The sequence below is a fragment of the Massilia jejuensis genome, from assembly GCF_042656795.1.
Lineage (GTDB): Bacteria > Pseudomonadota > Gammaproteobacteria > Burkholderiales > Burkholderiaceae_D > Telluria > Telluria jejuensis.
In genome coordinates, this window is sequence record NZ_JBHSMS010000067.1 from 25,609 (window position 1) to 66,561 (window position 40,953).

The window sequence follows — 40,953 nt, forward strand, 5'->3', positions numbered from 1 at the left end:
CCTGGCGCCCGGCGCCGGCAGCATCAGCGGGTCGCGCAGCCTGACGATTTCCTGGATGCCGTCGGCGCGGTCGATCTTCAAACTCACGAGGCCGGCCGGCCCCTCGTCGATGAAGATCTCGGCCGGCTGGCGGATCAGGTGATCCAGCCCTTCGAGCAGGACTTCGACCAGGTCGTTCTTGTGGTCGTACACGATGCCCAGGAACGGCAGCCACTGCGCTTCGAGCTGTGCGCCGATCGCCAGCGATGCCACTTCAATTTCAGCCTGCTTGCCGACCAGGGTCTTCGAGACATGATCGAAGTAGGGTCCCCATGCTGCTTTCTCGAGTTTCGATATGGTCATGATGGTCCTCCGCGCACGTTGTCCGGAAACGGCGGCAGGCGCCCGACGGCGCTTGCCGCTGGAAAAGGGCAGGCGCCCGCAGGCAGGCGTGGGCGCTGCCGGCGGGCGCGCGGCCGCGTTCGCCGGCGATGGCGACGCGTCCGATTGCATGTTCCACCGTCGCGCGCGGGCGCGGCGCGCGTTTGCGCGCCGGCATGCATGCGCCGCCGCGACGCGCGGTCAGCCGGCGATCGGCTTGACGCGGGCAGCAGCGGTGCGCGCCCGCTCGCGCGCCGTTCCGATGTCGCCCGCCGTCGCCAGCGCCACGCCCATGCGCCGGCGCGCAAACGATTCGGGCTTGCCGAACAGGCGAATATCGGTGTCCGGCACCTGCAGCGCCTCGGCCACGCCCTCGAAGGCGATGCCCCTGGCGTCCATTCCGCCATAGATCACCGCCGAGGCGCCGGGCGCGCGCAGCGCCGTGTTCACGGGCAAGCCGAGCACGGCCTTGGCGTGCAGCTCGAATTCGCTCTGCACCTGGGTCGCCATCGTCACCATGCCGGTGTCGTGCGGGCGCGGGCTCACTTCCGAGAACCAGACCATGTCGCCCTTGACGAACAGTTCGACGCCGAACACGCCGAAGCCGCCGAGGTTGCCCGTGACCCGTTCCGCGATGACGCGCGCACGCTCCAGGGCCAGCGGCGCCATCGGGTGCGGCTGCCAGGATTCGACGTAATCGCCCTGCACCTGCAGGTGGCCGACCGGCTCGCAAAAATCCGTCCGCGGCGTGCCGTCGAGCCCGCGCGAGCGCACCGTCAGCAGCGTGATCTCGTAGTCGAAATCGATGAAGCCTTCGGCGATCACGCGCCCGGCATCGACCCGTCCGCCGGCCGCCGCATGGTCCCAGGCGGCCTTCACGTCCGCCGCGCTGTCGAGCTTCGACTGGCCCTTGCCCGATGACGACATCACCGGTTTCACCACGCAGGGGAAGCCGACGAAGGCACAGGCCTCTTCGAGTTCGGCCAGGCTGCCGGCGAAGCGGTAGGGCGATGTGGCCAGCCCCAGTTCTTCCGCGGCCAGGCGGCGGATGCCTTCGCGGTTCATCGTCAGCTGCGTGGCGCGCGCGGTCGGAATGCAGGTGATGGTGCCGGCCGCTTCGAGTTCGGCCAGGGTATCGGTGGCGATCGCCTCGATTTCAGGAATCACGAGGTCGGGCTTTTCGCGCTCGATCAGGGCGGCCAGGGCGGCGCCATCGGTCATGTCGATCACGTGGGCGCGGTGCGCGACCTGGTGGCCGGGCGCGTCCGGGTAGCGGTCGACGGCGATCACCTCGACGCCGAGGCGCTGCAGGGAAATGATGACTTCCTTGCCGAGTTCGCCAGAGCCGAGCAGCATCACGCGCGTGGCCGAAGGAGAGAGAGGAGTGCCGAAAATGCGGGGAGCTGTCATGGTCATAATCAGGAATGTGCGCCGTGCGGCAGGGTGGTGCGAACTATAGCAAAGCCGGGCGGATCGGGTGCAAGATTGAATATTTCGCCTGGGACTCGCCAAACCGCGATCGGCCCGCTATAATGTTGCCTCAATTCCCTGATAGCTCAGTTGGTAGAGCGACGGACTGTTAATCCGCAGGTCCCTGGTTCGAGTCCAGGTCGGGGAGCCAGAACAGAGGAAAAGGCCGCGTCGGTGACGCGGCCTTTTTGCGTTTTCCGGTCGCGGCGCAGGCGGGCCGTGCCCATGCGGCGCCTGCAAACGCCGCCAAAGACTGCTACGATCAGCGTTTCCCATCACAGGTGCTCACATGACCCGTAGTTTCAAGATTGCCGCGATCGCCGGCGACGGCATCGGCAAGGAAGTCCTGCCGGAAGGCTTGAAAGTCCTCGCTGCCGCCGCCAGGCGCTTCGATATCGATATCGAGTTCGTCCACTTCGAGTGGGCCAGCTGCGATTATTACCTGAAGACCGGCGACATGATGCCGCCCGACTGGAAAGCCCAGCTCTCGGGCATGGACGCGATCTATTTCGGCGCGGTCGGCTGGCCCGCCACGGTGCCCGACCACATTTCGCTCTGGGGTTCGCTGCTGAAATTCCGGCGCGAGTTCGACCAGTACATCAACCTGCGTCCGGTGCGCCTGTTCGAAGGCGTGCCCTGCCCGCTGGCCAACCGCAAGCCGGGCGACATCGATTTCTACGTGGTGCGTGAAAACACCGAGGGCGAATACACGAACCTGGGCGGCATCATGTTCGCCGGCACCGAGCGCGAAGTGGTGATCCAGGAATCGGTCTTCAGCCGCCATGGCGCCGACCGCGTGCTGAAGTACGCCTTCGAACTGGCGCGCGCACGCGCGCGCAAGCACCTGACGGTGGCGACCAAGTCGAACGGGATCGCGATCAGCATGCCCTGGTGGGACGGGCGCGCCGACGCCGTTGGCGCCGACTATCCCGAGATCACGGTCGACAAGCAGCACATCGACATCCTGACGGCACGCTTCGTGTTGCAGCCGCAGCGCTTCGACGTGGTGGTCGCTTCGAATCTGTTCGGCGACATCCTGTCGGACCTGGGACCGGCCTGCACCGGCACGATCGGGCTGGCGCCGTCGGGCAACCTGAATCCGGACCGCACCTTCCCATCGCTGTTCGAGCCGGTGCACGGGTCGGCGCCGGATATCGCGGGCAAGGGGATCGCCAATCCGATCGCGATGATCTGGTCGGGGGCGATGATGCTCGGCTTCCTGGGCGACGCGCCGGATGCGCCGCGCGGATGCCGCGAGGCGCACGATGCGATCGTCGCGGCGATCGAGGAAGTGTTGCGCAGCGGGCCGCGCACGGGCGATTTGGGCGGCAAGGCGACAACCGTCGAGGTTGGCGATGCGATCGCCGGCCTGATCGGCTGACCCGGGGGCGGCAGGGCGGACTCGCGCGCCCACCCTACGGGAGCGCGGCCGCTTCCCCCTTCACGCCGGCCCCCTCACGGGCCAGCGGCGCGAGCCGGTCGAACCACGGCGCCGCCTCTTCCAGCTGGTGCGCCAGCTGCAGCAGCCTGTCCTCGCTGCCGAACCTCCCCACGAACTGCACCCCCAGCGGCAAGCCCGCCGCCGTCCAATGCAGGGGCACCGACATGGCCGGCGTGCCGGTCAGGTTGGCCAGCTGCGTAAACGGCACATAGCGCAGGCTGTCGCGCGCGATCCGGTCGACGGTGCTGTCCAGTAGACCCAGGCGCGCCAGGATGCCGAGCACGCCGCTACGCTGCAGCAGGTCGAGCACGAACTGCTCGCCGCGCGGCGGGTCGCCCTGGCCATGGCGGATGGGGGGATGGGCCAGCGTCGGCGTGAGCTGCATGTCGTAGCGCGCGTGGAAGCGCGCCAGCGCGCGCGAGAAATCGTTCCATTTGTACAGCTGCGTGGTGAGCTGCCCGGCCGGCACGCCGGCGCCGAGCGTCAGCAGCAGGCGGGTCATCAGTTCGACCTCGCCCGCGCGTGCGCCGAGCGCCCTGGCGCGCGCCACCATGGCCGGCACCTGGCCGAAATACACGTGCAGGAAACTCGCGGCCAGGGCCGCGCCGTCGATCTCGGGCGCGGCTTCCTCGACGTCGTGGCCGAGTGCGTGCAGCAGCGCGACCGTCCCGCGCACGGCCGCCACCGCTTCCGGATGCACGTCGGTGCCGATCGGCGAGGCGGTGGAAAAGCCGATGCGCAGCCTGCCCGGATCGCGCCGCGCCAGCTCGCGGTAAGGGGCGCAGGGCGTGGCGATATCGAACGGGTCGCCCGGCTCATGTCCGGCCAGGATATCGAGGGCCAGCGCCGAATCGCGCACGCTGCGCGACAGGACGCCTTCGGTCGAGGCGCCGAACCAGATCTCGCCCATCGCCGGTCCCGACGAGACCCGTCCGCGCGAGGGCCGCAGCCCGAACAGGCCGCAGCAGGCGGCGGGAATCCGGATCGAACCGCCGCCGTCGTTGCCGGCCGCCATGGGCACGATGCCGGCCGCGACCGCCGCCGCCGCGCCGCCGCTCGAGCCGCCCGGCGTATGGCCGAGATTCCAGGGATTGCTGGCCCGTCCGTGGAGAGCCGAATCGGTGACCGCCTTCAGCGCGAACTCGGGCAGGTTGCTCTTGCCGAAGATGACGAGGCCGGCCTCCAGGTAGCGCCGCACGACGGCGGCATGTTCGCGCGGCACGTAAGCGTGCATCGCACGGCTGCCGAAGCTGGTCGGCACGCCCGCATAGTCTTGCACGATATCCTTGATCAGGAAGGGGACGCCGGCCAGCGGACCGCCAAGCGGACCGGCAAGCTGCTCCCGCGCCTGCGCCTCGAGCAGGCGGCAGACGGCATTGACGCGACCGTGGACGGCGGCATTGCGGGCCAGCGCCAGGCCGAGCAGTTCCTCGGGCGTGGTGTCGCCGCACGCCACCCGGGCGGCGAGGGCGGTGGCGTCATGTTGCAGATATTCCGGATAATCCATGGGCATCCCTCGGACAGCCTCGCCCAGCATGAAATAAGGTTACCGCGGAGTTACCGCGGAGTTACCGCGGAGTTACCGCGGAGTTACTGCGGAGTTACCGCGGGGTTACGCAATATTGTCAATTTTAAAACGAATTTCTCATTTCCTGTGCTTCTTGCCGTTGGAGGTACGGGTGCGCGTATAAAAATCCGGCGGCTTCTTCGCTACCCAGTCGATGAAGGCGCGGATCTCGGCGTGCCCGCGCAGCGCTTCCCAGGTGTGGTAGGTGCGCAAAAGTTCGCGCTCGGTGAAGGTCGAATGGATCTTGCGGTGGCAAATCCTATGGATGGGGAACTGTTCCTTGCCTTTGAAGGTCTTCGGCACCAGGTGGTGGCGGTCGACGTTGACGGTACCCAGTTCGCGGTCGCACAAGGGGCATGTTGAGTCGGGCACGTATTTACCGTCCAGCAAACAGAGTCATGGGATGTACAGGTGGTGGCGAAACCCCTGGGGTCAAGCACAATAGTGAATTTGACGAACGTGATCGTCACATTGATGTAGAATCAACTCTTCACATAAAGCAACTCGACCCTGGGCGTTGTCGGCAATCGGGTCTCTAGAGCAATGATCGAAGACGATACCAGTAAATGTTCGATCCTTCTGATCGATGACGAACCCTTCGCACAGCAAATCATCCAGCATGGCTTGAAAGGATGCGTCAAGCATGTGCTGCGCTACGAGCCGAGCCCGATGCGCGCTGTCGACCTGGTGCGCGAGCTCGATGTCACCGTGGTGCTGGTCGACCTGCGCATGCCCGACCTCGACGGTTTCGGGTTCACGCGCCGACTGCGCGCCAATCCCGCCACCGAACACGTTCCCGTCATCATGCTGTCGTCTGAAGACGATCCGGAAATCAAGGCGCAAGCCTTTGCCGCCGGGGTCAACGACTACATGGTGAAATGGCCCGATCCGCGCGAGCTCGTCGCGCGGGTGCAGTACCACAATGCCGCCTGCATTGCCCGGCGCGAGCGCGACGCCGCCTTTGCTTCGCTGCGCGTGAGCCAGCAGCAACTGGCCGCCAGCGAGTCGGCGCTGCACCAGGCGCAGAAGATGGAAGCCATCGGCCAGCTGACCGGCGGCGTGGCCCATGATTTCAACAACGTGCTGCAAATTATTGGCGGCAACCTGCAATTGCTGAAACTGGTCGGCGGCCTGAACGAGGCGGCGCGCTCCCGCGTCGAGATGGCGCTGGCCGGCGTCGAGCGCGGCGCCAAGCTGTCCTCGCACCTGCTCGCCTTTGCCCGGCGCCAGCCGCTGCAGGCGGTCGTGCTCAATCCCGGCCACCTGCTGCGCGACATGGACGACATGATGCGCCGCGTGCTGGGACCGAATGCGCGCGTGATCACCGACATCGATCCGTCGCTGTGGAGCACGGTGGCCGACCCGAACCAGCTCAACAATGTCCTGCTGAACCTGGCCATCAACGCGCGCGACGCCATGAGCGGCGACGGCACGCTCGTGATCCGCGCCGCGAATGCCGGGGGCAGGTCGCCGCCTGGGGACGCGACGCTGCCGGCCGGCGTCGAGCCGGGCGAATACGTGGTCATCGAGGTGTCCGATACCGGCAAGGGCATGCCGCCGGAGGTGCTGCAGCGCGCCTTCGAACCCTTCTTCACGACCAAGCCGGTCGGGCAGGGTACGGGACTGGGCCTGTCGATGGCCTATGGCTTCGTGAAGCAGTCGGGCGGCGAAATCGTTCTCTCGAGCGAAGTGGGATGCGGCACCAGCGTGCATATCTTCCTGCCGCGCAGCGAGGTCGAAGCGGCGCAGCCGGAGCCGCAGGTCGACGTGCCGCTCTACGGCGGCCTGGAAACGATCCTGGTGGTGGAAGACGAGGAAGACGTGCGCAGCTCGACCTGCGCCATCCTGTCCGCGCTCGGCTACCAGGTGCTCGAAGCGAGCGACGCGGCCGGGGCGATCGCCGTCGTCGAAAGCGGGCGCCACATCGACCTGGTGTTTACCGACGTGATCATGCCGGGGCCGGTGAGCAGCCTGCAACTGGGCGAAGCGGTGCGCACGCACCTGCCGCACGCGCAGATCTTGTACACATCAGGCTATGCGGAAGGGGTTCTGGCGCACGAAGGCAAGGTCAGTGCTTCGGTGCACCTGCTGCAGAAGCCCTACCATCCGGACGCGCTGAGCGCGCGCATCCGTCATTTGCTGCGCCCGGGAAGGAATGGCGGCGCCGCCGCCGATACCCGGCGCGCGGCGACGTCGGACGCAGGCGCCCAGTGAAACGCGGCGGCCTTCAGGCCGGCGGGACGTAGCGGAACGACCCCGGCGGCGGTTCGTTGAGCACTGCCCAGAAAATCCCCAGGTCGGCGATCGCGCGCACGAATTCCTTGAAATCGACCGGCTTGACGACGTAGGCATTCACGCCCAGCTCGTAGCTGCGGATCAGATCCTGCTCTTCCTTCGACGAGGTCAGCATCACGACCGGCATGCTCTTGAGCTTGTCCGTCTTGCGGATCACCGCCAGCACTTCCAGGCCGTCGACCTTCGGCAATTTCAGGTCCAGCAGGGCGACGGCCGGATTGCCTTCGACACGTTCGGCAAATTCGCCACGGCGCAGGAGGTAGTCGAGCGCTTCGGCGCCGTCGCGCACGACGACGACTTCGTTGGCGAGCTGGCTGCGGGCCAGCGCGACGAGGGTGAGTTCAAGGTCGTTCGGATTGTCTTCGACCAGCAAAATGGGTTTTAGCATGGGTAATTAATGTCGCGATTGCGATGTGGGTGCCAGCGTGCGCGGGATGCTGAAAGAGAAGGTGGCGCCTTGGCTCTGGACCGATTCGGCCCAGACCCGTCCGCCATGGCGCTCGACGATGCGGCGCACGTTGGCCAGGCCGATGCCCGTGCCCTGGAAATCTTCCATCCGGTGCAGGCGCTGGAAGACGCCGAACAGCTTGTGCACATATTCCATATTGAAGCCGGCGCCGTTGTCGGCGATGTGGAACACCGTTTCCTGGTCAACCCGTTCCGACCAGATGCGGATGAGGGCGGGATCGCGCTGCCTGGTGAACTTGACCGCGTTCGAGAGCAGGTTCTGGACCGCCAGGTGCAGGAAGGTCGGGTCGGCCGTGATGCGCGGCAGCGGAGCGATGTCCCATTCGATGGTCCGCCCGGCCGTCTCGAGCGAGAGCTTGTCGATGCACGAAGCGAACAGGTGCGCCATGTCGATCTCGACCGGGCGCAGCGCGGCGCGGCCCATCTGCGAGAAGCTCAGCAGGTCGTCGACCAGCTTGCCCGCCAGGCGCGCCGATTCCTTGATATTGCTGAGGAAGCGCTGGCGCATGCCGGCGTCCTCGCTACCGATGGCCTCGAGCAGCAGGTCGGAAAAGCCGACGATATGGCGCAGCGGCGCGCGCAGGTCGTGCGAGACGGAATAGGAGAACGCTTCGAGTTCCTTGTTCGCGCGGCCGAGTTCCTCGGCCAGGCCGGCCATTTCTTCGGCCCGCTCTAGCGCGATGCCGAGCAAGGCGCTGCGGAACTCCCCGGTCAGTTCGATCTCGGCGACGTGCCAGGGCAGGCTCACGCCGTGGATTTCCTCGCGCCAGGTGGCAAAGCTGGTGCGCGGCGTGAGCTGGGCCGGCAGCGCGGCATCGGGCGCGCCGCGTTCCTTCTCGTGCGGGTTGCCGGCCCACTCGATTGTATGCACCACTTCCGGACGGAACCAGAGCAGATAATCCTTGTGCAGGCCCGAGATCGACATGGCCAAGACGCCGCTGGCATTGCGCCTGAGCGCGGCGCCGCCCGGATACGCGGCCGAGAGCTGGTCGGTGGACCAGATCTCGCGGCCGTGGCCCTGCAGGTCGATCCAGGCCACCAGGTCCTGGATCGCGGCGACATCGGGCGTGTCGCCGAACGTGAGCACGCGCCCGTCGGCCACCACCGCCACCCCGCCCGCGCGCGCAAAGCGCAGCAGTTCGGGAAGGACGGCGCTCATGTTCTCGATGACGTCGGCGCCCTTGGTAAGGTTGCCGAGCATCGCCACCATCATGCGCCGCACCTCCAGGCGGAATTGCAGCTCGCTGGCGTCCTCGCGCGACTCGATGCACAGCGCCAGCACCTGGCCGAGCTGTTCGCACGCGGTGCGCTTCTCGAAGGGCAGCGGGCAGGGCGCTTCGTTATGGCAGGAGATCAGGCCCCAGAGCTTGCCCTTGACCATCAGCGACACCGACATCGAGGCCAGCGTGCCCATGTTGCGCATGTATTGCAGGTGCACCGGCGAGACGCTGCGCAGGGCGGCGAAGGACAGGTCGTTGCGCTCGCCGGTGACGGGATTGACCGGCGGCACCAGCGGCGACGGGGCGTAGTTGGCGTCCTGGATCAGGCGGATGCGCGACAGCGCGTACAGCTCGCGCGCCTGGGCCGGGATGTCCGAGGCCGGGAAGCGCTGGCCCATGTACGAGTGGTAGGCGTCTTCCTTCGATTCGGCCATCACGTGGCCGTGGCCGTCGCGGTCGAACTGGTAGACCATCACGCGGCCGAACCCGGTCACCATGCGTATCTGGTGCGCCGCCAGCCGGGACAGGGACTCGACCGATTCGTTCTCGTTGACCTTCAACAGGAAGTCGCCCAGCAGCGGATAGAGATTGCGGAAGTCCAGCGCCTTGGTACGCTCGATGGCTTCGAATTCGAGGATGATCAAGCCGTCCCAGGCGTGGCCGAGGACGTCGAAGTGGCGCTCGTTCCTGACCGTGATGGTGCCCAGGTAGAAAGGCCGCTGGCCCAGCTTGCCATCGGCCAGCGCGCTTGCCAGCCGTCCGGCGCCGTCCGGACCGATCACGTCGGCCAGCGGGCGGCCGATGGCGGCCGCGGCGTCCAGGCCGATCCAGTGCGCCAGGTTGGCGCTGGCCTGCAGGATCTCCCCTGCTGCCGACAGCGTCAGCAGGAAGCCATGCGGCTGGATGCTGCCAGGGGTGCGGATCGGTTCTCGGTCACAGCCGGACAAGTCGAGCGGTGAGGATGGGGGTGACGTCATGGGGCACGGGCGCATGCACGGCTGGGTTGCAAAAACGGTATTCTAGCCTGAAAGACATGGTCCGGCACGGGGGCGCACGGATCTTTTCACGGCGAGCCGCCACTATACGAAAGATCGCGCCTTTGCGGCGCCCGGGAAACGAATGTATGCAAAGTAAGTGAATGCGCCGCTCGATCCCTTCAGCATGGCCGATCATGCCGCTTTCGGTTTATGATGGATTTTTCCGCCACCGCCGAGCCACGCCGCCCATGAACCAGCAACTGGCCGCCGAGAAGAAACTGACCGACGAGAAGCGTTTCCAGTACCTGATCTCCGGCATCAGCGACTACGCGATCTACATGCTCGACTGCGACGGCCTGGTCAGCAGCTGGAATGCCGGCGCCCAGCGCTTCAAGGGCTATATAGCCCCGGAAATCCTGGGCCAGCATTTTTCGCGCTTTTATACGCCCGAGGACCGTGCCGACAAGCTGCCGGCGCGCGCCCTGGCCACGGCCCTGGCCGAGGGCAAGTACGAAGCCGAGGGATGGCGCCTGCGCCAGGACGGCACGCGCTTCTGGGCCAGCGTCGTGATCGACCCGATCTACGACGAACAGCGCACGCTGCTCGGCTATGCCAAGATCACGCGCGACATCACCGAGAAACGCCAGGCCGAGCAGGCGCTGCGCGCCAGCGAGGAACGCTTTCGCCTGCTGGTGGAGGGTGTGACCGACTACGCCATCTACATGCTCTCGCCGCTGGGCGAGGTCACCAACTGGAACGTCGGCGCCGAGCGCATCAACGGCTACCGGCAGGACGAGATCGTGGGCCAGCATTTCTCGCGCTTCTACACCGACGAAGACCGGGCCGACAGGCGGCCGCAACGCGCACTCGAGAACGCCGCGCGCCTGGGCCGCCACGAGGCCGAGGGTTGGCGCGTGTGCAAGGACGGCAGCCGCTTCTGGGCGCATGTCGTGATCGACGGCATCCGCGACGACATGGGCGAGCTGATCGGCTTTGCCAAGATCACGCGCGACCTGACCGAAAAAAAGAAGGCCGACGCCGCGCTGGCCGAAGCGAACGCGGCCCTGTTCCAGTCCCAGAAGATGGAATCGATCGGCCAGCTCACGGGCGGCATCGCGCACGACTTCAACAACCTGCTGTCGGTGCTGGCCAGCGGCCTCGAAGTGCTGACCCTGGGACGCGGCGGCGGCGCCGATGCCCGGACCTTCGAGAGCATGCGGCGGGCGGTCGAGCGCGGCGCCACGCTGACCCAGCAACTGCTGGCCTTTGCCCGACAGCAACCGCTGCAGCCGGAAACGCGCAACGTGAACCACCTGATCGGCGGTTTCGAATCGGTGCTGCGGCGCGCGGTCAACCCCGCCATCGATTTCCAGGTCCGGCTCGACCCGCAGGTGCGCAGCACCGTCATCGACAGCGCGCGCTTCGAGTCGGCCATCCTGAACCTGGTCGTCAACGCGCGCGACGCCATGCCCGAGGGCGGGCGCCTGCAGATCGAGACCGCCAACGTCGACCTGGACGGACATGCGGTGCGCGGCCTGGCGCCGGGACCCTACGTGCGGGTCGGCGTGACCGACACCGGCACCGGCATGACGCCCGACACGGCGGCGCGCGCGTTCGAACCGTTCTACACGACCAAGGAAGTGGGCAAGGGAACGGGCCTGGGCCTGTCCCAGGTCTACGGCTTCATCAAGCAGTCGGGCGGCGAGGTCGTGATCGACACCGCGCCCGGCGCAGGCACGGCCATTTCCATTCTGCTGCCGGCCGCGCCGGGCCAGGAAGGCGCGCTCCAGGACCAGGAAGGCAGTGAGCTGGTCCTGATCGTCGAGGACGAACCGGACCTGATGGACGCGGCCGCGGCGCTGTACATCGGCATGGGCTACGAAGTCGTCACCGCCTCGAGCGGCCGCGAAGCCCAGGCCCTGCTCGACAGCCGCGAGGTCGGCATCCTGTTCACCGACCTCATCATGCCGCACGGGATGAACGGCATCGAACTGGCGGCCTATACGCGCCAGCGTTATCCGGACGTCAAGATCATCCTGGCGTCGGGCTATCCGCTGCCGGCCCTGGTACGCGAGGACGCCAGGTTGCGGGAGTTCGCCCTGGTCAACAAGCCCTATCGCCTGTCGGACCTGGCGCGCGCCCTGCGCACGGTGGGCTGAGCAACCGCCATGGGCCTGCATATCGTCACGCCGCTGCTTGCTTCGACCGCGTTTCCCGCCCGGCCGGGCGCGCGCGTCTGGCTCAAGATGGAAGCGCTGCAGCCGAGCGGCTCGTTCAAGCTGCGCGGCATCGGCCATGCGTGCGAAGTCCACGCGGCCCGCGGCGCGCGGCGCATCGTCGCCTCGTCCGGCGGCAATGCCGGGCTGGCGGCCGCCTACGCGGGCAGGCGGCTGGGCCTGCCGACCCTGGTCGTGGTGCCGGAAACGACCAGCGCGCGGGCGCGTTCCCTGCTGGCGCGCGAAGGCGCCGAGGTGCGCGTCCACGGCCTGTCATTCCAGGAAGCGAACGCGCATGCGCACGGCGTGCTCGGCGCGCAGGATGCCTTCGTCCACCCGTTCGACGATCCGCTGCTGTGGGAAGGCCACGCCGGCATGATCGACGAAGTCGCGCAGGCGGGCGTGCGGCCGGACGCGGTGGTGCTGGCCGTCGGCGGCGGCGGCCTGCTCAGCGGCGTGGTGGCCGGCCTGCGGCGCCAGGGCTGGAACGCGGTGCCCGTGTTCGCCGTCGAAACCGTGGGCGCCGATTCCTATGCGCAGTCGCTGGCGGCCGGCGAACGGATCGAGCTGCCCGCCATTGCCAGCATCGCCACCTCGCTCGGCGCGAGGAAAGTGTCGGAGCACGCATTCGGGCTGGCGCGCACGCATCCGGTCACCCCGTTCGTCGTCGGCGACGGCGAGGCGGTCGCCGCCTGCCTGCGCTTCATGGACGACCACCGCGTCGTCGTCGAGCCGGCCTGCGGGGCCGCGCTCGCGCTGGCCTACCGGCAGGACGGTCCGCTCGCCGCTTTCTCGAACGTGCTCGTGATCGTGTGCGGCGGCGCGACCGCGACCGTGGCGCAGTTGCAGGCGTGGGACGCGCAGCTGCGCTGACCCGCGGCGGGCACGTCTCACAGCCCGAACAGGATATCGCTCACGCGCTCGTAGATTCGGTTCGCCGACGGCCCCTGGTTCGGCCAGTTCAGAATATCGAAATGGTCGTAGCGCCGATACGTTCCCAGGAAATTCCAGCTCCCCCGCACCGCAACGCCGTCGAAATCCCGTACCGGGTGCCCGGCCGGCGCGCGCATGCTGACCGTGTTGACGACGCCGTCGTTGGCGAACCAGCGGCTGTCGATGCGCACCCGTCCCGGCGCCTCCTGGGTGTAACCGCCCATCCCGCGCTGGAACAGGGAAGGCACGATCCATTCCCCGGCGTAGGTCTTGTAGTAAGAGAACATGTCCTCGCGCGGGTAGTGGTAGGAGCGGTCCTGGAACGGTGCGATGCGGCGGTCGGTGTCGTTGCAGCAGGCAGCCCCGGCTTCGGTTGCCTGGGTACCGACCGAAAAGTAATAGACGCGCGGCGAAGTGCGCGCCCAGGCGTTGAAGTGGCGCGCGCCGTCGGGCGCCAGCTCCCAGTTGGCGAGGTCCGCCAGCAGCCAGTCGCGCAGCGGCGCGTTCAGCGCGGGCAGGATGTCGAGCACGGCGTCGCGCAAGGTCGTGCCGTCGTGTGGCGTCGAAATGGTGGTGACGCTGCGGATCCAGCCCAGCTTGCCGCCCCGGTACAGTTCGCCGTCGCCGGCCTGGGCATCGCCATGTTCGAGCAGCTCGACCAGCGCCCGGATCGTGGTGCCGCCCTGGCTGTGGCCGATCATGTGCAGCGGGTGCGCTGCGTCCCAGGCCGGATACAGGGCCGGCGGATAGCCCTCGGGATTGTCGCGCGGGTCGGCGGCCCAGCACTTGACGGCCTTCGGCGAGCGGTCGGCGGCCGCATGGCGCGCGCCGTCATCGACGCAGCCGCCCTTGAGCTGGGCGTAGAGTTCGGCCGCGCGCGCGCGGTTGCTGCCGATCGCCCCGACGACGGCGGTGAAGACCGTGCGCGGTCCCTTGTGCCGGCGCAGGTGCTCGGCGATATTGCCCTTGCCGCCCCAGTAAAGGAAACCGCTGCGCGTGAACCGGTCGGGGCCGAAGCCGAGGAAGCCATGGACCAGGACGATGGGGTCGTCGTTGGCGGCGCGCACAGGGCCGGCCCACTGCGTCAGCAGCAAGGCCAGCGCACAACACAGGATCCGGATCGCATGCGGCATAAAACACTCCGAAAGGATGACGGCCCATTGTCGGAGCACGGGCGGGAAACGGGTTTGCGCCAGGTCGAGCCCGGGCTTCGACGGTGCCGGCGGCGCATCGCGGCAGTGCGCCGCCGGCTTGACGAAACGGATTACCGCGCGGCCGGGGCCGCCGTGGCCGCGGGCACGGTACTGCCCACCGCGCCCGGCGCGTTCGGATCGGCCGGAGCGGCGATCGCGGCGGTCATGCTGGCCTTCTCGGCGGCGTCGACGCGGCTGCCGTCCCAGACGATGTAGTCGTCGATCGAATACAGCTTGCAGGGTTTGCTGCTTTTCGCCGAGCAGGTGGCCAGCGCCCGCGCTTCCGGCGCTTCGCCTTCCTCGGCCCAGGTCCAGGCGCCGCTCGGCGAGACGGCAAATGCGCGCGGCGTCATCTTGGTCAGGTAGTCGGCATAGGCGCGGCGTCCGTTTTCCGAAAGGAAGGGCACGGCCTCGATGTCGTCCAGCCTGGCGAATTCGGTGCGCGGCGGGGTCGGCGGCGGCGGCACCTTGTGCAGCACCTCGGTCGGCATGCCGACGCCCTTCAGGAAACGCACCGTGTCGGCAAGCCAGACCTGTTCGCCGTCGCGGCTGGCCAGCATGCCGTGGGCGTCGCGCTTGAACGAAGGGAATTCGACCAGGCGTGCCTTGCCGCCGGCCTGGGAATAGGCGGCGTGCAGGCGGTTCGCCAGGTCCGGGCCGAACAGCGAATCGTTCTCGCCATACATCCACAGGCTCGGCAGCTTGCTGTTGGCACCGTATTCGGCAAAGGCCGACACCAGCGCCGAGCGCCAGGCACAGCGGTCGCTGTCGTCGCGCAAGCCGCCGGCGAAATTGATCAGGCCGCGTACGCCCGGCAGCGCGCGGGTGCCGAGCGCCATCGTCGCCAGCCCGCCGTAGGACTGGCCGGCCACCACGATGCGGCTGGCGTCGATCCACGGCTGGGCGCGGGCATACGCGAGTGTCGCGTGGATGTCCTCGGCCTGCAGGTAGCCGTTGGCCGTCATGTCGCAGCCGCGATCGCGGTAGCGTCCGGTCGAATTGGCGAAGCCCTGGCGCATCGGCACCAGCACCGCGTAGCCGCGTTTCACGAAGGCGCTGGCCATGTGATAGAAGCGGTCGCGCGCCTGGGCGCTCGGGCGTCCCGGGTCCTTGCCATGATTGATCACCAGCAGCGGGAAGGGACCCGGACCGTTCGGGCGGAACACGGTCGTCTCGAGCATGGCCCGCTCGTCTTCCCCGGCCGGTACCTGCACGACCTGCTCGTTCATCCGGTAGTCGAGTTCCAGTTCCTGTTCGATGGCAATGCCGGGGAGCATGGCCAGGCTGGCGAGCAGGGCGGTAGTAATCTTGCGGGCGGAGGGGCGGACTTTAAACATGGGCGACTCTGGGATGCCTGCCGGTACGACAGAATTGCTTAAAGGAATGAATTTATTCTAGGCACCTCAGCAAGCAGGGGCAATATCCGTTTTGGCAATTCCAGACCTAAATTTTCACGTGTGGTAAAGATGCTTATCCACATCAATAACAAACACGGGGAACGTGGCGGCGCGTCCACAACGAGGCGTGGCGACAGGGGCAAGCTTGCCGTTTTTCCAGCTGTCGACATGGCAAAAGGTACGGCCGGTCGCGGCCTGCCGGATCGCCCGGGCGCTGCGTCCGGCGGGCGCTTCCGCTGGACGGGAATGGCCGTGCTTCAACGCGGCGCGGCTCTGCGCGCGTCCCCTCTAGAATGGTCGCCAGGCTGGTTCATTCACGCATGCGAGGAGGCGAACATGGTCAAGGTAGCGGTCATCGTCGGCAGCACCCGTCCGGGGCGCAAGGCGCTCGACGTGGCGACCTGGGTGATGGAAACGGCAAGCAAGCGCTCGGACGCAAGTTTCGAGCTGGTCGACATCCAGGATTTCAATCTGCCGCTGCTCGACGAGCCGGTGCCGCCCTCGATGGGCCGGTACTCGAAGCCGCATACGCTCGCCTGGGCGGCCAGGATCGCCCAGTTCGACGGCTTCGTCTTCGTCACGCCCGAGTACAACCACGGCACCTCGGGCGCGCTGAAGAACGCCATCGATTTCCTGTATGCGGAATGGAACAACAAGGCGGCCGGCTTTGTCGGCTACGGCAGCGCCGGCGGGGCGCGCGCCATCGAAAGCCTGCGCCTGGTGATGGGCGAGCTGATGGTGGCCGACGTGCGCGCCCAGGTCATGCTGTCGCTGTTTACCGACTTCGAAAACTACGTCACCTTCAAGCCGGCCGCGCATCATGCCAAATCGGTCGATGCCATGCTCGACCAGGTGGTGGCCTGGAGCGGCGCGCTGGCGCCGCTTCGCCAGGCGCCGGGCTGACGCCGGGCTAATGCCGGCTGATATAATCGGCGCCTTTTGCGCGCGATCGATGACGCCTGGACCATCTTCCCGCCGCGCCATGTGCGCGGCCTGCCTGCGCGCGCAGCCGGCCTGCATCTGCCGCTGGGTGCGCCCGGTGCGCGCGGAGGCGGGCCTGCTGATCCTGCAGCACCCGCTGGAAACGGCGAACGCCAAGAACAGCGCGCGCCTGCTGCACCTGTGCGTCGCGGGCAGCACGCTCGCCATCGGCGAAACCTTCGAGCCTGCCGCGCTCGACGCCCTCCTGCATGCCGGCGGACGCACGCCGGTGCTGCTCTATCCGGAAACGCCCGGCGTGGCCACGGTGCGGCCGGACAGCCTGGCGCCGCCCGGCCGGCTGCTGATCGTCGTGCTCGACGCCACCTGGCGCAAGAGCCGCAAGATGCTGCACCTGAACCCGGCCTTGCAGCGCCTGCCGCGCCTGGCCCTGGTCAGCATGCCGGCCTCGCACTACCGCATCCGCAAGGCGCACGCGCCGCACCAGCTGTCGAGCCTGGAAGCGGGCGCCCACGCGCTGGGGCAGGTCGGCGGCAGCGCCGCCGGTGTCGCGCCTCTGTTGGACGCGTTCGAGGGTTTCGTGCAACAACAGGCCGATTATGTGCCTGCGCGCGCCGCGCACCCGCGCGGCGCTTGAGTTGAAACGCAGGCCGGCGTGCCGTACTGTGCAAACGTACAGCATAAGGTGCCCTCATGGAACTTCGCCACCGGACGGCAGACCGGGAACACTGAATCGGCCCGGGTTGTGCAGAGAATGAAATGGACGCCTCCTCCATACCGGAGGAGAAGTCGAGAACAGCAGGAAGGAAGCGAGGGGGGAGCTGGAATGGTGGACCCTCGCGGGTCAACGGCGTCAAAAGCGCCCTCGCTGCGCAACTCCACCGACAAACGGACGGGCTAGCGCGCCCCTCATCCGTCATGTATACCGGAGCCGCCATTCGGCAATAGCTCTGTCGCTCTGAAGATCGCGATTACTGCACGCTGGCGCTAACCGTAGCGTTGGTACTGGCGTTAAACGTGCAGCTCCTGCTCCTGTTGCCGCTGCTGGAGCAGGCGCCAGACCAGACTGCGTCGCGCCCGTTCGAGACGCTTAGCGTAATCGAGGTACCGGCGGGGAACGAAGCTGAGGCACTGCTTCCCACCAGTACGCTGATGCCAGCTGGGCTCGATGTGATCCGTTCGCCGCTGCGCCCGCTGGCGCTCACCGTCAGGGCGATCGTCTGCACCTGGACCTGTGGCGAGATCTGCAGCGTGGCGCTGCGCGTCACCCCTGCCGCGCTGCCCGTGATGCTGGCCGTTGTGGCAGCGCTCACGGTGCCGGTGCCAATGGCGAAGGTCGCGCTGCTTGCTCCTTGGGCAACCAGCACGCTGGCTGGCACCGACGCCGCCGCCGTACTGCTGGCCAGCGCCACACTGAAGCCCCCCACAGGCGCCGGCGATGACAGCGACACCATTCCCTGCGCCTGCGTGCCCCCCTGCACGCTTGTCGGGCTTATGGACAGCGCCGACAGGGATGGTGCCACGGCCGCCGGCGCAATGGTCAGCGTAGCGCCGCGATTTACGCCGGCATAGCCGCCGCCGATAGTGGCCGTCGTCGAGGATGCGACGCTGGACGTGGCAACCTGAAAGTTCGCGCTGACGCTGCCTGCTGCCACATTGACGCTGGCTGGCACCACCGCCGCCGCATGGCTGCTGGTCAGCGTCACGACTGCGCCACCATTCGGCGCAGCGGCCGAGAGGGTCGCCGTTCCCTGTACCGTATTGCCGCCGACCACGCTCGACGGGCTAAGCGCAATGGTCGACAGCGCCGCCGCCGCCGGCGCGCTCTGCGGCGTAAAGCGCCGCGTCGCGGACCAAGCGCCGGCGCTGCCGTTTGCATTGAGCGCCTGCACGCGCCACCAGTGGCGGGTGCTGGGCAGGGTGCCGGCAGTGAACTGCGATTGCGTCACCAGCTGGTCCGTTACGAAGGGCGCGGAGAAGGTGCTCGCATCGTCGATCTGGATGCGGTAGGACGTTGCGCCGCTGACGTCAGCCCAGTCGAGCGTCACGGGCTGGGCCGGCTGGGCATCGTTGGCCGGGCTGATGAGGGAGGGCGCTGCCAGGGTCGTCGTCGGCGGATTGACCGTCAGCGATGCCGAACGCGTCGTGCCGCCGTAGGCGGCGCTGACGCTTGCGGTCGTTACGCTGCTCACGTTGATGGTCGTGACCGTGAAGCTGGCGCTGGTGCTGCCGCTCGGCACCATCACGCTGGCGGGAACCGTCACCGCGGATGCATTGTCGCTGAGCGCGACGCTTGCACCGCCGCTGGGGGCCGCGGCGCTCAATGTCACGGTGCCGGTCGACGAGCCGCCGCCAAGCACGCTGGACGGATTGAGCGCCACCGCCGACAGCGCCGCCCCCGGGGCGGCCGGGCCGACCCCAAGCGCCTGGAACAGGACCGTGTCTCCTGATTTCGCCGACAGCTGGACGGTCGTGGTGGCGGACGGGAAGGTGGTGATGGTGAAGCTGGCGCTGGTGGCGCCGGCCGGCACCGTCACGGTGGGCGGTACACTCGCTGCGCCCGGCAGATTGCTGCCCAGGCTGACGCTGGCGCCCCCAGAGGGCGCCGCGCTCGGCAGCGTGACAGTACCAGTGGCCGGCGTGCCTCCGGGGACGCTCGATGGACTGACAGTGAAGGCGGACAGCGTCGGCCCGGGCGCAGGCGTGCCGACGGGATTGACTGTCAGCGCGGCGCTTCGGCTGATTCCGCCCCCGGTGACGGCGAGCGTGACGACGGTGGCTTGCGCTACCCCTTGCGGCCGGATGTTGAAGAAGCCGCGTGTATTGCCTGCCGGGATAGTGACAACCGGGGACAGGAAAGGCAGCACTGTCGGGTTATTACTCGAGACCTTCAGCGACTGATCGAAGCTTGCCGCCTTTTCGATGGTCACGGTGGCGTCGGATGACCCTTCACCGCCGACGATGGTGGCCGGGAACAACGACAGCGAAAGCGGTTGCGGCGCTGGCGTCACCGTCACCGGCGACTCCAGCGTGAGGTTGTTCCAAGCGGCGCTAATCGTGGCAGTTGTGTTCGCGCCGACGTCCGCAGTCGGCATCGAGAACGGCGCCGAATAGCTGCCTGCCGGGATCGTCACGCTAGCCGGCGGCATTGCCGCCGGCGCGTCGCTTGCAAGGCGGACCTCAGCACCGCCCTCGGGAGCGCGGCCGTTGAGCGTCACCATGCCGCCGCCAGCCACGCCGCCGCTGACGATGGGAGGCGTTATCGACAGCGTCTTGAGCACGGGTGGCATCAAGGTGAATTCGGTGGACGCGGATCGGCCATTGAAGGTGGCCGTCAGGGTGATTGGGGTCGGGGCCGTCGTCTGGCCAGCAAGCATCTGGAACTGGGCCCGGGCGTGCGTGCCCTGGATCTGGATCGACGCAGGCACCGGTGCGGCCGCTGGATTGGAACTGCTCAGGGCGACGCTTGCGCCCCCGGGCGGAACAGCGCCGCTGAGCTGGACTTCGACCAAGGTGTCGTCGCCGCTGTACAGCGGGATGCGCACCGGCGTGATCGATACCGGCACCGGCGGCGCCGAGCTGATGGTGAAGCTGCGCACTTCGGACCAGGCCGTGACCGCCGTCGCCTCAGGCGAAGCCATGCCCTGGTGCGAGCGCACCCGCCAATATTTCGTTCCTGCCGACAGCGACGTCAGCTTCACGACAGGCTCGGTCAGCTGCACCGCCAACGGCGCTTCGTTGGTGGAGAATCCGGGACTCGAGGAGACTTGTACTTCGTAGCCGGATGGCTGCGGGTTAATGGTGTGGGCCCATGTGAGGGTGACCGGCAGCGTTAGCGCAGCGTCGTTGGCCGGCTCCTGCGGCGCCGGCGGCGGCGGTACCGGATTGCTGTAGAAAACAGAAAACTCGATCACGTTCGATGGCATGCCGGCGATGCCATCGGCATTTACCGAGTAGACCCGCGCGAAATACTTCCCTTCCGGGTTGCCGATGGCGAAACCATGGCTGGTCTTGGGAATATTGTCGAACTTGATCGAGCCCACAGGGAAATTCGGATCAGTCGAGGCTTCGAACACATAGCTGGCCGCGCCTGGCGCCGCGCTCCAGGTAAAGCGCATGTTTTCCCACGGATGGAAAGTGGAATAACCTACGGGCTGGTCAAGCACCGGCGTGCCGGGAGAGGCGCTGCCGGCGCCGGTCACCGTGAAGCTGCGGGCGGCCGACCATGCCCCCTGCTCGAAAGCACTGTTCACCGCCTGCACGCGCCAGTAATAGGTGCCTGCGGCCAGCCCGCTGATGGTGCCCACGGTCTGGCCGCTGGTCGAATCGATCTTCAGCACTGGGGAGAAGCTGGGCGAATTGCTGACCTGCCAGTTGTAGGCCACGATGCCGGAAGGATCGCTAACTGCGCTCCAAGAGATCGAGAAGGGTATTTGCACGCTGGCACCGGCTGCCGGCGTCAGCAAGCCTGGGGCTGGCGGCGCCGCAAGGGCAAGGCCCGCCAGCGGCCCAAGCGTCAGGAACAGCAGCAAGGCAAGGTATCGGAACGTCCTCATCGTGACCTCCTTTGGCATTGCTGTGCGCCCCCGCACGCGGTGGCCAGGGTGGCCGTGGTGCCGCGCCCGCTGCCTGTCGAACCGAGCAACGGCGTATTTATCTTCCGAGCGGCGCTGCGTTTCGTACCGCGCCAGTGGGCGCCTGCATGGCAGAGCAAGCTGCGCCAACCGGTGATGTTGGCAGCGTCGTGGTCGTGACCGTACCTGTCGGCGTAATTCGGCGAATGGAACAATTTTCCTTGTCGACTACATGAATGTTGCCGGCTTCGTCCGTGGCCACGATGAGCGAGTCAGCCGGCCGGGTCGCTCCCCTGGCGGCGCCGCTCGCATGCAGGCTGACCCTGCCCTGTGGGGTAATCTCTCGGACCGATTTGTCGCGCTGCATGATGTACAAATTGCCGGCCGTATCGACTGCGATGCCGACCGGTGCGGAGCGGGCCAGTGCCGCTCGGTCGTTCGGACCCTCACCGGCTTGACCGAGCGGTACCGGATTGTTCACCACCCTGGTTTCTAACAGCGCATGGCGCCGATCCTGGACGCTGGCTGACCTGGCTAGATCGGCCTGAGCGCTACGCGCAGCAGTCGCAGACGTCTCGGGCGCCTGGTCACCGGAACAGGATGAAAGCAGCGCGCACAGGCCCAGCAAGGTTGTGCGTCTTCGTGCAGTCCATCGTCCTCCCGGCTTGATCCTGCTTGAGTTTGGCTCATTGATCAAACCTGTGGACAGCCCTCGTGAGAAACGCGCGCATTGGCAAACGCTACTTGTGAGAGCGGCAGGCAAGAAGGTAACCCTTGCTTTTGGCACAGATAAGATCGTACGATCTTTGCGGATGAAAAACCTCATCGCCTGCTCTGAATAAGGTGTCGTAGTTTACATGCATGACAATTCAACCTAGCACGCAAGAAGACGTGCGTCCAATCTGTAACTGCAATAAGCATTCGAGGGTTGGTAGAAAAATTCTGAACTGACTTCAGGTTTAGCAGATTCCGGTAACTTTCATCGGCAAGGCCGGGGTCACGGGGCTGAAGTTGCATACCAGCGCAGAAAATTGGTCGGTCAACGACATTGCATCGGCGCCGTCGATTGCGAACTGGCCCTTGCGGATCATGTTCGCCCGTTGCCGCGCGAAGCAGACCGGCTACTCCGCCGCAGCGAGCAAATAGCCTGGTAGCGATGCGGCGCAGCCATAGGATTGACAGCGCGTGGAAGGATGATCCTCGCACGCCAGCTATGTCCCTGTCACCAGCTCGTCTCCCGTTCCGCTGTGGCGCTGATCTTGTGAATCGACAGGTCGGCGCCGTTGTACTCCTCCTCGGCATCGAGGCGGATGCCGACGGTCTTCTTCAGTATGATATAGATGGTCCATCCGGCCGCGACTGCAATCGTGATGCCCAGCAGCGTGCCGAGCAACTGCGCGAAAAAGGAAACTCCGCCCAGTCCGCCTAACGCGTGCTGGCCGAAAATGCCGGCCGCGATGCCGCCCCACGCGCCGCATACGCCGTGCAAGGGCCACACACCCAGCACGTCGTCGATCTTCCACTTGTTTTGTGTAAGCGTGAACATCCAGACAAAAACGCCGCCAGCGATGACACCGGTAAGCAGCGCGCCGAAGGGGTGCATCAGGTCCGACCCGGCACAAATGGCGACCAGGCCGGCGAGCGGTCCGTTATAGGCAAAGCCGGGGTCGTTCTTGCCCGCGACGACGCCGGCTAGCGTGCCGCCTACCATCGCCATCAACGAATTGAGCGCGACCAGACCGTTGATCTTGTCCAGGGTCTGCGCGCTCATCACATTAAAGCCGAACCAGCCGACCACCAGTACCCAGGAACCAAGCGCCAGGAAGGGAATGCTTGACGGCGGGTGGGCGGCAATTGCACCGCTATTCGAATAGCGGCCCCGGCGCGCGCCGAGCAGCATCACCGCCGGCAGGGCCACCCAGCCGCCGACCGCGTGGACCACCACCGAGCCGGCGAAATCATGAAATTCGGCGCCCAAGCTCGCCTTGAGCCATGCCTGGATGCCGAAGTTGTGGTTCCAGACGATCCCCTCGAAAAATGGGTAAACAAAACCGACCAGTAACGCGGTCGCCACCAGTTGCGGGTGGAATTTCGCGCGTTCGGCGATGCCGCCGGAGATGATCGCAGGGATCGCAGCCGCGAAGGTCAGGAGGAAAAAAAACTTCACCAGCTCGTACCCATTGCGTGAGCTGAGCGTGGCCGCATCGGAGAAGAAATTAACGCCATAGGCGATGGTGTAACCGATGAAAAAATAGGCAATAGTCGAGACCGCAAAATCGACCAGGATCTTTACGAGCGCATTGACTTGGTTTTTCTTGCGGACCGTACCGAGCTCGAGGAAAGCGAACCCGGCGTGCATCGCCAGAATCAGGATCCCGCCCAGGAGAATGAACAGGGTATCGGCGCCATTTTTGAGTGCATCCATTGAAAGACTTTCTAAATAAGTGCGAGACTGAGACAAGAGTGTGTCTCCAAGCAAGATCCGGACCGCTCGATGTTCGACGCTAACAGCTTGATTTATCAGCAAATAACTAGCGCTATGGGCGAACCGCACCAAACAAGTGCATGGAATGCACCGTCTTGGAATCCTCATCAGCCGTTCATGCACCCATAAAGCACGTGGGGAGAGGCCTTGTCGAGCAAATACGAAGAAGGCCGGGGCGACACTAGGTAAAGAAAGTCGAGCGCCTTGGCCTCGGCCAGCCCGGCAACCGCTTGGCGCGGCTCGACGCGCTCCAGTTCCGGCCTGCGCTGGTGGTGCCTGCGGCGCCGGGCAAGGCGGGCGGCACCAGGGCGGGGCAGCTCGATCTGTTTTGAGCGGCGCACAGGCGCGCCTTTACCTCACTGCCGCTGCAGGGAATCGAGGAAATCGCTCAGGTGCTGGGGGGCGACCGGTTTCGTGAAATGCATGTCGAAGCCGGCCTCCCTCGACCGGCTCAGGTCTTCCTTGGCACCCCAGCCCGAGACGGCGACGATGATGCTGCGCTCGAGCTCCGGCATGCCCCGCAGCCGACGCGCGGCTTCGTAGCCGGTCATGCCCGGCATGCCGATGTCGAGGAAGACGACCTCGGGCCGGAATTGGGCCGCTATCTGCAGCGCCTGCGCCCCATCGTGGGCGATGCGCAGCTCGTGGCCGTGCATCTCGAGCAGGGCCGCCAGGGTCGTCGCGGCATCGACATTGTCGTCCGTGACGAGGATGCGCAAGACCTTGGCCGGCGCGGCGCCGGGGCGGGCCGCCACGGCCTGCGCGCTGGCCGGCGCAGCGCCCAGGTCGAGCGGCAGCCGCACGACGAAGGTGCTGCCCCGGTCCGCGCCGGCGCTGATCGCCGCCACCGTGCCGCCGTGCAGGGCGACCAGCTGGCGCACCAGCGACAGCCCGATCCCCAGGCCGCCTTGCGCGTGCTGCATGTTGCGTCCGACCTGGCTGAACATGTCGAACACCATGTCCAGCGATTCGGCGGGAATGCCGATGCCGTCGTCATGCACCGACACGACGGCCTCGCCGCCATCGCGCTCGACCACGAGCCGGATGTTGCCGCCCTGCGGCGTGTATTTGGCCGCGTTGGTCAGCAAGTTGCCGATCACCTGGGCAATGCGTGTCGGATCGGCGCTGACCGGCAGCGGCCCATCGGGCAGTGCCAGGCTGAACCTGTGGTGGCTTTTCTCGATCAGGGGCAGGCTGGTCTCGACGGCATTGGCGACGATGAGGTTCAAGTCGCTCGCTTTTTTCTTGATGTCGACCTTGCCGTTGGTGACGCGCGCAATGTCGAGCAGGTCGTTGATCAGGTGTGACAGCTGCTTGACCTGGCGCTCGATGATGCCGCGCACGTTGCTGACGGTGTCATGGCTGTCGGCGCGCATGCGCATGATTTCCAGGCCGGTCAGGATCGGGGCCAGGGGATTGCGCAGCTCGTGCGCCAGGACGGCCAGGAATTCGCTCAGGTTCTTGTTCGATTTGGCCACCTCGTCGAACAGCGAGCGCTGGTTCGCTTCGGCCAGGCGCAGCGCCGCTTCGGTGCGCTTGAAAGCATCGATGTTCGTGACGATCGACACCAGGCCGTTCGGCGACTCGTCGCTGCCCTTGAGCGGCACCGCGGCCACCTGGGTCCAGATTTCGCTGCCGTCGTCCTTCCTGTAGAGCGCCTCGATGCCGGGCACGACCCGTTCGCCGCGCAGGGCGCGCGCATCGGCGAACTCGGCGCGCACACGGGGGCGCCCGTCCGCATGGAAGGAGCGCCAGCGCTCGTACCGGGCGGGCGCGTGCAGCGGGGGCAGGCCCTCGGTGGGCAGGTATTGCTGCATTTCCTTGTTGGAAAGCACAACCTCGCCGGACTGGTCGACCACCGCCACGCCGACCGGCAAGGCCTCGAACACGGCGGAGAGCGTTTCCCGCGTCTCCTGCAGCGTCTGCTCGGCCCGCTTTCGATCGCTGATGTCGAGGACATTGCCGACGAAGCCGAGGAAGTCGCCGGCGGCGGAAAGCCGCGGGCGGCCGGCGTCGATGACCCAGCGGTAGCTGCCGTCGGCGTGCAGGAGCCGGTGTTCGAGGCTGAAGGCGACCCGGCGCGCATTGGCGTCGATAAAGGCCTCGCGTGCCGCGTCGCGGTCGTCCGGGTGGATCGCGGCGGTCCAGCCTAAGCCCAGGCCTGCTTCCTTGTCCTGGCCGGTGAAGACATGCCAGCCGCGCGACAGGAAGGAGCAATTGCCATCGGGCTCGGTTACCCAGAGGATGGCCGGGGCGGTATCGGCCAGGTCGAGGAAGCGCGCTTCGCTGCGCAGGAGCGCGCGCTCGGCCAGGTGGCGTTGCAGCACGACCGTCGCCTGGTTGGCGCTGACGCCGAGCAGCAGGCGCTCGTGCTCGGAGGGAAAATCGGACCGCGCCGCGCCGACGACCAGCGTGCCGATATCGCCCGCGATACCGAAGCGGACCACGCTCACGCGCAGCATTTGCCCGTCGATCGGGTGGGCCAGCAGGATGGGCTCGGCGCTATCGCCCCGTGCCGCGGCGTTTGCCAGGGCCGCTTGCGCCAGCGGCAGGAAGCGTTCCTGCGCGCCGGGCCGGCTGCTGTGCATGGCGTCGATCGCCTCGCCGGCGGCGTCTTCATGCAGGCGGACGCAGGCGAATTCGAGGTCGAGCATGTTCGACAAGACCTTTGCCAGGCTCGCGATCACGCCCTGCGGAGCGAGCTTGCTCCACACCGCCGGCAGCGTCGTGATCGCGACGAGATCGCGCGTGGTGCGGCGCAGGCTGTCCAGTTCCGACACGGCGTCTTCCGGGAGGTGCATAGGCCGACGCGGTCTCAGGCTGCGGCGCCGGCACCGGCGCGGCCCATTCCGGCGTCCCTGCGCGCCTGCAATTCCTCCAGCATCTGCCCGGACGGCACGAAAAACGGATTTTCCTGCAGGATGCCGCCGATGATGACCATCGGATGGGTGCGCATGATGTCGATGACGACGCTGGCGTCGAACTGCGACAGGTCGTAGGTGCAGACGACCGGGTCATGCTGCGCGGGCAATGCCTGGTTCAGGCGCGCCTCGTACTCGACGACGTCGTGCATGCCCGAGCGGTCTTCGAGCGCCCACTCCATGTTGGCGATATTGCGCGACATTTTTCCCGGCGGTGCATTGTCCGGATCGATCATCTTGAGCAAGGTCTCGATCATCAGGTCCTGGTCGAAGCGGCCATCCTTGAGATAGGTTTCGCGCCAGTTCAACACTTCGAGCGTGCCCTGCGCTTCGGCCGCGCCGGTGTCGACCCCTTCCCGCGCCAGCCGCGCCAGGTGCTCGGCGCGGTGCCCCGGACCGACGATGTGAAAGGCGCGGTCTCCCCGTTCGAATCCTTCCATGATGAAGGGCAGCAACACCTGGTACTCTTCTTCCTTGGTATGGAAAAAGGCGCAGGCGTGACAGGAGCGGGTGAGGGCGGAACCGGCCAGGTTCACGGGCTTGCTGACAGTGGACATGATGGCAATCGACGGTTGAGGGGGCGGGACGGCATGCATGTTGACCAGCGCTGCATTTTACATGAGCCTGCCTTGTCCCATCGTCGCGGACGCGGACTTTCGGCGCTGCGGGGCCAGGGCGCGGCGCCGGCCCGCCGCCGAAGGCTTACTGTCCCAGGCAGATGACCCTGGTCGTATATTCTTTTGCGTTGGCCTTCCTGCTGGCTGCCCAGTCGATCACTTCCTGGGCCTGGGCCACGGTCATGACCGTGGCTTTTTCCTTGTTCTTGATGAAGGAAACGCCTTCGAACTTGCCTTCCTTGCTGCGCATGACCTTGGCAAACACGGGTGGCTTCTTGTCGCCGTCGGCAATCTTGTTCTGTTGCACGAGGTAACGCTGGTCGTTGGTTTCCATGGGACGCTTCTTATCGGAATAAAGGATGGAGCCAGATGATCGACGCAAATGGTCGAGACAAAGGGAGGCAAGCCGCATTTTAATCCCGCGCGCAGCGGCCGTCATGGCAAGCCTGGCCTGCCGTGTCCGCCAAAGCGCTCAGCCGTCGGCCAGCTGCGCCAGCTGGCGCTCGATCTCGAACACGTGCGCATCCTCCCGGCCCAGCGCCCGCAAGGCGTGCGCCAGTTCCAGCAGGTACTCGCTGTTGGGTCCGCTCGGCCCGCGCGCGGCGGCGATCTGCCGCGCGATCTCGCGCTCGCTGGCCGGACCCAGGAAGGCGGCATTCTCGTGGGTCGCGATATAGACCAGGCCGTTCGCGCCGCCGCCGCCGTCGAAGGCGATCTCGACCGCCAGGCGCAGGTAGCCGTTCTTCTCGCGGTGGTCGAGGTGCGCGAACTCTTCGGGCGTGACGAGATAGGCCATGCCGTGGCAGACGGCGCCTTCGTGCGGCACCAGCGTCACCACGCGCCCGGGCGCCGTTTCGGTGCCGCGGTGGTCGTGCGAGCCTTGCCAGAAGCGGCGCGCCCAGCCCGAAATCGCGGCAGCGCGCCGTTCGATGTAAGGAAAATCGGCCTTGAAGATGAGCGAACCGTAGCCGAACAGCCAGACCGTGTCGCAGCCGTCGAATCGATCCATGCGCTGGTTGATCGCCATGGTGTTGTGGGACATCGGGGAACTCCGCCGGAAACGATGCCCGGATTCTAGCGCGGCGCGGCCGTTACTGCAGGCTCGGGCCGGTTGTCCGCGCCACGCCGCGCTTGGCGTCCACGTACGGAAACAGGAAATCGATGAAACTGTCGGCCGCCGGCGACAGCGAACGGCCGGCGCGCGTATAGACGAAGAAGCGGCGCGTGAGGCGCGGCTCCTCGAGCGGGCGCATGTGCAGCTTGTACAGCTGCACCAGCGGCTCGGCATACGGCAGGCAGACCGTGATCCCGAGCCCGGCGCTGACCATCGCCAGGGCCGTGGTCATGAAGCTCACTTCGTTGGCCGGTTTCAGGGAGGCCTCGCGCAGCAGCGCGTCCATGTCGGCCAGCAGCCGTTGGGTAAATTGTCCCTGCAGCGCGATGAACGGGTAGCGCCCGACGTCCTGCCAGGTGACGCGCCCGCTCTCCTCGAGCGGATGGCCCCGCGGGAAGACCAGCGAGAAAGGCATCTCGAACAGTTCGCGTGCGTCCAGCTGCGGCACGGCCTCGCGTTCGGGGCCGATGCCGATGTCCGATTCGCCCGAGAGCACCCGCGCGGTCACGCTCTCGACGGCGCTGTCGGCAATCCGGACATCGATGTCGGGAAAGCCGGCGCGGTAGGCGGCGACCGCTTCGGGCACCAGGGTGCAGCACATCAGTTGTGGCGCGGCGATGCGCACCACGCCTTTTCGCAGCTGCGTATGGTCCGCCACGTTCGCCAGCGCACCGTCGAGGTCATCGATCATCTGGCTAAATAGCGGGTAGAGCTCGCGTCCGATCTCGGTCAGGGCGATGCGCCGCGTGGAACGGTCGACGACACGGGCGCCGAGCGTCTGTTCGAGCTCCTTGATCAGGCCCGACAGGGCCGATTGGGTGACGTGCATGGTCGCCGCGGCAGACGTGAAGTTGCCGGTCCTGGCAAGCGCCACGAAGGCGCGCATCTGGCGCAGGGTTGGATTCATAAGATAGTCTGATAAATCGGACGAAAAATATTGTTTGTATGATAGTCCGATTTGATTTGTAATGGCGGCAACTTTGCAACGAGGAACTCGACCATGAAACTCGCCACACTCAAGATCGGTGGCCGCGACGGCACCCTGGTCGTCGTCAGCCGCGACCTGGTGACCTGCCAGGCTGTGCCGGCCGTCGCACGCACCCTGCAGCAGGCGCTCGACGACTGGGATGCGCTGGCCCCGCGGCTGCAGGCCGTCTACGACAAACTCAACGACGGCAGCGCCGGCAAGGCCGAATCCTTCCTCGAGATGGAATGCCATTCGCCGCTGCCGCGCGCCTACCAGTGGGCCGACGGTTCGGCCTACATCAACCACGTCGAGCTGGTGCGCAAGGCGCGCAATGCCGAAGTGCCGGCCTCGTTCTATACCGACCCGCTGATGTACCAGGGCGGCGGCGATTGCTTCATCGGCCCGTGCGATCCGATCGCGGTGCTTTCCGAGGACTGGGGCGTGGACCTGGAAGCGGAAGTGGCGGTCGTCACGGGCGACGTGCCGATGGGCATAGGCGCCGAGGCGGCGGCCAGGGCGATCCGCCTCGTCATGCTGGTCAACGATGTCTCGCTGCGCAACCTGATTCCGGGTGAGCTGGCCAAGGGCTTCGGCTTCTATCAATCGAAACCGGCCAGCGCCTTCTCGCCGGTGGCCGTCACGCCGGACGAACTGGGCGCGGCCTGGAAGGACAGCAAACTGCACCTGCCGCTGCTGGTGACGATCAACGACGAAGCCTTCGGCAAGCCGAACGCCGGCGAGGACATGACCTTCAGCTTCGCCCAGCTCATCGCGCATGCCGCCAGGACGCGCGAACTTGGCGCCGGCAGTATCATCGGTTCTGGCACGGTGTCGAACAAGCAGGGCAACCTGCACGGCTCGTCGATCGCCAACGGCGGGGTCGGCTACTGCTGCCTGGCCGAGCTGCGCATGTATGAAACCATCGAGCACGGCGCCCCGAGGACGCCGTTCCTGCGCTTCGGCGACAGCGTGCGCATCGAGATGCTCGACGCGCAGGGCGCCAGCATCTTCGGCGCCATCGATCACGAAGTCGCGCATTATCACGGGAGGAAAGCATGAAGCTCTATACGTATTTCCGCAGCTCCGCGGCCTACCGCGTGCGCATCGCCCTGAACCTCAAGGGCCTGTCCTACGACACGGTGCCCGTGCACCTGCTCAAGGAGGGTGGCCAGCAGCGCCGGGAAGAATTTCGCCAGATTAACCCGAGCGGCCTGGTGCCAGCCTTCCAGGACGAGCGCATCACGCTGACCCAGTCGATGGCGATCATCGAGTATCTGGACGAGCGCTATCCGGCCGTGCCGCTGCTGCCGCACGACGCCCCGGGCCGCGCGCGCGTGCGCGAGCTGGCCCAGATCGTCGCCTGCGACATCCACCCGCTCAACAACCTGCGCGTGCTGCGCTACCTGGTGCGCGAGCTCGGCCTGAGCGAGGACCAGAAAAACACCTGGATCCGTCGCTGGATCAGCGAAGGCCTGGCCGGACTGGAAGCGCACCTGGCGCGCGACCCGGCGGCCGGCCCTTTCTGCCACGACAGCTCGCCCACGATCGCCGACTGCTTCCTGGTACCGCAGGTGTACAACGCCCGGCGCTTCGACATCGACCTCGCGGTCTATTCGAACATCGCGCGCATCGATGCGCTGTGCGTCGACCTGCCGGCCTTCGCTGCCGCGCATCCGTCGAAGCAGCCCGACGCCGAATAAGCGGCGTCGAGAACGACGGCGCACGCCCGGCGCGTGCGCCGTTTCCCGTTCATGGGGCCGCGTCGAGCCCCGTTTCGCCACCACCGACCATGTCCGTCTCCCCGATTCCCGCCTCCCCGATTCTCGCCTCCCCGATTCCCGCCCCCATCCTCGCCGCCCTCGACCTCGCCGACGCGTCCTGGCGGCCCCACCTGCTGCGCGGCCTCGAGGCCGTCGCCGCCGCCAAACCGGGCTACCTGCCGGCCCTGGCGGTGGACGACTACCTGCCGACCCGGGGGCGCCTGTTCGCCGCCTTTGCCCAGCCACTGGAGCGGGTGCGTTACGTGCTGGTAGGGGAGGGGCCGTATCCGCGCGCCGACAGCGCGACCGGGGTCTGCTTCATGGATGGCGCCGTCGGCGCCTTGTGGAGCGAGGCCGGGCTGTCGAAACCCGTCAACCGGGCCACTTCGCTGCGCAATTTCATGAAGATGCTGCTGGTGGCCGACGGGCAGCTGCGCGTGGAGGACACCGGCGCGGCGGCGCTGGCGCCGGTGGCGGCGGCCGCCCGTGGCAACGGGGCGATCCAGACGCTATCGCAGTTGCAGGATAACCTGACGGCCCAGGGTTTCCTGTTGCTCAACGCGGCCCTCGTCTTTCGCAGGCACGTGGCGCCGGCCGTCGATGCGCGGGCCTGGCTGCCCTTCCTGCACACGGTGCTGGGGGTGCTGGCCGAGCGGCCGGCGCCGCCGACGCTGGTGTTGTGGGGGAAGATCGCGGAGCAGTTGCGCAGCTTGCCGGAGGCGGCGCGCCTGCCCCAGGCGCTCGCCCCGCATCCGTATAACCTCAGCTTCATCGGGCACCAGGGGATGCAGCGCCTGTTCGGGCCGATGGCATTGCTGCGGGCGCGCTGAAACGCGCCGCCTTCCTCCCGCCGGCGCCCCCGCCATCGCACCCGCACCGCTCCCGCTACCGCTCCCGTTACCGCCCCGGCGGTTTTGGCCACGCCAGGACAAGCCGCGTCAAATTTGCTATACTTGACTAAATCGTTCAACTAATCAGGTCTTCCGCAGCACCACCGAAGACTTGTGTAAATGAACAAGGGCAATATTTTAACATTACCGGGGTTGCGATGCGCCTGACCACCAAAGGCCGTTTTGCTGTTACTGCGATGATCGATCTTGCCATGCGTCAAGGCAACGGTCCCGTCACGCTGTCGGGCATCAGCCAGCGCCAGGCCATCTCGCTGTCCTACCTGGAGCAGCTGTTCGGCAAGCTGCGCCGCCACGCGATCGTCGAATCGATCCGTGGACCGGGTGGCGGCTACAGCCTGGCACGGCCGGCGGGGAAGGTGACGGTGGCCGACATCATCATCGCCGTCGACGAACCGCTGGACGCGACCCAGTGCGGCGGCAAGGAAAACTGCCATGGATCGGACGCCGCCAGCGGCACGCGCTGCATGACCCATGAGCTGTGGACCACGCTTAACGCCAAGATGGTCGACTATCTCGACTCGGTCTCGCTGCAAGACCTGGTCGACCAGCAGAAGCAGAAAGAACAAAACGTCGTGGTGGTGCACCGCAATTCCGGCACCGCCGCCGCCACCGTTGAACAAAACTGAAGCAGAACTGGAGTGAACTGATGAACGCGCCTTTGGACAAAAAAATCGAGCAGAGCTTCGTGACGGCCCCGCATTTCCCGATCTACATGGACTACTCGGCCACGACGCCGGTCGACCCACGCGTGGCCGACAAGATGATCCCCTTCCTGCGCGAGCAGTTCGGCAATCCCGCGTCGCGCAGCCACATGTACGGCTGGTCGGCCGAGGCTGCCGTGGAAGAGGCGCGCGGCCACGTCGCCGCCCTGGTCGGCGCCGATCCGCGCGAAATCATCTGGACTTCGGGCGCGACCGAATCGAACAACCTGGCGCTCAAGGGCGCGGCCCAGTTCTACAAGAGCAAGGGCAAGCACATCATCACGGTGAAGACCGAGCACAAGGCCGTGCTCGACACCGTGCGCGAACTCGAGCGCGTCGGTTTCGAAGCGACCTACCTCGAGCCGCAGGACAATGGCCTGATCACGGTCGAGCAGCTGGCCGCGGCCATCCGTCCGGACACGATCCTGGTCTCGGTCATGCTGGTCAATAACGAAATCGGCGTGATCCAGCCGATCGACGCGATCGGCGAACTGTGCCGCGCAAAGGGCATCATCTTCCACTGCGACGCCGCGCAGGCGACCGGCAAGGTCCATATCGACCTGGAAAAGACCAAGTGCGACCTGATGACCTTCACCGCGCACAAGACCTACGGTCCGAAGGGCATCGGCGCGCTGTACGTGCGGCGCAAGCCGCGCGTGCGCCTGGAAGCGCAGATGCACGGCGGCGGCCACGAGCGCGGCCTGCGTTCGGGCACGCTGCCGACCCACCAGATCGCCGGCATGGGCGAGGCCTTCCGCATCGCCAAGGAAGAAATGGACACCGAAATCGTGCGCATCACGGCGCTGCGCGACCGCCTGGCCAAGGGCCTGATGGAGATCGAGGAAGCCTACATCAACGGCGACATGACCAACCGCGTGCCGCATAACCTGAACGTGTCGTTCAACTACGTCGAAGGCGAGTCGCTGATCATGGCGATCAAGGACATCGCCGTCTCGTCCGGCTCGGCCTGCACCTCGGCCAGCCTGGAACCGTCCTACGTGCTGCGCGCCCTGGGCCGCAGCGACGAGCTGGCGCACAGCTCGATCCGCTTCACGATCGGCCGCTTCACGACCGAGCAGGACATCGATTTCACGATCGAGCTGCTCAAGTCGAAAGTCGGCAAACTGCGCGAACTGTCGCCGCTGTGGGACATGTTCAAGGAAGGGATCGACCTCAATTCGATCCAATGGGCAGCCCACTAATTTCGTTTCAAGCATTCAAGGAGCAACACCATGGCATATTCGGACAAAGTACTCGACCACTACGAAAACCCGCGCAACGTCGGCGCTTTCGACAAGGGTGACGAATCGATCGGCACCGGCATGGTCGGCGCCCCGGCCTGCGGCGACGTGATGAAGCTGCAGATCAAGGTCAACGAGCAGGGCCTGATCGAAGACGCCAAGTTCAAGACCTATGGCTGCGGTTCGGCCATCGCATCGAGCTCGCTGGTGACCGAGTGGGTCAAGGGCAAGACGCTGGACCAGGCGCTGGCCATCAAGAACACGCAGATCGCCGAGGAACTGGCGCTGCCGCCGGTGAAGATCCACTGCTCGATCCTGGCCGAAGACGCGATCAAGGCCGCCGTCGCCGACTACAAGACGAAGCACGCAACCGCATAACATGGCTGGACCCAAGCTGGAGAGGAACGCATGGCAATCACACTGACCGAAAAAGCGGCGAAGCACATCAACCGCTACATCGAGCGTCGCGGCAAGGGCCTCGGGCTGCGTTTCGGCGTGCGCACTACGGGCTGCTCGGGTCTCGCCTACAAGCTGGAATACGTCGACGAGGCGGCGCCCGAGGACAACGTCTTCGAGTCGCATGGCGTGAAGGTCTTCGTCGACCCGAAAAGCCTGGCCTACATCGACGGCACCGAACTCGATTTCGCCCGCGAGGGACTGAACGAAGGCTTCCGCTTCAACAACCCCAACGTCAAGGACAATTGCGGTTGCGGCGAGAGCTTCCGTATCTGAGCCGGATGCAGAACCATTTCGCGCTGTTCGGCCTGCCGGCCCGGTTCGATGTCGACATGGATGCGCTCGACAAGGCCTACCGCGACGTCCAGGGCCGCGTCCATCCGGACAAGTTCGTCAACGCGCTCGACGCCGAAAAACGCGTCGCCATGCAATGGGCCACGCGCGCCAACGAAGCCTACCAGACGCTGAAGAACCCGCAAAAGCGCGCCCGGTACCTGTGCGAGCTCAATGGCGTCGACCTGCAGACGGAATCGAACACGGCCATGCCGATGGCGTTCCTGATGCAGCAGATGGCGTGGCGCGAGGAGCTGGGCGATGCGCGTGCGGCCAGGGATGCCGGCGCGCTCGGCGCCCTGGACGAGCAGGTGCGCATGGAGCGCCGGGCGATGCTGGCCGAGGTCGGCAAGCAGCTCGACGCCGGCGACTTCGAGGCGGCCGCCCAGGGCGTGCGCGCGCTGATGTTCCTCGACAAATTCGGGGACGAGGTACAGTACGCGTACGAGGCGATCGAGCACTGAACGGACGCCCGGGGCAGGGTCGAACGCGTGGGCGGCGGTGCCGCCCACGCGTTCGACCGGCGCACGAGATGCCGCCACGCCGGGTGCGCGCGCCGCGCCGGCGTCGGTCCGCAGCACACACACAAAACAACAACCAGGTAACACGAACATGGCACTTTTGCAGATTTCCGAACCCGGCATGTCGACCGCGCCGCACCAGCACCGCCTGGCGGTGGGCATCGACCTGGGTACCACCAATTCCCTGGTCGCCACCGTGCGCAGCGGCAGCCCGGAAGTGCTCAGCGACGAGGACGGCCGCGCGCTGCTGCCGTCGGTCGTGCGTTACCTGGCCAACGGCAACGCCAACATCGGCCACAAGGCCCAGGCCCACCGCACCACCGACCCGAAGAACACGATCGTCTCGGTCAAGCGCTTCATGGGCCGGGCTTTGGCCGACATCGCGCACGCCGAAAACCTGCCCTACGACTTCGTCGACGGCGAAGGCATGGTGCAGATCCGCACCGTGGCCGGCGTGAAAAGCCCGGTCGAAACCTCGGCCCAGATCCTGGCGACCCTGCGCCAGCTGGCCGAGGATTCCCTGGGCGACGAACTGGTCGGCGCCGTCATCACCGTGCCCGCCTATTTCGACGACGCCCAGCGCCAGGCAACCAAGGACGCGGCCCAGCTGGCCGGCCTGAACGTGCTGCGCCTGCTTTCGGAGCCGACCGCGGCCGCCATCGCGTACGGCCTCGATCACGGCTCCGAAGGGGTGTATGCCGTCTACGATTTGGGCGGCGGCACCTTCGACATCTCGATCCTGAAGCTCTCGAAGGGCGTCTTCGAGGTCCTGTCCACCGGCGGCGACTCGGCCCTGGGCGGCGACGACTTCGACCACCGCCTGTTCTGCTGGATTACCGAACAGGCGAAGCTTGCCCCGCTGTCCGAAGAAGACACGGCGACGCTGATGGTGAAGGCGCGCCAGGCCAAGGAACTGCTGTCGACCAACGACGAAACGACGATCGACGCGGTGTTGAATTCGGGCGAACTGGTGCACGTGAAGATCACGGCCGCCACGTTTTCCGAGATCACCAAACACCTGGTCGCGAAAACCATGAACGCGATCCGCAAGGCCATGCGCGACGCCAGCGTGGCGGTCGAAGACGTGGACGGCGTGGTGATGGTGGGCGGCGCCACGCGCATGCCGCACGTGCGCCGCGCCGTGTCCGAGTTTTTCCACACCATCCCGCACGCGAACATCGACCCGGACAAGGTCGTGGCGCTGGGCGCCGCCATCCAGGCCAACCTGTTGGCGGGAAACCATGCCTCGGGCGACGAATGGCTGCTGCTGGACGTGACCCCGCTCTCGCTCGGCATCGAGACGATGGGCGGCCTGGTGGAAAAAATCATCCCGCGCAATTCGACGATTCCGTGCGCGCGCGCGCAGGAATTCACGACCTTCAAGGATGGCCAGACCGCGCTGGCGGTGCACGTGGTGCAGGGCGAGCGCGAGCTGGTGTCGGACTGCCGTTCGCTGGCGCGCTTTGAGCTGCGCGGGATTCCGCCGATGGCCGCCGGCGCGGCGCGCATCCGCGTCACCTACCAGGTCGACGCCGACGGCCTGCTGTCGGTCGCCGCGCGCGAGACGCGCTCGGGCGTGGAAGCGTCGATCACGGTAAAACCGTCGTACGGCCTGGGCGACGACGAGGTGGCGCGCATGCTGCAGGATTCGTACAGCTCGGCGCAGGTGGACATGCAGACGCGCGCGCTGCGCGAGGAGCAGGTCGAGGCCGAGCGCATCTTGCTGGCGACGCAGTCGGCGCTCGACGCCGACAGCGGCTTGCTGGACCAGGCCGAGCAGGCCGCGCTGGCGGCGCTGGTGCAGGGCGTGGCCGATGCGCTGGCGCGCTCGAACGATACCGCCGCCGAGCCGGGCGTGCGCCAGAACGCGCTGCACGACGCCGTCCAGGCGCTCGCCCACGGCACCGATGAATTCGCCGCGCGCCGCATGGACAAGAGCGTGCGCCAGGCACTGGCCGGCAAGTCGCTGGACGACATCTGAAGCTGTCGGCCGGGTGGGCTCGCGCGCGCCCGGCGACAGAACGATCTACATTATTCTAGAGGTAACAACGTGCCACAAATCGTCATCCTGCCCCACCCGGTGTTCTGCCCCGACGGCGCCGTTCTCGACGCGCCGTCCGGCAAATCGGTCTGCGACGTCATGCTCGAGAACGACATCGAGATCGAACACGCCTGCGACCGCGTCTGCGCCTGCACCACCTGCCACGTGATCGTGCGCGAAGGCTTCGAGTCCCTGAACGAACAGGAAGAGAAGGAAGAAGACATGCTCGACAAGGCATGGGGCCTGGAGCCGAACTCGCGCCTGTCGTGCCAGGCGATCGTGGCCGACGCGGACCTCGTGGTCGAGATCCCGAAGTACACGATCAACCACGCGGCTGAAAAGAACCACTGACCGGGAGTTGCCATGAAGTGGACCGAAGTGACGGCCATCGCCGAAGCGCTGGTCGAGAAGTATCCGGACGTGGACCCCACGACGGTGCGCTTCGTCGACCTGCACAACTGGGTCGTCGCGCTCGAGGGCTTCGACGACGACCGGAGTCGCGGCGGCGAGCGCGTGCTGGAAGCCATCCAGGCGGCGTGGATCGATGAAGCGCGCTGACCGGAAGCCGGAGACGGCTCCGGAGCTTGCGCCCGAAGTACGCCCCGGCCAGTCGATCGAGCTGCTCAAGGAACTGCACATCCTCACGCGCGACGCCAGGCTGAACCAGGACAGCCGCCGCAAGCTCAAGCAGGTCTATCACCTGGTCAACTTCATCGAACCGCTGCTCGACGGCGTGCGCGCCGGGCAGGGCGCCGTCTCGCTGGTCGACCATGGCGCCGGCAAGTCCTATCTCGGCTTCATCCTCTACGACCTGTTCTTCAAGGGACGCGAGGACGCCTCGCACATCTACGGCATCGAGACACGCGACGAGCTGGTCGCGAAATCGACCGCGCTGGCGGCGCGCCTGGGCTTCAAGAACATGTCGTTCCTGCCGCTGTCGGTCGCCGAGTCGACCACGTCGAGCCTGCTGCCGCCGACGATCGACATCGTCACCGCGCTGCACGCCTGTAACACGGCGACCGACGACGCCATCGACTTCGCGCTCAAGAAGAAGGCCAGGCACATGGTGCTGGTGCCGTGCTGCCAGGCCGAAGTGGCGTCCGTGCTGCGCAAGAACAAGGGCAAGGACCTGGGCAAGGGCGCGCTCGCCGAGATCTGGCGCCACCCGATCCATACGCGCGAATTCGGGAGCCAGGTAACGAATGTCCTGCGCTGCCTGCAGCTGGAAGCCCACGGCTACCAGGTGACGGTGACGGAACTGGTCGGCTGGGAGCATTCGATGAAGAACGAACTGATCGTCGCCACCTACAAGAACCTGCCGCGCCGGCGCCCGAGCGAGCGCCTGCAGGAAGTGCTGTCCACGCTGGGCCTGGAAGAGATGGGCCGGCGTTTCTATGCGGCGCAAGCGGAGCAGGCTGAAACCGTTTCAACCGACGACTGAATACAATGAACGAACAACAACACTGGATCGACCTGCGCAGCGACACCGTCACCCAACCTTCGCCCGCGATGCGCGCCGCGATGGCCGCCGCCGAGGTCGGCGACGACGTCTATGCCGACGACCCGACCGTCAACCGCCTGCAGGATTTCGCGGCCGACCTGTTCGGCCATGAAGCCGGCATGTTCGCCCCCAGCGGCACCCAGACCAACCTGATCGCGCTGATGACCCACTGCGGCCGCGGCGACGAATACCTGGTCGGCCAGGAAGCGCACACCTACAAATACGAAGGCGGGGGCGCCGCGGTGCTGGGTTCGATCCAGCCGCAGCCGATCGCCAACCAGCCCGATGGCAGCATTGCATTGGCCGACATCGAAGCCTATATCAAGCCGGACGACATGCACTTCGCCCGCACCCGCCTGCTGGCGCTGGAAAACACGATCGGCGGGCGCGTGCTGGGGCAGGACTACATCGCCGCCGCCACGGCGCTGGCGCATGCGAAGGGCCTGGCCACCCACCTCGACGGCGCGCGCGTCTGCAACGCCGCCGTCAGGCAGGGCATCGGCCTGCGCGACGTCGTAAAAGGTTTCGACACGGTGTCGGTCTGCCTGTCGAAAGGCCTGGGCGCGCCGGTCGGCTCGGTGCTGCTCGGTCCGAAAGCCTTCATCGAGCAGGGCATCCGCTGGCGCAAGATGCTGGGCGGCGGCATGCGCCAGGCCGGCGTGCTGGCCGCGGCCGCGCATCACGCGCTCGAACACAACGTGGGGCGCCTGGCCGAGGACCACGAGAACGCGGCCCTGCTGGCGCGCGGCCTGGGCGGGATCGATGCGCTCACCGTCGGCACGCCGCAGACCAACATCTTCTGGATCGACATCCCGCAAGCCGCCTGCGAGCCGCTGCGCGCGGCGCTGGCCGGGCAGGGCATCCGCGCCTCGATCGGCCCGCGCACGCGCCTGGTGACCCACCTGGACATTTCGCGCGGCGACGTCGACACGGTCGTCGGCGCCTTCAAGACCTTCTTCAAGAACTGGCCGGCGCAATGAGCGACGATGCAATCCGCCTGGCCAAGCGTGTGGCCGAACTGGCGTCGTGCTCGCGCGCGCAAGCGGAACGCTACATCGCCAACGGCGGCGTGACGGTCGACGGTCTCGTGGTCGAAGATCCGGCCGCGCGCGTGCTGCCCGCGCAAGGCGTGGCGCTGCTGCCGGGCGCGAGCATGGACGAGGCGCCGCCGGTCACGATCCTGCTGCACAAGCCAGCGGGCGTCAACGCCGGCGTCGGCGCGCGCGGCGAATCCGCCCTGGGCTGCCTGACGCCCGCGACGCTGGTTGTCGGCGGCCACGGCCAGCCGCGTTTCCTCAAGCGCCACCTGGCGCGCCTGACCTTGTGCACGCCGCTCGAGACCGACGCCAGCGGCCTGCTGGTCTACACCCAGGATTTTCGTGTCGTCAGGAAGCTGCTGGACGACGGCGCGCGCGTCGAACACGAATACGTGGTCGAGGTGTCGGGCGGGATCGCCGCCGACGGCCTGGCGCTGCTGAACCACGGCCTGCGCTTCAGCGGCAAGCCGGTCGATCCGATAAAGGTGAGCTGGCAGAGCGAAGGGCGGCTGCGCTTCGCCGCCAAGGGCATGCGTCCCGGCCAGATCGAGCACATGTGCGCTGCGGTGGGATTGACCGTCACCGACATCAAGCGCCTGCGGGTGGGGCGGATCCCGATGAGTGGCTTGCCGGCGGGGCAGTGGCGCTACCTGGCCGAGTACGAACGTTTTTGACGGTGCGGCCGGGCCGGCGGATGCGTGCGGCCCGCAACGCAGCCGCCTACTTCTTCTTGCCCGCCTTCGGCAACGCAATCAGGCGCGTCCCCGCGATCCGGTCGTGCAGGAACTGGCGGTCCCTGTCCAGCAAGGCCGTCGCCCCCCACGCCGCTAGCCCGGCCAGCAGCACGGCTGCCCACTGGGCCGCGCGGTGGAAATCGAGCAGCGCGCCCAGCGCCAGCGCCGGCGCGAACCAGCCCCAGGCCAGCAGGTAGCGGATCGTCGCGTTTTTCAGCGGCACCCGGGCGCGGCCGACCTGCACCACCTTGATGCGCCAGGTCTTCATGGCCAGCGTGAAGCCGCTGCCGCTCCAGGCGTGCACGAAATAGGCGCCCGTCACCAGGAACAGGAAGATCATCAGCCCCGCGCGATAGGCCGGGTCCTGGCGGTTGCCGGTGACGAAAATGTAGATGAAGACGGCAAGCGCCTCGACCGCGATCAGGAGGAAGGCCTCGTAGACCATCGCGAGCAGGCGGCGCTTGACGGTCGGCGTGCCGATCGCGAGCGGTGCGGGGGATGCGGCTTGATTAACCGTTTGCATTCGATGGGGCAGGGGTGGCGGTGGGTTGGGCGGCGGGCGC

At 66.6% G+C, this 40,953-nt stretch carries 37 protein-coding genes and 1 tRNA gene; 21 read left to right on the top strand and 17 right to left on the bottom strand.

Annotation, left to right across the window (positions count from 1 at the left end; translation table 11 throughout):
* On the bottom strand, positions 1 to 342 hold a 342-nt coding region (locus tag ACFPOU_RS19790), incomplete at its 3' end, for a DUF5335 domain-containing protein (RefSeq protein WP_379725325.1).
* Between the two features lie 219 nt (positions 343 to 561).
* Positions 562 to 1,770, bottom strand: coding sequence for a formate-dependent phosphoribosylglycinamide formyltransferase (purT, locus tag ACFPOU_RS19795; RefSeq protein ID WP_379725328.1), 1,209 nt, complete (start codon positions 1,768 to 1,770; stop codon positions 562 to 564).
* Between the two features lie 135 nt (positions 1,771 to 1,905).
* Between purT and ACFPOU_RS19800 the strand changes: the two genes are divergently transcribed.
* A tRNA-Asn gene (locus ACFPOU_RS19800) sits at positions 1,906 to 1,981 on the top strand.
* Between the two features lie 138 nt (positions 1,982 to 2,119).
* Positions 2,120 to 3,211: a tartrate dehydrogenase gene (locus tag ACFPOU_RS19805; protein ID WP_379725331.1), complete on the top strand. Its 1,092-nt coding sequence runs from the start codon at positions 2,120 to 2,122 to the stop codon at positions 3,209 to 3,211.
* Between the two features lie 34 nt (positions 3,212 to 3,245).
* On the opposite strand, the gene ACFPOU_RS19810 is transcribed toward ACFPOU_RS19805, so the two are convergent.
* Both ACFPOU_RS19810 and ACFPOU_RS19815 read right to left on the bottom strand, forming a co-directional pair.
* The gene (locus tag ACFPOU_RS19810) at positions 3,246 to 4,778 is read right to left on the bottom strand and encodes an amidase (RefSeq protein WP_379725334.1); all 1,533 of its coding nucleotides are present in this window, start codon (positions 4,776 to 4,778) and stop codon (positions 3,246 to 3,248) included.
* Positions 4,779 to 4,916: 138 nt separating this feature from the next.
* Positions 4,917 to 5,210 carry a hypothetical protein gene (locus tag ACFPOU_RS19815; RefSeq protein WP_379725337.1) on the bottom strand — a complete coding sequence of 98 codons (294 nt, stop codon included), beginning with the start codon at positions 5,208 to 5,210 and terminating at the stop codon, positions 4,917 to 4,919.
* A 171-nt stretch (positions 5,211 to 5,381) separates the two neighbouring features.
* Between ACFPOU_RS19815 and ACFPOU_RS19820 the strand changes: the two genes are divergently transcribed.
* Entirely contained in the window at positions 5,382 to 7,052 is a 1,671-nt protein-coding gene (locus ACFPOU_RS19820) for a response regulator (RefSeq protein ID WP_379725340.1), read from the top strand.
* 13 nt (positions 7,053 to 7,065) lie between these two features.
* Here ACFPOU_RS19820 and ACFPOU_RS19825 read toward each other — a convergent pair whose 3' ends face one another.
* Both ACFPOU_RS19825 and ACFPOU_RS19830 read right to left on the bottom strand, forming a co-directional pair.
* On the bottom strand, positions 7,066 to 7,521 hold the full coding sequence (locus tag ACFPOU_RS19825; protein WP_379725343.1) for a response regulator: 456 nt from the start codon (positions 7,519 to 7,521) through the stop codon (positions 7,066 to 7,068).
* Between the two features lie 6 nt (positions 7,522 to 7,527).
* Positions 7,528 to 9,798, bottom strand: a complete 2,271-nt coding sequence (locus ACFPOU_RS19830; RefSeq protein WP_379725346.1) for an ATP-binding protein — start codon at positions 9,796 to 9,798, stop codon at positions 7,528 to 7,530.
* 248 nt (positions 9,799 to 10,046) lie between these two features.
* Between ACFPOU_RS19830 and ACFPOU_RS19835 the strand changes: the two genes are divergently transcribed.
* On the top strand, positions 10,047 to 11,957 hold the full coding sequence (locus ACFPOU_RS19835) for a hybrid sensor histidine kinase/response regulator (protein WP_379725349.1): 1,911 nt from the start codon (positions 10,047 to 10,049) through the stop codon (positions 11,955 to 11,957).
* Between the two features lie 9 nt (positions 11,958 to 11,966).
* Positions 11,967 to 12,887 (top strand): pyridoxal-phosphate dependent enzyme, encoded by a 921-nt coding sequence (locus tag ACFPOU_RS19840; protein WP_379725352.1) that lies wholly within the window; start codon positions 11,967 to 11,969, stop codon positions 12,885 to 12,887.
* Between the two features lie 17 nt (positions 12,888 to 12,904).
* On the opposite strand, the gene ACFPOU_RS19845 is transcribed toward ACFPOU_RS19840, so the two are convergent.
* Together ACFPOU_RS19845 and ACFPOU_RS19850 are read right to left on the bottom strand one after the other, a co-directional pair.
* Positions 12,905 to 14,080, bottom strand: a complete 1,176-nt coding sequence (locus ACFPOU_RS19845) for an esterase/lipase family protein (protein WP_379725354.1) — start codon at positions 14,078 to 14,080, stop codon at positions 12,905 to 12,907.
* Positions 14,081 to 14,211: 131 nt separating this feature from the next.
* Positions 14,212 to 15,477, bottom strand: coding sequence for a dienelactone hydrolase family protein (locus ACFPOU_RS19850; RefSeq protein WP_379725357.1), 1,266 nt, complete (start codon positions 15,475 to 15,477; stop codon positions 14,212 to 14,214).
* A gap of 396 nt (positions 15,478 to 15,873) precedes the next feature.
* On the opposite strand from ACFPOU_RS19850, the gene ACFPOU_RS19855 reads away from it, so the two are divergent.
* Together ACFPOU_RS19855 and ACFPOU_RS19860 are read left to right on the top strand one after the other, a co-directional pair.
* Entirely contained in the window at positions 15,874 to 16,440 is a 567-nt protein-coding gene (locus tag ACFPOU_RS19855) for an NADPH-dependent FMN reductase (RefSeq protein WP_379725360.1), read from the top strand.
* 49 nt (positions 16,441 to 16,489) lie between these two features.
* Entirely contained in the window at positions 16,490 to 17,113 is a 624-nt protein-coding gene (locus tag ACFPOU_RS19860) for a tRNA-uridine aminocarboxypropyltransferase (protein WP_379725363.1), read from the top strand.
* A 334-nt stretch (positions 17,114 to 17,447) separates the two neighbouring features.
* Here ACFPOU_RS19860 and ACFPOU_RS19865 read toward each other — a convergent pair whose 3' ends face one another.
* The 8 genes from ACFPOU_RS19865 to ACFPOU_RS19900 all read right to left on the bottom strand — a co-directional run bounded on the left by ACFPOU_RS19865 (position 17,448) and on the right by ACFPOU_RS19900 (position 29,094).
* Complete coding sequence (locus ACFPOU_RS19865) at positions 17,448 to 21,008, bottom strand: hypothetical protein (protein WP_379725366.1); 3,561 nt, start codon at positions 21,006 to 21,008, stop codon at positions 17,448 to 17,450.
* Between the two features lie 1,001 nt (positions 21,009 to 22,009).
* Positions 22,010 to 22,141, bottom strand: a complete 132-nt coding sequence (locus ACFPOU_RS19870; RefSeq protein WP_379725369.1) for a hypothetical protein — start codon at positions 22,139 to 22,141, stop codon at positions 22,010 to 22,012.
* Positions 22,142 to 22,272: 131 nt separating this feature from the next.
* Positions 22,273 to 23,475 (bottom strand): ammonium transporter, encoded by a 1,203-nt coding sequence (locus ACFPOU_RS19875; protein ID WP_379725372.1) that lies wholly within the window; start codon positions 23,473 to 23,475, stop codon positions 22,273 to 22,275.
* Between the two features lie 416 nt (positions 23,476 to 23,891).
* Complete coding sequence (locus tag ACFPOU_RS19880) at positions 23,892 to 26,336, bottom strand: hybrid sensor histidine kinase/response regulator (protein WP_379725375.1); 2,445 nt, start codon at positions 26,334 to 26,336, stop codon at positions 23,892 to 23,894.
* Between the two features lie 14 nt (positions 26,337 to 26,350).
* A complete protein-coding gene (locus tag ACFPOU_RS19885; protein WP_379725377.1) occupies positions 26,351 to 27,013 on the bottom strand; it encodes an MEDS domain-containing protein in 663 nt (220 codons plus the stop codon).
* Positions 27,014 to 27,158: 145 nt separating this feature from the next.
* Positions 27,159 to 27,407, bottom strand: a complete 249-nt coding sequence (locus ACFPOU_RS19890) for a hypothetical protein (protein WP_379725380.1) — start codon at positions 27,405 to 27,407, stop codon at positions 27,159 to 27,161.
* A gap of 138 nt (positions 27,408 to 27,545) precedes the next feature.
* Positions 27,546 to 28,115: a gamma-glutamylcyclotransferase gene (locus ACFPOU_RS19895; protein WP_379725383.1), complete on the bottom strand. Its 570-nt coding sequence runs from the start codon at positions 28,113 to 28,115 to the stop codon at positions 27,546 to 27,548.
* 49 nt (positions 28,116 to 28,164) lie between these two features.
* On the bottom strand, positions 28,165 to 29,094 hold the full coding sequence (locus tag ACFPOU_RS19900) for a LysR family transcriptional regulator (protein ID WP_379725386.1): 930 nt from the start codon (positions 29,092 to 29,094) through the stop codon (positions 28,165 to 28,167).
* 93 nt (positions 29,095 to 29,187) lie between these two features.
* On the opposite strand from ACFPOU_RS19900, the gene ACFPOU_RS19905 reads away from it, so the two are divergent.
* From ACFPOU_RS19905 to ACFPOU_RS19970, 14 genes are all read left to right on the top strand, one after another.
* Positions 29,188 to 30,213 carry a fumarylacetoacetate hydrolase family protein gene (locus tag ACFPOU_RS19905; RefSeq protein WP_379725389.1) on the top strand — a complete coding sequence of 342 codons (1,026 nt, stop codon included), beginning with the start codon at positions 29,188 to 29,190 and terminating at the stop codon, positions 30,211 to 30,213.
* Complete coding sequence (maiA, locus tag ACFPOU_RS19910) at positions 30,210 to 30,854, top strand: maleylacetoacetate isomerase (RefSeq protein ID WP_379725392.1); 645 nt, start codon at positions 30,210 to 30,212, stop codon at positions 30,852 to 30,854. The genes ACFPOU_RS19905 and maiA overlap by 4 nt, the downstream gene beginning before the upstream one ends.
* Before the next feature lie 89 nt (positions 30,855 to 30,943).
* Positions 30,944 to 31,744: a uracil-DNA glycosylase family protein gene (locus ACFPOU_RS19915; RefSeq protein WP_379725395.1), complete on the top strand. Its 801-nt coding sequence runs from the start codon at positions 30,944 to 30,946 to the stop codon at positions 31,742 to 31,744.
* 218 nt (positions 31,745 to 31,962) lie between these two features.
* Positions 31,963 to 32,451, top strand: a complete 489-nt coding sequence (iscR, locus tag ACFPOU_RS19920) for a Fe-S cluster assembly transcriptional regulator IscR (protein ID WP_379725398.1) — start codon at positions 31,963 to 31,965, stop codon at positions 32,449 to 32,451.
* A gap of 20 nt (positions 32,452 to 32,471) precedes the next feature.
* On the top strand, positions 32,472 to 33,728 hold the full coding sequence (locus ACFPOU_RS19925) for an IscS subfamily cysteine desulfurase (RefSeq protein ID WP_379725401.1): 1,257 nt from the start codon (positions 32,472 to 32,474) through the stop codon (positions 33,726 to 33,728).
* A 30-nt stretch (positions 33,729 to 33,758) separates the two neighbouring features.
* Positions 33,759 to 34,145 carry a Fe-S cluster assembly scaffold IscU gene (gene iscU / locus ACFPOU_RS19930; RefSeq protein WP_056333406.1) on the top strand — a complete coding sequence of 129 codons (387 nt, stop codon included), beginning with the start codon at positions 33,759 to 33,761 and terminating at the stop codon, positions 34,143 to 34,145.
* Positions 34,146 to 34,175: 30 nt separating this feature from the next.
* Positions 34,176 to 34,499: an iron-sulfur cluster assembly protein IscA gene (gene iscA / locus ACFPOU_RS19935; protein WP_379725405.1), complete on the top strand. Its 324-nt coding sequence runs from the start codon at positions 34,176 to 34,178 to the stop codon at positions 34,497 to 34,499.
* A gap of 5 nt (positions 34,500 to 34,504) precedes the next feature.
* Entirely contained in the window at positions 34,505 to 35,020 is a 516-nt protein-coding gene (gene hscB / locus ACFPOU_RS19940) for a Fe-S protein assembly co-chaperone HscB (protein WP_379725407.1), read from the top strand.
* Positions 35,021 to 35,168: 148 nt separating this feature from the next.
* Positions 35,169 to 37,058 (top strand): Fe-S protein assembly chaperone HscA, encoded by a 1,890-nt coding sequence (gene hscA, locus ACFPOU_RS19945; protein ID WP_379725409.1) that lies wholly within the window; start codon positions 35,169 to 35,171, stop codon positions 37,056 to 37,058.
* A 69-nt stretch (positions 37,059 to 37,127) separates the two neighbouring features.
* Positions 37,128 to 37,469: an ISC system 2Fe-2S type ferredoxin gene (fdx, locus tag ACFPOU_RS19950; protein ID WP_379725411.1), complete on the top strand. Its 342-nt coding sequence runs from the start codon at positions 37,128 to 37,130 to the stop codon at positions 37,467 to 37,469.
* A 12-nt stretch (positions 37,470 to 37,481) separates the two neighbouring features.
* A complete protein-coding gene (gene iscX / locus ACFPOU_RS19955; RefSeq protein WP_379725413.1) occupies positions 37,482 to 37,676 on the top strand; it encodes a Fe-S cluster assembly protein IscX in 195 nt (64 codons plus the stop codon).
* The gene (locus tag ACFPOU_RS19960) at positions 37,663 to 38,559 is read left to right on the top strand and encodes a class I SAM-dependent methyltransferase (RefSeq protein ID WP_379725415.1); all 897 of its coding nucleotides are present in this window, start codon (positions 37,663 to 37,665) and stop codon (positions 38,557 to 38,559) included. Before iscX ends, ACFPOU_RS19960 begins: the two co-directional genes overlap by 14 nt.
* A 5-nt stretch (positions 38,560 to 38,564) precedes the next feature.
* Complete coding sequence (gene ltaE / locus ACFPOU_RS19965; protein WP_379725417.1) at positions 38,565 to 39,599, top strand: low-specificity L-threonine aldolase; 1,035 nt, start codon at positions 38,565 to 38,567, stop codon at positions 39,597 to 39,599.
* On the top strand, positions 39,596 to 40,330 hold the full coding sequence (locus ACFPOU_RS19970) for an rRNA pseudouridine synthase (RefSeq protein ID WP_379725419.1): 735 nt from the start codon (positions 39,596 to 39,598) through the stop codon (positions 40,328 to 40,330). The genes ltaE and ACFPOU_RS19970 overlap by 4 nt, the downstream gene beginning before the upstream one ends.
* Before the next feature lie 46 nt (positions 40,331 to 40,376).
* Here the strand turns inward: ACFPOU_RS19970 and ACFPOU_RS19975 are convergent.
* Positions 40,377 to 40,953: RDD family protein (locus tag ACFPOU_RS19975; RefSeq protein WP_379725421.1), on the bottom strand; the 577-nt coding region annotated here is incomplete at its 5' end.

Excerpts from the sequence above, each read along its gene's own strand:
- ACFPOU_RS19915 (WP_379725395.1), top strand. The coding sequence starts at position 30,944 with ATGTCCGTCTCCCCGATTCCCGCCTCCCCGATTCTCGCCTCCCCGATT.
- iscX (WP_379725413.1), top strand. The coding sequence starts at position 37,482 with ATGAAGTGGACCGAAGTGACGGCCATCGCCGAAGCGCTGGTCGAGAAG.
- hscA (WP_379725409.1), top strand. The coding sequence starts at position 35,169 with ATGGCACTTTTGCAGATTTCCGAACCCGGCATGTCGACCGCGCCGCAC.
- ACFPOU_RS19835 (WP_379725349.1), top strand. The coding sequence starts at position 10,047 with ATGAACCAGCAACTGGCCGCCGAGAAGAAACTGACCGACGAGAAGCGT.
- iscA (WP_379725405.1), top strand. The coding sequence starts at position 34,176 with ATGGCAATCACACTGACCGAAAAAGCGGCGAAGCACATCAACCGCTAC.
- ACFPOU_RS19895 (WP_379725383.1), bottom strand. The coding sequence starts at position 28,115 with ATGTCCCACAACACCATGGCGATCAACCAGCGCATGGATCGATTCGAC.
- ACFPOU_RS19810 (WP_379725334.1), bottom strand. The coding sequence starts at position 4,778 with ATGGATTATCCGGAATATCTGCAACATGACGCCACCGCCCTCGCCGCC.
- ACFPOU_RS19900 (WP_379725386.1), bottom strand. The coding sequence starts at position 29,094 with ATGAATCCAACCCTGCGCCAGATGCGCGCCTTCGTGGCGCTTGCCAGG.
- ACFPOU_RS19870 (WP_379725369.1), bottom strand. The coding sequence starts at position 22,141 with ATGATCCGCAAGGGCCAGTTCGCAATCGACGGCGCCGATGCAATGTCG.
- iscU (WP_056333406.1), top strand. The coding sequence starts at position 33,759 with ATGGCATATTCGGACAAAGTACTCGACCACTACGAAAACCCGCGCAAC.
- ACFPOU_RS19860 (WP_379725363.1), top strand. The coding sequence starts at position 16,490 with ATGACGCCTGGACCATCTTCCCGCCGCGCCATGTGCGCGGCCTGCCTG.
- ACFPOU_RS19905 (WP_379725389.1), top strand. The coding sequence starts at position 29,188 with ATGAAACTCGCCACACTCAAGATCGGTGGCCGCGACGGCACCCTGGTC.
- iscR (WP_379725398.1), top strand. The coding sequence starts at position 31,963 with ATGCGCCTGACCACCAAAGGCCGTTTTGCTGTTACTGCGATGATCGAT.
- ACFPOU_RS19845 (WP_379725354.1), bottom strand. The coding sequence starts at position 14,080 with ATGCCGCATGCGATCCGGATCCTGTGTTGTGCGCTGGCCTTGCTGCTG.
- purT (WP_379725328.1), bottom strand. The coding sequence starts at position 1,770 with ATGACAGCTCCCCGCATTTTCGGCACTCCTCTCTCTCCTTCGGCCACG.
- ltaE (WP_379725417.1), top strand. The coding sequence starts at position 38,565 with ATGAACGAACAACAACACTGGATCGACCTGCGCAGCGACACCGTCACC.
- ACFPOU_RS19820 (WP_379725340.1), top strand. The coding sequence starts at position 5,382 with ATGATCGAAGACGATACCAGTAAATGTTCGATCCTTCTGATCGATGAC.
- ACFPOU_RS19875 (WP_379725372.1), bottom strand. The coding sequence starts at position 23,475 with ATGGATGCACTCAAAAATGGCGCCGATACCCTGTTCATTCTCCTGGGC.
- ACFPOU_RS19830 (WP_379725346.1), bottom strand. The coding sequence starts at position 9,798 with ATGACGTCACCCCCATCCTCACCGCTCGACTTGTCCGGCTGTGACCGA.
- ACFPOU_RS19925 (WP_379725401.1), top strand. The coding sequence starts at position 32,472 with ATGAACGCGCCTTTGGACAAAAAAATCGAGCAGAGCTTCGTGACGGCC.
- ACFPOU_RS19890 (WP_379725380.1), bottom strand. The coding sequence starts at position 27,407 with ATGGAAACCAACGACCAGCGTTACCTCGTGCAACAGAACAAGATTGCC.
- ACFPOU_RS19805 (WP_379725331.1), top strand. The coding sequence starts at position 2,120 with ATGACCCGTAGTTTCAAGATTGCCGCGATCGCCGGCGACGGCATCGGC.
- ACFPOU_RS19850 (WP_379725357.1), bottom strand. The coding sequence starts at position 15,477 with ATGTTTAAAGTCCGCCCCTCCGCCCGCAAGATTACTACCGCCCTGCTC.
- ACFPOU_RS19885 (WP_379725377.1), bottom strand. The coding sequence starts at position 27,013 with ATGTCCACTGTCAGCAAGCCCGTGAACCTGGCCGGTTCCGCCCTCACC.
- hscB (WP_379725407.1), top strand. The coding sequence starts at position 34,505 with ATGCAGAACCATTTCGCGCTGTTCGGCCTGCCGGCCCGGTTCGATGTC.
- ACFPOU_RS19960 (WP_379725415.1), top strand. The coding sequence starts at position 37,663 with ATGAAGCGCGCTGACCGGAAGCCGGAGACGGCTCCGGAGCTTGCGCCC.
- ACFPOU_RS19970 (WP_379725419.1), top strand. The coding sequence starts at position 39,596 with ATGAGCGACGATGCAATCCGCCTGGCCAAGCGTGTGGCCGAACTGGCG.
- ACFPOU_RS19855 (WP_379725360.1), top strand. The coding sequence starts at position 15,874 with ATGGTCAAGGTAGCGGTCATCGTCGGCAGCACCCGTCCGGGGCGCAAG.
- maiA (WP_379725392.1), top strand. The coding sequence starts at position 30,210 with ATGAAGCTCTATACGTATTTCCGCAGCTCCGCGGCCTACCGCGTGCGC.
- ACFPOU_RS19825 (WP_379725343.1), bottom strand. The coding sequence starts at position 7,521 with ATGCTAAAACCCATTTTGCTGGTCGAAGACAATCCGAACGACCTTGAA.
- ACFPOU_RS19880 (WP_379725375.1), bottom strand. The coding sequence starts at position 26,336 with ATGCACCTCCCGGAAGACGCCGTGTCGGAACTGGACAGCCTGCGCCGC.
- ACFPOU_RS19840 (WP_379725352.1), top strand. The coding sequence starts at position 11,967 with ATGGGCCTGCATATCGTCACGCCGCTGCTTGCTTCGACCGCGTTTCCC.